The following is a 57,671-nucleotide window of genomic DNA, read 5'->3' on the forward strand; positions in this document are numbered from 1 at the left end:
TAAAATCTATTTCCATTGTTTAGAGATCGGTGCGTTGCAGCTCTTCGATGGAAATATCGAAGACATCTGCATATTTTTGTAATGTTTTGTTATTTAGGTTTTTAAATACGGCCGGTCGAAAATGTCTTTTAACCCTCCACTTCCAAATCCCCACGTAGCTTGCCAAGATGGGGAGGTCCATTTTGTGGAGTTCCATATAGTATTCCAAGGGGCTTGCCTTAAGGTCCTTAACCCTTTGTTTGGAGGCTGAAATACGCTCGTTTAAAACTTCTATTGCATTGTTTAGAGCAATGGTCTTGGGGCTCCATCCCGTACTTAATTCTGTGGTGTATTCCCCGTTTTCATCAACGGCATAGCACAGTTCTTTGAAATTGGCCGATTCTAGATTGCTTTTGTCCTGTGGTACTTCATTCTTTTTCATGCCTAAGGTCGTTATAATTTATAGGCCAAGGTGGCTGGCCTATAAAGTTATTAATACAATTTCATATTCGATCCGCAGAGGTAACTAAACTTCCTGTATCAAAAAATTTAATATACAATCTGCCACTAATTCTTTTCCTGTATATATTTTGCATTCCATAGTGCATATGCTAAAATTTCCCGAATTGTAATTGGAGACGAGATTGGCCTTGGTAGTTAAGGTGTCTCCTGTCTTGGGCAATAAAAAAATGTTTGCCTTTTTAATACCGCTGATAAAGCCTATAACACTATTGCCTTCGCCCTCAAGATCATCTGCTGCAAAGAAATCCTGGCCTACAATTGCGGAACAGGATTGGGCCGCATTTTCTATTATGCCCGATTCACTAAACCTATCGTCCTTTACAAAGATACAATCTTCGGTCACTTCAAATTCGGTAGTTACCGTTTCCTTGTTGAGGTCAATAATTTTTGTGACCATGAGCATTGGCGCTCTATGGGGCAAAAAATTATGTATTTTTATATGTGAATGCGCTGTGTTCAATTAGTTTAGTTTGCCAATACTGTTTTCATTTCACTGTTTGCGATAATTTTATCACCGCAGCTTACTTGGATTTTTACTAGGGTAACACCCAAGATCTCATGTAGAATTGTGACGGTGGTTACCAATTCCTGATCTACGGTTGGCAACTCCAATATTTCGGCCAATTTAATGGCTCCGATATATCCTGTTGGGGCAGGCTCATTTTTTAGGAAATATTGGTACCCTGTATGAAGGGCCACAGATTGTGCCATATGTTCTATTAGTCCGGCAGCCATAAATTTATTATTGTTTACAAACAAATTGCCCAGAGGTGGTGTAAAACCGGTAATCACCTTTTCTTCGGAAAAGTGAATCAATTTATCCACCATTACAAAGGGCGCTTTTTGTGGGATCAAATTTTCGATTAGTCCTTTGTCTGCTATTGTTTGTTTCAATAAATTCATTTAACAGACCGTTAGGTATGCATAGGAGTAGGAAAATCTGGCACTTTCCGGTACGTGCAACAATATCTTGTCTCCCTTTTTTAATTGTCCTGAATCTACCAATTCTTCCAGCATAACAAATATTGAGGCAGCACCAACATTACCAACCTTGCTCAAATTCATAAACCATTTTTCCCAAGGCACTTCCACTCCTTGTCGTTTTAATTCCTCGTACAAGTTTTCTTTAAAATAATAGGAAGAGATATGCGGTAAGTAATAGTCAAAATCGGCGGTCGTGATCTGGTGCTTGTTCATAGCCATCTTTAAACTGTCCACTCCTTTTCCCAATATGTTTTCACCCAAGAGTTTAACGTCTTGTTTCATGGCGAAAAGTGATTTTTTGGCCCAGTCTTCGGCAGGATATTCGCTCCAAGGTTTTAAATGGCCATTTTCCAATTTATCGGCACCAGCATACATACATGTCTCCATTTCAAAGGCATAGGAATACCCCTCCATCCATTCAATTTTTAAAGCAATGCCCTTAGGTTCGCTTTCCAGTAATACGGCTCCTGAGCCATCGGAAAGCATCCAGCGCAAAAATTCTTTATTGAAGGCCAATATTGGATTGTCTTCCAACTCTTTTAGGTGTTCCACCTCATTTTCAAAAATATCGGATTTCATCCAAGTCGAGGTTCTTTCCGATCCAGTGCATACCGCATTGGACACCTGTCCTGCCTTTATGGCCAAGAATCCATATTTTAGGGCATTCATCCCGGAGCAGCAGGCTCCGGAAGGGGAATTAACCTCTAAATTTCCATTTTTTAAAAAGCCGTGCACCATAGAAGCGTGCGATGGCAATATTTGGTCCGGGCTACTGGTGCCACAGGAAAGTAGTTCAATATCCTTGGTCGTAAAGGTGTCATCACATAACAGCTCAATGGCCTCCTTGGTTAGTTGGGCATTGTTATGGGTAATGTTTCCACTATCATCTATGGCGTAATATCTGGTCTTAATTTGATTGTTTCGCAGGACAATACGTCTGGCCTTGGAATTCTTACCGTTGATAATGCCCAATTTTTCCTCCATTTGTTCATTGTCAATAGGGTCATTAGGTAAGAACTTGGCAATCCTGGTAATATAAACGTCTTTCATTAATTGTTCTTTAATCTAACGGATGAATAGTATGCTTTATCCCTTTTAATTTTATTGTAACGGGGTATGTAAGTCGCCAAAAATACAATAAAAACTATTGGAGCTATAGCCCAAATTGCAAATAACAAATAATATTTGAACAAAACCAGTAATTTTTTTCGTTTTGGATTACCTGTAGGGCCTTTCTTTATAATAAGGTTGGCCCATTTTGTAAACAAAACATTACCTCTGATGTCTGTCTGTATCAGCAAGGGTTTAACTTTAACGGCATCCAATTTTAATAAATCATCCTGTAGGTTGCCGTATTCATTGGCTAATAGTGCCTTCCTGATGGGCGTTCCAAATTTATCCGATGCCTTTATATCCTCATCGGAAACCCCAGGTTTGGGAAAGATGCCAAGGTATTTGGTTTTTTTTCCTCCCAACATCCAATGCACTATGGTAATTACACTTATGTGATTTATGTGACGGTCCACTAAAGCTATATTGCCCACTAAGTGTGCATTACAGGAAAGCAGTAGGCGTTTCATTTTTTCCTGTGCCATTAACCACATGTTTCTACAGGCAATAACTGTAACTACCGGTGTATTGTCCAGAATTTTCTTGGCCACATCAGATTTCAGGAAAGAATTAATGGGTATTGAAGGTGTTAAGTACCAAACTTGGTAACCTAGAATTACAAGATCATATTTCCTTTCAAGGATATCCTCTTTAGGAGGCTTTAGTTTACAGGGTATTTGTAAAAAGGATTCGGGAAACGCATCATAGAAATCATCCTGTTTCCAGGGAAATTTATAATCATTTTCGGGTTCAATCCTATAATAGGTAATGTTAACATTCTCTCCGTCAATGGAAGATGCCAAATTCTGAACAATATCCAACAACTGCCCGGATTGGGAGTAATAAATTATAAGAACTTCTTTCATGCGTAAGCTATTAATCTTAATTTTAATACCGCCAAGAATACCATTTTACAAATACATAAAAGGCCCATACGGAGATTTTTAATACGGTTCAAATTTAATTTTAATTTTGAGATGTGTACCAAGTTCGGATAATGTTACCAAATCTAAGTGTAATCCTAACCGAAATTAGTTTTTAGAAGCCCAAAAATCAAAATAGTTAAACCATTGCAACGGATATTGTTCTATTATCCATTCCATGCTTTTGATATAATTGGCCAATAATCCTTCGGCATCCCTTTTCTTAAAATCTGCTTTTCTTGCGTAAAGATGATAGTGTTTGTTGGTTTCCTTCATTACATACACAAAGAGGACAGGTACGTTTAATCTGGACCCCATTAAAAAAGGACCGGAAGGAAATTGTGCTTTTTCACCTAATATTGGAGCCGTCAGCAGCTTGGCCGTTGTTGCATACCTATCTCCGGTCATGCAAATTATTTCATTTTTTGCCAAGGCGGCATTCATTTCAAAGATATGGGAAAGATCTTCCCGAAGGATAATAAATTTGGTGGCAGATTTCTTGATATACCGATCAAGGTATTCCTTTATTGCCTTATGCTCGGCATCTGTGGTAAGCAAATTAATAGTGGCATTACCTTCCAATTCGTCCAAAAAGAATTCAGCTATTTCGAAGTTGCCCAAATGGGCACTGATCAAAATCCCGCCTTTTTTATTGGCCAAGGTTTCGTTAAGGTGTTCTATTCCGTCGAAATGATAGGTGAACCTATTTCTTAGACCCGAAGAAATAGCTACTTTGTCCAAAATGGTCTGACCAAAAACGTAGTAGCTTTTATAAATGGATACGATACTTTTTAGGGGGCTGTACCCAAGTCTTTTGTGGAAGTAATAATAACTGGATTTAGTGCTTTTGGGAGCAAAAAAGCAAAAATAGAACGCTACAAAATAAAGAATGAAATAGGCCGATCCCAATCCAAGCCTTCTAATGGAAAAAACAAAAATCTTATATCCTAAAACAGAACCTCTGGACTTTCCTTTCCATTGATTAGACATTATTTGCGACTAAAATTTTAATTTAATTTCTTCTCTATAAGATCATAAAAGTCTTGTAGTGTAATTACATTAATGAAATCTTCCCCTACTAATTTAACACTAAAGTTAGATTCGATGGCCACTACTAAATCAACAAAATCCAAACTGTCCAATTCCAGTGTTTTCTTTAAATTGGCCATTGGCGAAATATCATCTGCATCAACTTCAAATTCATCTATAAGAAAGTTGTTTATTTTATCAATAATTACTTCTTTATTCATTTTTATTCGTTCACTTTTTTTATTAGCAATGCTGAATTCGTACCTCCAAATCCAAAAGAATTCGACAAAAATACATCAATTTTTTTATCCAGTGTTTTTCTTACTAGATTTAATTTGGCGGCATCCTCGTCGGGGTTTTCTAGATTTATATTTGGTGCAATAAACGAATGCTCCATCATCAACATGGAATAGACTATCTCACTGGCGCCCGCCATCCAACATTCATGGCCGGTCATGGATTTTGTGGAACTAACGTAGGGACCCTTATCGCCAAAAACTGCAAATATGGCCTTGGCTTCATTGGAATCGCCCACAGGTGTGGAGGTGGCATGGGCATTTACATAATCTATTTCACTGGGTTTAATATGCGCTTGGTCTATAGCTTTTTTCATAGCCAGTGTTGGGCCATCAACGTTTGGTGTGGAGATATGATCCCCATTGGATGAAAACCCGTAACCAATAATTTCACCTAAAATAGCAGCTTTTCTTTTTTTTGCGGATTCATAGCTTTCAACTATAAGGGATGCAGCTCCGCCACTGGGAACCAGTCCGTCCCTACTTTTGTCAAATGGACGGGAAGCTTTCCCAGGTACCTCATCGTTGACCGAAAATACGCCAAGACCATCGAAACTTCCCATGGCCAATTCATTGATCTCTTGGGTTCCGCCACAAATAATGCAATCTTGAAGCCCACTTTTAATTAATTGATAGGCAATTCCTATGGCATGCGACCCACTTGCACAGGCAGCACTCACGGTGAAGTTGATTCCGGTTAATTTGAAGATGGTGGAAAGGTTCATGGTTACGGATGAGTTCATGGCCTTGAAAATAGCACCGGAACCCACCAGGGTGGTATCTTTTTTTTCCCTTAGTTTGTCTATGGATTCAATTACGGATTTAGCAGTGCTATCATTTCCGTAAAGTACGCCAACTTCATTATTGTCCAGGTAGTCTTGCGATATACCAGCGTTTTTTAAAGCTTCCAATGTGGCCATGTAAGCGTAAGCGCCTTCTTCTCCCAAGCTTAACCTTTGCCTTCTGGTAAGTAGATCCTTAAGGTCGGGTTCTTCTACCATGCCGGTTAGGCAGGAGCGATAACCAAATTCCCTCCGTTTTTCGTCAAATACAATTCCAGAAGTTCCCTTGTAGAGTGATTCCTTGACTTCGGCCAAGTTTTTTCCTAAACAAGAGTATATTCCCATACCTGTAATTACGACCCTCTTCATCTCTCCAAATGTTTTTTTAAGAATATATTCCTCCGTTAATATTAATGACCTCGCCTGTAATATACGATGACTTTTTGGAAGCCAAAAAGGAAACTAGGTGGGCAACCTCCCCTGCGTCCCCAAAGCGGTTCATGGGAATCATTCTTTTAAGCTCTTTCTCGTCAAGATCTCCGGTCATATCAGTCTTAATAAAACCAGGTGCCACAGCATTAACAGTGATGTTCCTTTTTGCTATTTCCTGCGCCAAGGCCTTTGTGGCCGCTATTATGCCTCCTTTTGCGGCAGAATAATTGACTTGTCCCGGTGTTCCTTTTAGGCCGGATACGGAAACCATATTAATGATCCTGCCATATTTATGCACCAATAACTTTTGGATCAGATGATTGGTGACATTGTAAAAACCGTTCAAACTGGTGTTGATAACATTGTTCCAATCCTCTGGTTTCATCCACATGAAAAGGCCGTCCTTTGTAATTCCGGCATTGTTTACGATCACCTCTATAATAGCGTCCTTGTTGGCTTCATGCCATTGGTCCAATTTATTTTGTACATCCTTGGTATCACCGACATTAAATTGTATTAGCTCCGCACTTCCACCAATTTTCTCTATTTCACCCAAGGTTTCCTTTGCTGCGGAAGCATTGTCCTTATAATTAATTAGAATCTTATACTCGGTATCCAGTGCCAACTGCAGGCATATAGCTTTTCCGATTCCCCTTGACCCTCCGGTTACCAGTGCAAATTTCTTTTTTTCGCTCATTTATTTAGTTAGTGTGGTTTAATTTTTAACGTCGTCAAATATTTCTGCATTTTCGTACCATTTGTTGCCCAAAACTTCTCCCTTGGCATTTAGAAAACCCCATTTCTTCTTATATTTTACTCTGGCAAGCCCATTGATGAAGCCTTTTTCCAAATTCTTTTTAAAGATGGAAAACGATAATCCTGCCGTGATATCATATTCTGGTTGTATTACCCATTTTCCAGTTTTATCTATGAATCCCCATTTCTTTTCTTTTACGGGGGCAAGACCGTTTGCGGAGAACACTTCGGCATCCTTAAACTTGAAATCTATGACCTTTTCTCCTTTTTCATTAATATACCCCCAGTTTTTGTTCATAAACACTGGTGCCAAACCTTGGCTAAAATCCCTGGCTTTTTCATAGGTAGGAGCAATGATCCACTCCCCTGTGTTATTAATGAACCCCATCAATTTATTGCTCCTGGCATAGGTTAATTCTGACTTGTCCGTGAATTCCCATATTTTATCGGCATTCTTTACGGGGTTAAAGTTGCCGTTGGCTATAATCCCAAAAGATTCCTGCTTTTTTACCCATACACCTTTACTGTTGTAATCCCCAATTTCTTGGTTCTCAATGGGGATGTAGATTTCGCCCTTTTTATTGATCATTCCCCAAAGCTCACCTTTTCTGGCCTTGGCATATCCATCGATAAAGGGTTTAATTTCGTCAAAATCCGGTTCTGCGATTAATTTTCCATCGGTACCTAAAAGCCCAATTTTCTCACCACTTTTAAAAAAGGCCACACCATTGTCAAAATCATAATATTTTTCAGAAACTGGGGTTTCCAAGGTTTCTCCCGAAACATTGATATAATGCCATTGGTCACCTTTGTTTACCAAGGCCAGCCCCGAATTGAATTCTTTCACATGTTCATATTCAGGTTGAATTGCCCATTCCCCAGCAGTATTGATATAGCCCCATTTGTCGCCCATTGAGGCGGCGGCCCGCTCGTTTGTAAAATTGTCAGCTTTTTTAAATTGAGGCTGTATTGCAAACTCCCCGGAGGTATTGATATACCCATAAAGCCCATTTTCCCTTACCAGGGCATATTCCTGTGAATAAAAATTACCAAAAACCAAAAAAAGTGCAACCGAAAAAATAACCTTTGTTTTCATCTTAGATCTTTTTAAATTAAAACGTTCATATTCAATAATTACCAAGTTGGGACCCGGTGTATGTTTAACATTAAGCTATGCCACTATTAAATTATGGATTATTTTATTCAAATAACTTTTCTAACTCAATTTTTTAATTAAGATGCTTACAAGCGTAAGATTCTTCCTCAAAATTTAGAATAAAGTCTTTAACCTTATTTACATAAGGATACATGGGAACGTCTTTGTCGGAGATAGGGGGGACCAAATTTCTAATATCATCATACATTTTTCTTGTTTTGGACGATATTTTGTCCTGAACTTTCAAATACTCAATGGCCTGGACAATAGTTATTGTTTCTATCGCAAGGACTTCAAAAGTATTTTCGATGACTTTTTTGGTAATGTTGGCTGCGTTGGTTCCCATGCTAACAATGTCCTGATTGTCGTTGTTGTTTGGGATACTGTGAACGTACATGGGATTGGACAACATTTGGTTTTCAGCAGTGGTGGAGGTGGCAGTGAACTGTACACCTTGCATCCCGAAATTTAAACCAAGTTTACCAAGATTGACAAAGGGGGGAAGTATATTATTAAGGTTTGGATTTAAGAGGTAGTTTAATTGCCTTTCGGCAAGCATGCTCATTTTGGTCACGATTAGTTTTAGTTTGTCCATTTCAAGGGAAACATAATCGCCGTGAAAGTTTCCGCCATGGTACACATGCTCTTTTTCAACATCCACAATGGGGTTGTCGTTGGCCGAATTGACTTCTTCGATAAGAATTCTTTCTACGTTGTTCAAAGTGTCAAGAACTGGACCTAAGATCTGGGGTACGCATCTCAAGGAATAGTATTCCTGTACCTTTTCCTCAAAAATAGACACTTCGTTATTGCCGTTGTACAAATGGTGTTCCCTCTTACGGGTAAGGGCACTATCCTTTAAATGATTTCTCATGGATTTGGCGATCTGCTGCTGCCCTTTGTGTTTTTTGGACTGATTTAGCTCTAGTGACAAGTGGTCATCATAGGCATGTACTATTTCATTGATGGCAGATGAACAGCATATCATCCAATCCAATAACTTTCTGGTGTTTATGGTGTTGATGAGGCCAATTCCCGTCATCACCGAAGTGCCATTTATAAGTGCCAAGCCCTCTCTTAAAGAAACGGTAATGGGCTTTAGGTTTTCTATTTTAAATACTTCTTCCGTTGGCCTTCTCTCTTCTTTGTAAAATACCTCACCTTCCCCAATAAGCACTAGGGCTATATGTGCCAATTGGACTAAATCGCCGCTGGCACCCACGCCACCATGCTCAAAAATTACAGGGGTAATGTTCTTGTTGATGAGTGAAGTCATTAATTCGATTACCGAAATATGTACACCTGAATATCCCAAACTTAAAGTGTTCAATCTGGCCAGCATAGCAGCCTTGACATATTGGGCAGGGATTAAATTGCCTGTTCCGGAAGCGTGGCTTCTTATGAGATTGTATTGTAATTGAATCCGGTCGGCGTCTTTTATTTTATATTGCGCCATTGGACCAAAACCTGTATTTACACCGTAAATGATTTTGTTTTGGGAAAAGTGGCTTAAAAAATTAAAACTATTTTCGACGGTTGTTAAAACGTCTTTATTTATTAGAATAGATTCTTCTTTAAAAATTATACGATAGAAATCCTCTATTCCTAACTTTCCTTTAATAGTCAACATGTATATAAATTCAATATTTTAAAAGTAAATTGAATAACAATTAATAAAAATAGTTATTTTGGATTGCAAATGTATGATATTTAACCAATCAATATTTTAAAATTAATGAATCAACGTTTAGTCGAAGTCTTAGTAATTGGCGCAGGGCCGTCTGGTTGCGTCTCCGCAGCCTTTTTACAAGGTCAAGGAATTCAAGTTCAGGTGGTTGAAAAAAGTATTTTTCCCAGATTTGTAATAGGGGAGAGCCTTTTGCCCAGATGTATGGATCATTTTGAGGAAGTAGGCCTGTTGGAAGGTTTGAATGCCTTTGGTTTTGAAAAGAAATTTGGAGCCCGATTTATAAAAGGGGACAAAATCTGTGAATTTGATTTTAGTAAGAAACACACCAAGGGTTGGGATTGGACTTGGCAGGTTCCAAGAGCGGATTTTGACAAAGTATTGGTAGACGAACTGATCAAGAAGGGGGTTGAAGTCTCCTTTGGACATGAGGTTGTAGATGTTGTTATTGACGAAAATGGGGGTTCCCTGACCACTATTAAGGATGAAAATGGGGAACCATACCAGGTACAGGCAAAATATATAATAGATTCCAGTGGTTACGGAAGGGTATTGCCCAGATTGTTGGATTTGGACAAGCCCTCTGTCCTGCCCAGCCATTCCTCTATTTTTACCCATGTAGTGGATGTAAACCGCCCAGAGGGTAGGGAAGGTACCCTGATTACTTTTGATGTGGTTGATAAAGAGGTTTGGTTATGGGTCATTCCATTTTCAAATGGAAGAACAAGTATTGGGTATGTGGGGCCTACTGAATTTTTGGAGTCCTTTGAAGGAAGTAATGGGGAAAAATTGACACAGATGTTGAAGTTGTCCAACTATTATTACGAACGCTTTAAGGGGGTCGAATTTTTGTTCGAACCGGTTTTGATAAAGAATTATTCCAAATCAGTAAAAAAACTTTATGGTAAAGGATTTGTTTTAACGGGCAATAGTGCGGAGTTTTTGGATCCCGTCTTTTCTTCTGGAGTTACTTTTGCCACAGAATCGGCCTTGTTGGGTGCAAAACTCATTGCCAAAGCTCTTAAAGGTGAGGCAGTTGATTGGGAGAAGGAATACTCTGATTATATTAGGGAAGGAGTAAACGTATTTTCTTCCTATGTTAACGAGTGGTATAGCGGTAATTTACAGACCTTGTTTTTTCATGAACCGGAAAATCCAGAGGTAAAAAGACAAATATGTTCTGTTTTGGCGGGCTATGTCTGGGACAAGACCAATCCCTTTGTGACCAAGCACAATAGACTTATTAGAACGGTAGCCCATATAATTGAACTTGAAAAGCAAAAAAGTGAATGATATCATCATTCACTTTTTGTTTTCATCCTAAAGCATATTTGGTCTAGAAGCCTTTCTTCAAAATTAACCTGGCAAAGGATTTTCCAGTTTTGGCATAACCTTCCCCTATTCGGTCTTCATTGCTAAACGAGCTACCCCATTGGTCTCCGGGAGCATTTTCACTTGTTACTTCCAACAAAATATTGTCCCTGTTATTGGTCTCTACAAATTTTAATAGGGTGCTAACCTTTGCTGGTTGCTTCATGACCCCGGCATCCCAGCCCGGATATACCCATATAGTCTCTACGATAAGGGTGTATTTGGCCTCGGCTAAATTTTCATTAAAGAAGACATTGTGGTTCTCGTAAAGATATCTATTCATTAATTCCAAAAATTTTGGGGCATAGATCAATTCCCTACTAGCGTACCAGCTTTTTTCCCAAGATGTACCTTTTCCCCGTGTTTTTTCTTCCAATTCTGCAGAGTGTTCCCTTACATAATCTTCATTGGAGAGGTTCTTTTTCAAAAGTTTCATATTGTCATAAACAAACTCTACGTTTATTTCTTTCTGACCCTTGATAAAATTAAAATCTCCCTGTTTAACTTTTAGCTTTTGGCCATAAGTAAATAAGGTTGATAAAAATACTAGAGCAATGATAAAATTGATTTTCATAATAAGTAATTAGTGTTTATAACCCCAAATGTATGGGAATTAAATCTTAGTGTGGCTTTTCTGGATTTAATTTATGGTTAAGTGAAAATAAACGGGAGTGTTTTGTTCCTGTAATTATAAATGGGTTTTATAAACATTGAAGCGTCATTATTTTGAGGATTTTTTATAAATGTTATCGTTTTGTTATTTCCAGTAATATATAGTTAAATCTTATTGCATATGTTTAATTTTGCCGGATGCAAAAAAGTCAGCAGCGACCACAATTTGAATTTGTAGCCATTATGGCTTCCCTAATGTCTATTGTGGCACTGGCCATTGATGCGCTCCTACCGGCTATGTCCACTATAGGTGTGGATATTAACAGCTTGGACCCTACCGAAAATCAGAAGTTTATAACAATGATTTTTTTGGGTTTGGGGGTGGGACAATTGATTTTTGGGCCTTTATCGGATAGTTTTGGTAGGAAACCTATTGTTTATATTGGCTTTTTGGTGTTTTGTATGGCGAGTATTATCTGCGTTATGTCCCCCAATCTAGAGTGGATGATAGTTGGTCGAATTCTTCAGGGGATTGGACTTTCGGCCCCTAGAACAATTAGCATATCCATGATAAGGGATTCCTATAAGGGAGATTATATGGCCAAGATAATGTCTTTTGTAACGGCATTTTTTATATTGGTTCCTATAGTAGCTCCTGCTATGGGAAAGTTTTTTCTAGATCATTACGGTTGGGAGGCTATTTTTTATATGCAATTGGTGGCTACTATAATGGTGGGCGTTTGGTTCTGGAGAAGGCAACCGGAAACTTTAAAACCGGAATATAAGATAAAATTTTCCAGCCATGTGTTCGTGGACGGATTTAGGGAATTGCTCAGATACAGGGAAACAGTTGCTTTTACTATTGTTTCGGGGCTCATTACAGGAGCCTTTATGGTCTATTTGAGTTCGGCACAGGAAGTGTTTGAGGTGCAGTATGGCTTGGTCGATAATTTCCCCTATGTTTTCGCAGGATTGGCAATTTCCGTTGGACTATCTACCTTGTTGAACGGTACCATGGTGGTAAAATTGGGGATGAGAAGATTGGCATTGATTTCTTTGACCCTATTCTGTACTGTTTCTTTTGTTTATGTAGGCTTGTTCTGGAATTCGCATAATCCTAGTTTGTGGATATTGATAAGCTTCTTGACCATGCAATTTTTTACCCTTGGTTTTTTGTTCGGCAACCTTAGGGCCATTGCTATGGAACCCATAGGTCATATAGCGGGGATAGGGGCTGCCATTACTGGGTTTGTTTCCACTATGATCGCCATTCCCATCGCAACCTATGTTGGTAGTTATATTCAGCTTACCATTCTTCCTCTTTTTGTGGGATTTTTGGTTTGTGGATCCATTTCCTTGGGGATTTTTATGCTTATGAGGAGGCCTAGTATTTTGACGGCTGCCTAGTATTTTTCTACATAATTTTGTACACTGGATCTGGAATTGGAATAACCCTATGGCTGATCAATATTCTATTGGGCGTCAATTTTAAAGGAATGCTTGTTGGTTGGTTATTATGAGATCTTGGAACACTACAGAGTGTTAGGTTTGGGAATGGCATTTTAAATTTGTTACGACCTATTCCGGTGGCCAAAACCGGATTGAAGGAATCGGATGGCAAAATGGCCGTTAAGGGCGACAGCGAACCAACATGTATTCCCGGCATTACCAAAGGAGTATATTTACTAAAACAGTTTCTCCGGATAGGTAGGCCGATAACCATTATTTGCTTTTGAATGTCTGGAAAAGCGGTCCAAGGCTCTTTTTATATTGCAAAAGTAAGAAGGGATACATATTAATGGAAATCATGGACTGTTAGTTCTTCTGAATTCCACACCGTTGCTGTCTTCTTGATGGTTGGATAGTAAAATTCAAGGCTTGGAAATGTAAGTAAATACTTACGGTCATCGATGAAATGCAATTTTTTATCGCTAAAGTGATTTTGGAACTTCTTACGTTCATCGGGATTTATTTACACTTTATCCGAATTTTATCCACTTAACGAGAAACGGTGTTTTTCATCGAATCAGAACTTGCAAAAATATACTTGCCCTAGTTATATATATAACAAATCGCAAGTCATGAAAACCATTTTAACTTTAATCTTTGTTCTTTGTATCGGAGTAGCTGCACAGGCCCAAAACGATGCTGTCCAAGTTAAGGTTGAAACCATTGTCATGAGTATTGTAAATGCTACGGAAAAACAAGAAGTTGCTATTAAAAGTAATAATAGTCTTGCCCGTTTATATAGGTTCAAAAATTCCAAGGTAACCAAAGAGTTGTCCTTCTCTACCAAATTGAACAAAGCTAAATTGGCTTAATCACAAACTAATATCTGACTGGAATTTAAGTATGGCATCTTCCGGTCCTCCAGTGTCCTTATGGATCAGGAACAACAATTGTTGTGTTTATGAAAAAAAGGGATTAATTTGATCAGTCGTGTTTTTTTGAGCAACAGTTTTAATTAATAGGAGCAATTTAGTAAAACCAATGATTAAATTATTCTTTCATTTTACTCAAGTGGTTTTTATAGTTTTTTAATGGTTTTCGTGAATCTTCGATTTCTTTGCTTGTCCAATGAAACCGACGTAGGAGGTTCATGAATACCATATTACAAAATAAGCAAGCAATGAATAAAACGAAACCGCAGGTTCACGAATACGTAATTAGGAAAATAACCAGCCATGAGCTAAACAAAAGAAAAGACCCTTCTTCGCCAGGTGGTCCCTAAAATCTCTGGATTTTAAGGACCGATGCCATGGCCTAAATTATTTCCAAGGCTTCAATAATTCTTAACGGTCATGCCATCTCCACGACGGAAGAAGAACGACCAAACCATAGACCTTGAGGGCAATGCCAAAGGTTTTTAATAACGGAAAATGACTTATCCCCACATGAAGGTTGACGCAACGAAAGGACCGGCCTATTTTCAATTTACTTAAGTGGTTATTATTGCCTGCCTTCGGCAGACAGGTTTTTTATAGGTTTTCGTGAATCTTCGATTTCGTATTAAATCAAGTGGTTTTCACATTGGAAGGTGGAAGGCGTCCATAGAGCATTTCACCCAAGTGAAAGCGGCCTGGACGCCGGGGCAGTGGAAAGTGCGTAGATTTAAAGAAATTTAAAATCAGCATGGCCATGGCTACTGCTGGCTCCTCCTAACCAAGGTACACCGTACCTTGGTTATTCGGCCCTGGTCGTTTTTTATTCATCGGCTGGTCTATTGATTTTTAATGGTATTCATGAATGCTACGCATTTGGGCGATGCAAAAAATGAACAGGACACAAAAATGAGATAGTAGATTATTTCTTTTTCTAATTCACACACAACTTTTGGGATTGATCCGTCCTTACTGTACTTTGACTATCGGATAATATTTTTTGCGCAACCTCTGGGCTACGCGCACCAATAAAATTAAGGCCGGCACTTCCACCAAGGGCCCAATGACCCCAGCAAATGCCTGCCCTGAATTTAGTCCGAAGACGGCTATAGCCACAGCTATGGCCAATTCAAAATTGTTCCCCGCCGCTGTGAAGGCCACAGAAGCCGTTTTGTCATATTCAGCCCCCATGGCTTTTGTGACGAAAAAACCAATAATAAACATCAGCGTAAAATAGATGAGTAAAGGTACCGCTATGATGAGAACATCCATGGGGATCTCAACAATCATTTCGCCTTTTAAGGAAAACATGACCACTATGGTAAACAATAGGGCAATCAAGGTCATAGGGGATATGGTAGGAATAAATGTGTTGGAGTACCATTCCCCACCCTTCAGTTTAACGAGGATCAATCTACTTAAATAACCCAATGCAAACGGAATTCCCAAATAAATAGCTACGCTTTCGGCTATGGTAGCAATAGAAATGTCTACTATGGCCCCTTCAAATCCGAAATAGGGAGGAAGTACGGTTATAAAGATCCAGGCATAAAAACTATAGGCAAATACCTGAAAAATACTATTAAGGGCAACCAAGCCGGCACCGTATTCGCTACTTCCTTCGGCCAGATCGTTCCAAACAAGTACCATGGCTATACAACGCGCCAAACCAATAAGAATCAACCCAACCATATATTCCGGGTAATCCCTTAAAAAGGTAATGGCCAGTGCAAACATCAAAATTGGTCCAATAACCCAATTCAGGATCAAGGATATGGATAAAATCTTGGTGTTTTTAAAAACCTTGGGCAAAACCGAGTAGTCTACCTTGGCCAAGGGAGGGTACATCATTAGGATTAGTCCAATGGCAATGGGGATATTGGTTGCTCCACTACTAAAACTATCAATGATTTTGGGAAAAGTGGGTACAAAATAGCCTATGCCTACCCCCAATGCCATCGCCAAAAAAATCCAAATGGTTAGATAGCTGTCCAGAAAGCTTAATTTTTTGTTCGAGGCCATTGATTATGATTTTATTTGAGCAAAAATGTACATTAATTCGGTTGCAATTTGAAGGCTTCTTTCCCGATACTTTTCGGCCTGTTGTGGGGTATGGTCGAACGCCTTTGGATCCTCAAAGGTTATTGGGATACGCTTTTCGGCCCCTGCTATAAACGGGCATCCAACATCTGCCTGTGAACAGGTCATAACCGCTGCAAACTCGGATTTAGGATTAAAAGCAGCATCGAACTTCTTTGAAAACCCTATCACTGGAGGCTCATTGTCGGTATATTTTATGCTGTATATTGGGTTTTCTCCTTGCGCTAGGGTCGCTATGCCAAATCCCGAATTTTTCAAGGTTTCTGCAACCATTGGGAATAGGGCGGTAGCTTCCGTTCCTCCCGAATAGCATTGTACATTCTTAAGGTTGAAATAGAAGGCCAAGGTTTGCGCCCAGACTTGGGATAAGTGACTCCTTCTGGAATTGTGGGTGCAAATAAAATTAATTCTAATGGGTTGTTGGGTATCTGTTTTAGACTGTATATAGTCAGCAAGGGGCTGTAAAATTTCTTTTCGCTCCTCACTAATATTATCAATACTGAGTTTAGAGATAGCCTGATCTATTTGGTCAAAGACCTTCTTTTTTACGGGCATCATTAAATAAGGTTTATAGTGTGGTTAAAGGGTTTAACAGCATCCTGAGTTTGGAGTACAGCAATTTGCAGAAGTCTCTTGCAATTGGGATAACTTTATTTTTGGTTTTTCTGTCGGAATACCACAATTGTCCTTTGCCAGGCAATCTGTATGTTTGGTGGCCAATAAAAAATTGGTGCCGTCAAAATCCAATCCAAATTTTTGTATGGTATCTCCTTGGTATTCTACTTCAATTTCCAAATCCCCAATTTCCAATACCTTTTCCGATAATTCAATGATGTGGACCAATTTCTCTGGATGAAGTCGGTGGTCATAGTCGGTGGAATCCCATAGCTGAAAGTTCACTACTTCCTCTTTACGAACCGTACCGCCACAGTCTATGAAGTTTTTGGTTATTTTACCTACTTCGGTAACGTGAAAATGATTGGGTACTAGTTTACCATCCGGCAATTGAAATGCAATGGTTTCCAAATTCCCTAAAATTGTTTTTATCTCTGATAGTTTCATTTTGTTATTTGTTTATTGCGATTATGCGATTAATGAGTTTAAATTTTTTAGCAACAATCTTCCTGTTCGGTAATGTCGAGATTTAGAAATTGTTTGATAATCTCTTTCATTTCCATCCATTTTTCAGTATTGATACAATAGCAAACACTGGTACCTTCAACACTGCCCTTTATGAGTCCCAGGAGTTTCAATTCTTTTAAATGCTGTGAAATGGTTGGTTGGGCCAAGCCAATTTCATTTACAAGATCACCGCATACACAGGTGTTTATTTTAAATAGATGCTGCAGAATTGCCACGCGTGCCGGATGTCCAAATGCCTTGGCAAAAATGGCAATTTCATTTTGTTGATCCGAGAAAATTTCTGTTTTGGCTAAACCCATTTTAATTTATTTGTATATCGCAATATTACGATTAATATTTTATTCAACAAACATTTTCACTTTTTTTTTCATATCATTTTTTTGAGCTAATAAGAATGGTATGTTTTTCAATCAGGGCTTCCGTTCTCTGGTAATCTACATGGTAAACTTCAGGTTCTTGAAATGCATTTTGAGTTAGAAGCTTTTTTAGTGCATCCAAATTATGGTAATGGAAATACACTCTGTCTCCATTGCTGCCTACCTTAAAGCCCGATTTATTGGAGTCACCTTCCACAAAACTTAAATAGAGCAATCCGTTTTTTGATAGTAGTCTATGGGATTCTGAAACTAACTGGGCACAATGGGGGTAGGAGAGGTAGGGCAAACAAAAACCACCAATAATTCCATCGAATAAGGTTTCAAGTTCGCCGATCTGCCTACAATCCATTACCTTGAAAGTAGCGGCTGGATTGTTCTTTTTTGCTAATGCAATCATGTTAGGGGCTATATCTATCCCCAATATTTTGAAGTCGGGCCTTTTGGATAATAGGTATCGTGTAATGTTTCCAGGACCACAGCCTATTTCCAAAATTCCTGCATTTTGTTTTCTTATTGATTTACAAATAAGATCATAGCTATGGTTGTACAAGTCCAGATCCATAAATCGGTCTTGATATAGATTGGCTATTTTGTTCCAAGTCTCAAATGTTTCCCTATAGGAGTCCAATGGTGTATTTTATTTTTAAATGGGTATATGTGGACACAAATATCGGGAATAATTTTCGGCCTAGGATGGCTGTATTTTATTGTTGTTTTTATTGGCTCTGCCAAAGGGTATAATACCCGAGGCTTGCCTCGAAAATTAAAGTTCGTTTCCTACGAATGCCTCGCAGGCTTGCCCCGAGGTAGTTTACTTTAATGTGGAAAATGATAAAACTATGGAGCTAAAAATGTAAGTAAATACCCACCCTAATCGATGAAATACATTTTTTTATCGTTAAAGTGATTTTTGAGCTCGTTACCTTCATCGGGATTATTTTGCACTTTATCTGGATTTTATCCGCTTAACGAGAAACTGTGTTTTTCATCGAATCAGAACCTGGAAAAATACACTTGCCCCTGTTATATATATAACAAATCGCAAGTCATGAAAACCATTTTAACTTTAATCTTTGTTCTTTTTATCGGAGTAGCTGCCCAGGCCCAAAACGATGCGGCCGAAGTCAAGGTTGAAACCATTAGCATGAGTATTGTATCTGTTACGGCAAAACAAGAGGTTGTTTTGATAAAGGATAAGGCTGTTGCCCGTTTGTATATGTTTAAAAATTCCAAGATAACCAAAGAGTTGACTTTCTCTACCAAGTTAAATAAGGCCAAACTGGCTTAATACAGGAATAACTTTAATTAGGTCGGTTTTTGACCTTTAATCAGATAAATATTATGTTAACAGTAGCCCTTTTGATCTTCTTTTGTATCTGTCTTAATTATTTGGTGGTTTTTCCTGAAAAAAAGGATAGTGTAAGGATGTTGAAGGAGCCGGTGAAAAGGGATAAATAATTCCGCCTCGCTTAGGTTACATTCAAGGCTTCAAGATCTATAATTTGTTATCCGGAAGATTTTCAAATTCCTTCTTCTTGTTTTCGAACCATTTGGCCATCGCATTCGGTGTTCTCATAAGTTCCTGCGTTTTATTCATGGCCTCCAGGTGTTCTTTGTCACCAGCCTTGAACATTTGCATCCCATGCTTTTTGCTTTGTTCTGCTATTTCTTCAAAAGTCGTGGCGTGGAATGGCATGTCACAGGCACCTCCCAATTGTTTGCATGTCATTGTTTTCATATCGATCGTTTTCTTAAGATGGTTTTTACTGTAGGCCTCTGGCTCCGAAAAGGTTCTTACATACCCTGCGTTTTGTCCAAATGGCACGGGTTGTGATTACAAGTTAAGCAAAAGGCCCCGATTATTTGAGAAAATTGGAGCCTTTGAGTTATTGTTTTACAAGTTTCTATACTTTTTTAAAGATGGTGGTAGCATTGTGCCCACCAAAACCAAAGGTGTTGCTCATGGCCACGTTCACAGTATGGTCTATGGCTTCTTTGATTACGATAGGCGTGGTTTTGGGAATAATGGGATCTATCTTCACGGTGTTGATGGTCGGGGGGATAATGTTGTTCCCAATGGCTTTTATAGCTAAGATTGCCTCAACGGCACCAGCGGCTCCCATAAGGTGTCCCGTCATCGATTTTGTAGCACTAATTTTCAAATTGTCGAACTCGTTGTTGAAGGTTTTTGCCACTGCTTTTATTTCGCTTAAATCCCCAACTGGAGTAGAAGTGGCATGAACATTCAAATAATTGATCTGTTCCGGGACCAGTTGTGCTTCCTCCATGGCCAATTGCATGGCCTTTATTGCGCCAATCCCTTCGGGATGTGTGGCTGAAATGTGGTAGGCATCGTCGGTCATGCCCGCTCCTACAATTTCTGCATAGATATTTGCGCCCCTTTTTTTGGCATGTTCATATTCTTCGAGGATTAAGGCACCTGCACCTTCGCCCATTACAAAGCCGTCCCTATCCTCATCAAATGGTCTTGAGGCCCTTTGTGGGTCGTCATTTCTTGTGGATAAGGCTTTCATAGCATTAAAACCCCCAATGGAAGCTTGGGTTATGGGAGCTTCAGATCCTCCGGTAACCATAACTTTGGCCTTGTTCAAACGAATGTAATTGAAAGCATCCATTATGGCAGAGTTGGAGGAGGCACAAGCGGATACTGCCGTATAGTTGATGCCCATTAATCCAAACTTCATGGCAATCATTCCCGAGGCCATATTCACCAACATTTTTGGTATAAAGAAAGGATTGAATCTGGGACGTTTGCCCTCTTCCATAAAGTTCATGACCTCATCTTCAAAGGTTTGCATTCCTCCTTGACCCGATCCCCATATTACGCCCATATCAAAAGGAGATAGGGAATTTATATCCAGGCCGCTATCATTTATAGCTTCAGTTGCTGAATAAAGGGCGTATTGCGTAAACCGATCACTCCTTTTTATCTCGTTGCGGTCAAGGTAGTTTTCAGGTGTAAAATGTTTCAACTCGGCGGCAAAGGTTGTTTTGAACAATGTAGAATCGAACTTGGTGATTTTGGATACACCGCTTTTGCCATTGATGGCACTTTGCCAAAATTCATCTACCGAATTTCCTAGGGGAGTCAAGGCTCCCATACCGGTAATTACTACTCTCTTCATAATTGAGTTTTTTAAGTGGATAGCCAATGTCGGTTTCCAGTTGCATTGGCACTTGTTGGTAATTAGTATGTTAGCCTATTGTTCAATAACTTCGCTAAGGATCTGTTTAAAGACATCTACGGCCTGTGCTCCCGTTACTGCACTTTTTTTGTTAAATACGATGGTTGGTACTGAGTTGACACCCAGGTTTTTCCAATAATTCTGTTTGCTTCTGAGGTCGTAACGGGCCTCATCATTATCTAATTTGGACAAAGCCTCTTCCGCGTTCAATCCAATGTCCAATAAAGCTTGCTTTAAAACAGCTCTGTTGGAGACATCTTTTCTTTCACTAAAAAAGGCTGTGGTTAAGCGCATCTTTAATTCGGTTTGCTTTCCGTAACCCTTGGCGTACTCCAATAAAATATGGGCTTCAAATGTGTTTACCATTCTCATTTCCTCAAAATAATCGAAGGTGAATCCCAGTTCTGCCCCTGCCTCGGCCATATATTCCTGGGAGCGCCTCTGTTCTTCCAAACTGGAACCATACTTTTCGGTAAGATGTTCCTGTACGTTCTGCCCCTCTTTTGGCATATTTGGATTAAGTTCAAAAGGGTGCCACTCAATCTCTATTTGGTCCTGAATACCCAAATCCGAGATGGCCTTATCCAAACGTTTGTAGCCAATGGTGCACCAAGGGCACACTACATCGGACACAATATCTATTTTAATTTTATCTGCCATAATTATGATTATTTTATTAATCAGGCTGGAAACTTAATTATTAGGTTCCCAGCCTAATTTAAAGGTTTTTGGACTTTAATTACCTCGCTAATTTGAACTAAGGGCTGAACATTGGTAAAATTAGGAAGATCTGCGGAGATTTTAGCTGCATTTGCCCCAAATGATCCTTGAAAAGATTTCAAGGATTCAAATGTTAGGTTCGCAATTGCTACATAGGGGGCGGACTGGACGGGACGCGAACCTTGCTCAGCGAGCCCAATCGCCGTGGTATTTCTACCAAATATCTTCTTATATGTTGACGATTTGTGACCTATTTACAATGATTGGTAGTTCAACTTGTTTTCGTCTGTTGCAGAAATAGGAATTCTTTTTAATTAACTGTATTTAATTGAATAAAATAAACTGATTGGTATAACTGATTTTTCTACAATGAAGAAGTACTGTCTTTGTTATCACACTCATCACATTTCCCTGTATTCCGCGAAAAGCTGCATTTCGGGAAAAGCTTCACTACAAAGGTCTTGGACACAATCCCCAATTTTAGCTTTCCATTACGTGAACCTTTCCGCTATGCTGGGAAGGAACACTTTATTGTTTCCAATTAATTCAAATACATGCCCTGTAACTCTTCTTTTGGTAATTTCCCAACTTCCGTTAGGGTCTGTATTATTTGTGTCAAAATTCCAAGAGAAATCTGAGTTGTCTAAATCATTTCCTTCGGAAAGACCTGAGGAAAATGTAACAACAAAAAAACATATAAGGGTGCTGTACCTGTTGTTCTATTTACTTGAATCTGTAAATCTACTTGAGCTACCATTGCAGCACCTATTACCAAAAAAACAAAACAAATAATCGTCTTTTTATTATCATATCTTAGTTTAAGGTATTACAGTTTCTATTAAACACCAGTTTGCCATAAAACTTAGATGTTCTTCTAAAAAGGTATTGCTAGCATAATTTAAAGGACAATAGGAAATAGTATTTGCACCATTTGTTTTGTTTAATTGGAGTTCTGTCCTGTTACCTAAACCTACTTTTCCTAAAATATCGCCTTGCTGAATGTTGTCACCTTCTAAAATAGCGACCTCTAAAACATGATCATATATAATGAGCCATTGAGAGGTAGCTGTTGGTTGTATACGAATTTCATAATCTGAAGATTCCCCTTCGTTTAAAACAACGGCTTTAACCAGACCATTACTGGCAGCCCTAACGTTAACATCACTGTTTTTAGTGATGTATTCGATGGCTGGACTTTTTTTGGTGGTTGATAATTCCTGACCAAACGCAATGACATTATTTATTTCTAAAATATCTATTGGGGGAATTCCTAAAACAGGGGGCTCATTATCTATATCCTTTTTAGAGCATGAGTTTCCTAAAAATATACCTATTATTAGGAGAAGTGTAGATTGGTATGTTTTCTATGTGGGCGTTATTAATCTCATATTAAAATCTGAATAACTTTAATTAAATTCAATTAATCTTAATTCGAATAAGCTGCTCAAAGCATCAATATATCCAATTTTATTATTTCCTAAATACAGTTCTTCTAGCACATTTTATGTGTTAAGTTCCGAAATGCCTGTTATTTTATTATAAAACAAGTTAAAGTTAAATACGGGTTTACAATATGCTACTCCATCTAATAATTCTATATGACTTTGAGCAAGTTCAAATTCTTCAATATCTTCAAGATAATGAGGAGGAAAACTATTGATAAATCACCATTTTCTAAATTTTATTTCAATGTGAAATGTTTTCTCATATTCTTCAGAGTCAGATGTATCTTCTGTATTTATTTCATCTTCATATATAAAATATCACCCTTCCTTTTCATTATACTCCCACACATATTGTGGATTGTAATCTATCTTCTCATATATAGTTATTATTAGAGGTTACTTTCTTAATTATTAAAACAAGTTCCCGCTGTTGGTAAGTTTACGTTTGTTAAACCACTATCAACTGAAAAGCTATTGCAAGCTGTTACATTGTCGGTTTCCCAAGCACTTAAGTCTTGATTAAAACTCTCCGCATTGTGAAACATATGATCCATACCAGTTACTTTACTAACATCCCAATTACTTATATCGCTGTTGAAGTTGGTTGCGTAATGGAATATATAGCTCATATTGGTTACATTACTAACATCCCAACCACTTATATCGCTGTTGAAGTTGGTTGCGTAATGGAACATATTTCTCATGCCAGTTACATTACTAACATCCCAATTACTTATGTCGCTGTTGAAATTAGTAGCGTAAGAGAACATATAATTCATATTGGTTACATTACTAACATCCCAATTGCTTATATCGCTGTTGAAGTTAGTTGCGCCATAGAACATGCGATACATAGTTATATTATTACCCAAGATAGGAATATCTGTAGCATTTATGCTGGTTAGGTTTTTACATTGAGAAAAAGCCTGATACATAGATTCCCAGACGATATTGCTACCCCAGTTTTCAATAGTTATTAGTTTGGCAGCATTGGAGTTAGACCCTGAATTAAAAGCTGGAAAATCTCCTGTTATGGTTACTGTGTGGATTCCTGCAGTAGTGTAACTATGCGTAATAGATTCAGTTACATTATTATCAATGTTTCCATCCCCCCAATCTACATTGTAATTATAGGGCGTCGTAATTCCCTCGTTAAAATCTTTTGTGATGGTAATTTCTTCATTAGCTACTGTTGTTTTCCAAGTGGTTATAAAACCTTTTTCTGTTATGGGTGTATTACTACCGCCATCATCATTTTTATTACAAGAGGTTACTATTAATATTAATGTACATACTAGAACTACTGTTTTTAAAATTTGTTTTGTTTTCATAGCTTGTTGTTTTTATTTAATAGGTTCCTACTGTTAGTGGCATTATGTACTTGAGTTTATTTTTACCCCCCTCAAGGTAATTGGTATGAGGGGATACGTTATTAATTATTATTTAAAAACAAGTTCCTGCTGTTGGTAGGTTTGTGTCTTCTAAACCAGAACTACCTGCTGAAAAGTTGGAGCAACTCGTTACATTGATAGTTGCCCAGCCACTTAAATCTTGATTGAATGAAGTCGCATCTTCAAACATAGAAGATAGCTCGGTTACATTGCTAACATCCCAATTACTTATATTGCTGTTAAAATTCGTCGCACCTTTGAACATGCCACTCATATAGGTTACCTTACTAACATCCCAATTACTTATATTACTGTTGAAGTTCGTAGCACCACTAAACATTTGGCCAATACTATTTACATTGCCAACATCCCAATCACTTATATCCCTGTTGAAGTTAGTAGCATCATAGAACATGTAATCCATACTGGTTACCTTACTAACATCCCAATTACTTATATCGCTGTTGAAGCTCGTAGCATTATAGAACATTAAAGACATATCGGTTACATTACTAACATCCCAATTGCTTATATCGCTGTTGAAGTTGATAGCAAAACTGAACATATAAGACATATCGGTTACATAACTTAAGTTAGGAGTATCTGTAGCATTTATGCCTGTTAGGTTTTCACATTGATAGAAAGCTTTTCTCATAGATTCCCATACTATATTGTCACCCCAGCTCTCAATAGTTAGTAGTTTGGCAGCATTGGAGGAATCTTCATGATTATAAATACCCGGAAAATCTCCTGTTATGGTTACTGTATGGATTCCTGCAGTAGTGTAACCATGCGTAATTGATTCGGTTACATTACTGTCAACGTTTCCATCTCCCCAATCTACCGTATAATTATAGGGAGTTGTAATAAAGTTGGAAGGGAATGTTTTGATGGAAATCTCTTCGTTAGCTACTGTTGTTTTCCAAGTGGTTATAAAACCTTTTTCTTTTATGGGTGTATTACTACCGCCATCATCATTTTTATTACAAGAGATTACCATTATTAAGGATGTAAATGCTAGTAATGCTGTTTTTAAAATTTGTTTTGTTTTCATAACATAACTAATATTGGACATACTCAAGATTAATGCGAGGAATAAGTTTGATAATAGAAAATTATTTTTCATGATATTTTTTGTTTAACTTAAAAATTTATAGATGTAGGTTGGTAACCAGGATAATGCTTTTTTATACTATATTAATCGTATTTCCATACATCATTAAATTTAGCATTAGTGCTAATTTCTCCTCCTCCAATTAGAAGCATAAAGTTTTGGTTTGATATCAAAGTAGAAGAAAAACGAGGTTCGTAACCAGCGTTTGAAACTTCTTTTTTCCAATAAACGCCGTCACTACTGGACCAGAAATCATTATAATGAAATTCTTCTATCTCATCTTCAAAAAATCCACTAGTAATCCAAATTTTCTCATTGAATACGGTGCTCTTAAAGAGTAAGCGTTTTGGGTAACTGCTTCCCGGATGTACTATTTGCGTCCAATTTTTTCCATCCTTTGAATACCAGACATCATTTTGGATTTCAAAGGTTGTACTTAATGCTCCGCCTATAACAAACATTTTATTGTCAAAGACCAAAGCTTCAAACCCATACCTAGCTAAATAGGGAGCAGCATTGGTCTCCTGTACCCAGTCTGCACCGTTGTTAGAACTCCAAATCTCTTCTGTACTTCCAGTAGTAGGGTCAAGAGGATTATCCAAACCACCTATGGCATATAATTTATCATTATAGCTGAGTAGTTTAGTTTGTCCTCGGGGGCTAAATCCAGTGTCAGCAGTTTCTTGTATCCAATTCACCCCATCTATTGAACTCCATACATCACTTAACAAATTACCACCTCCAAGACCTCCATAGATGAAAATCTTATCTTTAAAAACGGTGATTCCAAATTGACCGCGTCCAGTGAAACCTGCTTCTGCGGTTTCTTGTACCCATGTAATTCCATCCGCACTAGACCATACATCATTTTTTACATCTTCAATATTGGCGAAACCACCAATAACCCAGAATTTATCTTTAAAAAAAACGCTGCCATGTCCTTCTCTAACATCAAAAGGTGTAGATGCTACAAAGGCTTCTTCGCTAGTATTCAACGGGCGGGTTTCAAAGCTAAAAATATCGCTTTCAACAGTTCCCCCTTGGTTATCACGAGCAACTACTTTCCATGTAAAGGAACTGTTTATGGATAAAGGGTCGGTGAGGGTATAACTAGTTTCTGTGATACCTTGGGCTATAATAAGGGTTGGGTCGGGGGGTTGTTGATTGGCATTCAATTTGGGAACTAAGAAGCCGCCAGTAAGCACTTCTAAATATAGGTCGTAGACCACTGAATCACCATCTGGGTCCGTTGCTGCTTGCCAAGTAAAGACAGGGATCAACGAAACATTTTCCGCTTGGTTTTCAACAGTGAGCAAGTTAAAAGCTTCTGGAGCAATATTTGTGTGCTCACTATCGTCCTTTTTACAACTTGATAAAAGTAGGGTAAACAAGAGGATATAGATAGTTGTTTTCATTTGTTTGTAGTTTTGGCCTCGATTCTATTCCCTTTTAAATGTGAATATTACTGTAGGGTTTTCTATTTCTTGGTTTTCGTTAAGCGTTGTGCCGTATTCGCCATGAAATAGGGGTGTTTTTGTGTTTGAATCGAAAGTTACTGCACCTTTCCTATAGGTATTGGCTCTACCTGAAAGGTTAGAGAGATATGTTACGTATAAAATACCTTCTTCTATCATTTTATAGAATTGGGCTATTATTGCACTACGGTCCCGTAGCATAGTACTAAAACAGTATAAAAAGAGTAATGACTTGTTGTTTCATTAATTTAAACTTTTTAAAACGTAAACAAGGGACGTTTAAACAGCCCTTGTTTACGTTGGAAGAACGTATTATTCAGGAATATTGAAATGAGCGATTACTTCTTCATAACTCAATTTGGTAAAATCTACGGTTGCAGTTTTACTTCCTATACCACCTATTCCGGTACTTGCTTCAACACCACCAGGAATTAGAACATAGCGATACTGACCAAAAAGAGGATTACCTATAGAAGAACCATCTACACTTGCTAGCCTTATATTGATACTTCCTAATGCTAAACGGTAATAGTAAGACACCCCCGCTTCACCTATAAATGGCAGGGCAAATACATTAAGAGTTCCAGCTTTTCCATAGACTAGAACTGTACCTTGATCAAATATTTCTTGGCTTAAGCCGGCAACATCAATACTGCCATTTGCTGATGATGATGGAATATCACCATCCAAAGGAGAGTCTATCCAATCAGAATAAATAACATTTGCCGTTCCCGGTACGCCTTGTTCCCCATCTTCCCCATCTTCCCCATCTGCTCCATTAACACCATCTACTCCATTAACACCGTCTGCTCCATTAATACCATCTGCTCCATCTTCACCATCTGAACATGAAAAAATTGAAATAGATACCATAAGTATCATTAATAAATTGACTAATTTCATTTTTGCTTTCATAATTATATATTTTGTAATGAAGGGACAAATTTAAATATGAAAATCAATCAAGTCTTGTATAAAATGGACAGGCTCATTTAATTCTAAATGCTTGGATATGTTACAGGTTCTTGATCTTATTATTGCCGATTTTGTCTAAGAACCATTTGAACTAAGCTAACGTCTCCATTAATAAATTCACTTGGAGGAATTTGCATAAACTTTTTAAATTCTTTTGTGAAAGAAGGATGATCATAAAACCCACACTCTAGAGCCCATTTAGTTAAGGTTTCTTCTTTATTTTGATTGATAATGCTCATAATAGTGTTCCATTGCTGTGTTCTATAATATTTTTTAGGAGACATGCCTATTACTTTTTTGAATAAGCGAGAAAGATACCGTTGGTTCACACCTACTTTTTTGCAAATGTCCTCTACCCTGTTTTTATCTGCAACATCTGCTTGCATCAATGAGACAACGTTATTTATTAAAGGAATTTCAGGAAGTGCATTTGGCATTATACGTAATAGGTAGTTTTCAAAAACGTCTTGTATACTTTTTACATCTTTAGAACAATTTTCTAATTCATTTTCCAACATTTGTGCATCTATAGTAGAGAAATCGGCAGGAGGACTATTTGTAAATTTGCTTCCGTGCTTATGAAATAAACGATAAAACCCTGTAGGTGTAAACTCAATATAGATTTGTTTAACACAACCTTGATGTATTACGGTAATACCATCTTCTGTTATAGTACCTAATACAGAAGCTCCTTTGAGTAAAGGAATAGTTTCATGATTAATAATATGTCGCATGGGAGCTCCAAAGTAAAAAGAGAGTCCATTGGCACCTATGGGAGGTATAGAGTGAAACTGAGGTTCTACCGTTTCATTTTCAATATATGATATCCGCTTTACGAAAGGTTCTAAAGCTCTTTGTTTTAGTGGTAGTACTGTATATTTTAATATAGACATATTTTAACTTGAGTTAAATTGTAATATTAATGTAATAGCGATAAAAATAGAATCTACTCATGCTAAATGTAGTTAAAAATGTATGTGTAGATAGTTATACTGTATAAACGTCAAAAACTCTTCATTGGTTTTTTTGTCTATTAAACATTATTGAATAATACGGTTGTCTAGTAATAAAATATTTAGGAAATTTAAGGCAACCAAGAATTATTATTCACTTGACTAACAAGGTATTTTGCAACTTTAGAATCGTTTTTTATTTTAGAAAAAACTCTAAAAATAAATTAACATAATCTTTAACAAGTGCATATCGTTACTAACTTTTCTTTCAACTACTCTAGTATAAATTTGGGTCGTGGCCAATTTAGTATGACCTAGTAACTTCGATACGGTTTCTATAGGAACACCGTTGCTTAGAGTCACCGTAGTAGCGAACGTATGACGTGCCATATGAAAAGTTAGGTTCTTCTTTATACCACATTGGTCTGCTATTTCTTTTAGATAGCTGTGCAGTTTTTGGTTGGACAGCTTAGGTAGAAGATTAATTTTCTCATAGGTTCGGTAATCGTCTTTATATTTATCGATTAAGATTTCCGCTTTTGGCTACATTGGAATTTTAAACGGTGTGCCTGTTTTTACCCGTTCAGACATTATCCAAGGATTGCCGTCAACGCCAACCACAATATTAGCGGTCTGGTCAGGACTGGCACCCAAAAGTCCATAATTAATATCTGAGGATACAATAGCATCACCTAATATATCGGAGAATAGTTGACCATGCTGCCTAGTGTAATGCGCCTTGTTGAATTCTAGGCCCTCACTATTCGGATACATTACAGTTAATTTAATCAGATTATGAATTTTTAATATTTATTCCTAATAGGATTATTCAGAGAAATCTGCCATTACAATATTATCGGAAAAACTTTGATATGCCCCTTCAAATTGTTTGGCCATTTCGTCCGGAAACAAATGGATATCCCCAACATTAAGGGCATTTACAATACCTTCTGAAACCACAGAAGTGGCAGCTCCATCTTCAAAACCTGCTGTAGCTCCCATATCAGTTGCAATAGGACAGGGGCGAACACTAAGGACATGTACACCTTTAGCACCGAGCTCAGTTCTTAGACCCTGGGTAAGGGAATAGGAGGCCGCTTTCGAGGCAGAATAGGTAGAAAGTTGTGGGAAGTTTTGATAGATGCAATGGAGTTTAGTTGGACCAGGGCACCTTTATTTTTTTCCAATGTTTTGGCCAAAGTATTGGCAATACGGAGCAATCCAAAAGCATTTACTTCCAGGTTATAGGCAAAATCCTTTTCCTCATCATTGCCAAGGGTGGGGTAGGGGGGTCCTACTCCTGCATTGTTTACGACAATATCCACATCTTTAGTTTGTTCTGCCAATTGTTGAATGGAAGTTGCGTTGGCAACATCCGCTTTTATGGTTAACACCTTATTTCCATATTTCTCTTCCAAATATTTGGTAGATTCTGGGGTCAATCTCAAAAGTTGTGTGTGAATAGAAATAAGATAGAATTTTCTATCCCAAATTCCTGTTCTGTTCATTTTTTGTATCGCCCAAATACGTAGCATTCATGAATAACATGTATAGCTATTTTAGGACGGGTCATGTCCGGGGATAAGCCATAGATACTCCATAGATAGTCCATAGTTAGGCCGTATATGAAAATAGGGGAAAACAGGCTGGATCCACCCCTTTTTGGCGCGCTAAAATAGCTCCTTTTCAAGCCACTTTTTACCTTTCATGGACGGCACAATACGCTCCGGGATCCCTTGCGGAAAACGAAGCCAAAATGCAGTGTCTTTATTAGTGAAACTCAATTTTGAGAAGTCGATAAGACACAATTAAAATTGCAAGTTGAACTAACCCCGTCCTTTTCGGCGGGATCTAGGTTTAATATCTTTTATGTAGCTATTTTTTTCCAAAAGAATATTTGCATAAACACAACAATTGTTCCTGATCCAGATTCTGTATTACGGACGGCCAAATATACTTTTTTAGCACAGTGATTTATAAAAGATTCCACAATAGCTTTGCCAATTGCTCTATTTGCTCCTGTTACCAGTGCGACTTTGTTTGCAATTGAAATGCTCATAATTTTATTTTTTTAATATGCATTAATGATAGATCTTCCGAGTAAGAGGAAGGTTTAAGCTAATTATCTAATCAAGGAATTAGACTCCTACCTTGTCTTTGTTCCAGGTAAATTTTTGAAATGGAGCGTCAACCGGAGTGTTGGCAATATGGTTGGAATAGTTGCTTATTACTTTTTGTGATAGACCGAGGATGATTTCCAAAACTTGTCTTTCCGTGTAGCCCGTAGCATAGAATCTGTTCAATTCTTCTTCTGAAATATTACCGCGATTCCGAACAATAGATAGAGTAGTCTTATGTAATACCTGAAGTCTTTCTGTGGGCATTACGGTCCTGTTTCTCAAGGCTTCAGTTAAAGCCGGATCTACGTTCATCATATGGGCTATGCCTGTATGTGCCGGAATACAATAATGACATTCGTGCTCCACATTAATAGTTTGCCATACTACGGTTAATTCTTCGTTGTTAAAGGAAGAGTCCACAAATAATTGATGCAATGTCTGATATGCCTCTAGGATGCCGGGAGCACTGGCCAAAACCCCATGTAAACCAGGTATCATGCCAAAGGCTTTAACCGATTTTTGCAAAAAGGGCTTGCTTTCTTCCGGTGCGGATTCAATGTCGTGTACTTTTAATGTTGTCATAATTCAAATTTTAATTTATTGTTTATTTAATTCTGGATTTATTTCTAAGCAAATGCTTAGAAATGTGTTAAAAAAAAGTCAAAGGTTGTTGAATGCTGTTTCTATAAAATCTTCCAATTGCTCCCGTCTTAATATTTTGGAGGCCAACGAAAGTCCCAACATGGATGCCGCCAAGTAATTAGCTTGTTTATCGATACTTTCTTGGGCTTTATTTTTGTCTTGTTTTAAATTATTTGCAAATAGGGTTTTAATTTCATTAAAAAAACTCTTTAATTCTGTCATAATAATCGGATCCCCATGTTCTCCTAATTCATTTACGGTATTGGTCACCAAACATCCCTTTTTGCCATTATCATCTTTGGAGAATTCCAAAAAGTCGTAAAAATATTGTTTAATACCTATAACCCCGTTGTTCGATTTTTCTAGAATTTCCGTGATACGGTGTATCTTTTTTTTGTAGGACTTAATACATTCCAAAAAAACCCCGTTTTTACTTCCGAAACTTGAGTAAATGGAAAATTGGTTTATACCCATTTCTTTTTCCAACATACGAACTGAGGTATTCCCATACCCATTTCGCCAAAACAAGCCCATGGCTTTTTCTATTACCTCCTCTTCGTTATATTGTTTGCTACGTGCCATTTTTTAAATACTGGACAAAACTAGGCAGTTGCTTTGAAATAAAAAAAATATTTAACATGTTTTGTGACTTTCCCTACGGTTGTAGTTGTACTTCCCAAAAGGAGTTTTCGGCTGCCTGGATCATTGGTATAGTTACTTCTACATGATCGCCATTTTAGGGATACCCGTAGTTATTTGGAAGGAAGTTGCACATATTGGATAGGGCCACATCTGCGATTTCTAATTTTCATTATCGCTGACATCACTGTTCCAGAGTATACACATAAGTGCATTATGCAATTAATGTTAAGTCATGAAATGATATAAGATCAATAATTTCAACTAGGTAACATCGGGCAATTACTTCTTTTTCCGCTAAAGTGGATTTAGACTTCCTGACGTTTATCGACAATATTTTGCACATTAACAGCCCTTTTTCCACTGAACGAATAACAGTGCTTTTCAACGAATCGGAACCTATAAAAATACACTTGCCAAAGTTATATATATATAACAAAAAGCAAGTCATGAAATCCATATTTACCCTATCTCTAGCTTTATTTGTCGGAATGGCTGCAAAATCACAAAACGCTGCGGCCGAAGTAAAGGTTGATAGTGTTGCCATGAGTGTCATTGCTACTACTTTGGAAGAGGTTGTTTTAAAAAATGAGAACGCGGTTGCACGCTTGTATATGTTCAGAAATTCGAAGATTACCAAAGCATTGTCTTTTTCAACTAAATTAAACAAAGCCAAATTGGCCTAATACGATACACTAACCCACTGCCCCTAAACGGTCAGTCCCTAAATAGACCATTATGATATTATTTGCTCTTTTAATTATGGTATTTCTTGGACTTAGTCATATCATTATTTTCCCTAAAACGAAGGGGGTTCTTAGACCCTTGAAAGTGTCGGCAGAACAGGAAAGGAAATAAGCCGTTGTTTATAATTCAATTTTATGGCTATTGGGATTTTCCCTGGCCATTTTTTTTGAAAAGTAAAAATAAGAAGGACTATACCAATAAGTGTAACATCTACTTGTGGGGCTAGGTCTTAAACGGATGTTGAATATCGGAAAATTTAACAATGTAGTTCGTGCCTTTTTTGGAAGAATCCCTGTTCAATGATCCTTTTAATTGCCTGGACAGGTTATGGATAAGTTTTAGCCCCAGGGATTTGGTGTTCCTATGGCTAATGTCTTCGGGAAAGCCTTCGCCATCGTCACCAATATAAAGTATATAATCTTTAGCATTTGTTTTTACAAGTTCTATATGTATTTCCCCTTGATCATTATCCTTAATACCGTATTTAAGGGCATTGGTAATTACTTCGTTGATCAATAATCCCAATGGGATAGCCGTGTCTATCCCGAGTTTAATATCCGGGATTTTGATGTTGAGGGTTATATTGTTTTCAGTTCCTTTAAAGGAGCGTATTAGATAATCACTTAATTCCGCTACATAGGATTTGTATTCAATTTTGGACAGATCGTGGCGCATATATAACATCTCATGCACCATGGCCATGGAAATTACCCGGTTTTGACTGCTTTTTATTAAAGTTTTCATTCTAGGCTCTTCAATGCTTCTGGATTGAAGACTAAGTAAACTGGATACGGTTTGCAGGTTATTCTTTACTCTATGGTGAATCTCTTTTAAAAGCGTGTCCTTTTCCTTAATACGGGCCTCATTTTCGTTTCTGATCCTATGTAATTCGTTGTGGGCCTTAAGAAGGTTTTTTCCTATGACCCCGCCTAAGAGGTATACCGAGAAAAGAATACTAAAAAGCGCAAACATATTCTTACTTTCAACAGGGACCACGTTTTCAGTAAAATTAAATTCTGCTATACTTTGTGAATAAATCAGGATAATAATAAGCAGGTTTAAATTTAGGTAAACCCTACCATAAACCTTTGTGCTGATATAGCCGGCAAATACCACCAAGGCCAAAACAAAAATAAATGGACTGTTGATACCGCCACTGAATATGGTAATAATAACAGAGGAGCACAAGGCCATTATTGAGGTAATATTATAAGTTAATCCCAGTAGTTTGTGCCTGTGGAACAATAGGGTGTTGGCCAAATTTAAAGTGCCAAAGACAATAAAGGTAGCCGGAATTATTTCAGTGATCTTAAGGAGAAATATGCAGATAATACCAAAAATAATGGAGAGGACAGAGGAAATATAGTTGACCCTTAAAGTTAAACGGACTTTGTCCTTCAGTCGGTACTTATCCTGAGTGGGTATTTGCATTAAAAAATGGTTAATGGTTGTATTCTGAGGGTAAAGATAATCGTTTGAATTAAAGCGCGATGAATTTTAGGGTTAAAACAATACTTTTATAAAAATCCTTTTTCATGGCAGGTTGGATTTTAAATCTATTGATTTTCGGCCCAAATTTGCTCCATTCCAAGTCGTTTTTAATTTCATTTAGCCTTCAGAAAGAACCTTAGTGTTGTTATAAATATATTAAAATTTGGACAATAAAAAAGCGACGCCTGTTAAGGGTGTCGCTTTTTTTGGATGTACTATTTTAATTATGAGGTCATTGGCTGTTGTGCTAATCTTCTACAATTACCCATTCGCCTTTGTCCAAAAGCGGTTCTGCTTGTTTGTATTTTACCGTTTTGCTTTCACCGGACATTACATTCTTAATGGTGACCCTTTCGTTTCTCCCTATTTTAGCCTTTTCGCGCACAATGGTTTCGGTTACCTGTGGCCGTCCACCCTGATTTTGGCCTACAGCCCTGCTTTGGGCCGACATTTCATCGCTGTTGGGGATTTCCTCCTTGGAGGTCTTTAAGTTTTCCTTTGGCCTGCGAATATTTCTGGCCTCCTGGATTTCCGGACTCTGTGTTGGAAGCTCTCCTTTAAACAGGAAGGAGACGATTTCTTTGTTCACCTTTTCTATCATTCCCTTGAAAAGTTCAAAGGCCTCAAATTTGTAGATCAACAAAGGGTCCTTTTGTTCATGTACGGCCAATTGGACAGATTGTTTTAACTCATCCATTTTACGCAGATGTGTTTTCCAGGAATCGTCAATGATGGCCAGGGAAATGTTCTTTTCAAAATCCGTAATCAACTGGGTGCCATTGCTTTCATAGGCATCCTGTAGATTGGTAACCACGTTCAGGGATTTTATGCCATCTGTAAAAGGCACCACAATTCTTTCAAACTTATTTGCATTGTCTTCATATACCTTTTTTATAACCGGGAAGGCTGTGGCAGCATTGCGCTCCATTTTATTCTTATAGTGGGTATATGCAGTTTTATAAATAACATTCGCCATTTCCTGTACGCCCATTTTTGAGAAGTCATTTTCGCTAATAGGGGAGGTGATGGAGAAATATTTTATAAGTTCAAATTCAAAGTTTTTATAGTCGTTGGCCGCCTTGTTGGTATCCGCAATTACCTCACAGGTATCGTAGATCATATTGGCGATATCTACTTTAAGTCGCTCCCCTTGTAGGGCATGTCGTCTTCTTTTGTAGACTACTTCCCTTTGGGCGTTCATAACATCATCATACTCCAACAATCGCTTACGCACACCGAAATTATTTTCCTCCACTTTCTTTTGAGCACGCTCAATAGATTTTGTCATCATGGAATGTTGGATAACCTCACCTTCTTCCAAGCCCATTTTATCCATCATTTTGGCCACCCTGTCCGATCCGAACAACCGCATAAGGTTGTCTTCCAAGGAAACATAGAATTGAGAGCTTCCAGGATCTCCCTGTCGCCCTGAACGACCTCTAAGCTGCCTGTCCACCCTTCTTGAATCATGACGTTCCGTACCAACAATTGCCAAACCTCCGGCCTTCTTTACTTCTTCACTTAATTTAATATCGGTACCACGACCTGCCATGTTGGTAGCTATGGTTACCACGCCTGCATTTCCTGCTTCGGCTACAATATCCGCTTCCTTTTTATGCAATTTTGCATTCAGTACATTGTGGGGTACTTTCCTGATAGTTAACATACGGGAAAGAAGTTCCGAGATCTCGACAGAGGTGGTACCAATTAGTACTGGTCTACCGGATTGTGAAATTTTGGTTACCTCCTCAATAATGGCGTTGTATTTTTCGCGCTTGGTCTTGTAGATCAAGTCTTGTCTGTCATCTCTTGCAATAGGCCTGTTGGTAGGGATTTCCATAACATCCAACTTGTAGATTTCCCAAAATTCCCCTGCTTCGGTAACGGCTGTACCGGTCATCCCGGCCAATTTGCTATACATCCTAAAGTAGTTCTGTAAGGTTACGGTAGCAAAGGTTTGGGTCATTGCCTCGATCTTTACATTCTCTTTTGCTTCTATGGCTTGGTGCAATCCGTCCGAATAACGTCGGCCATCCATAATACGGCCTGTTTGTTCATCTACGATCATTACCTTGTTCTCCATAACCACATATTCCACATCCTTTTCAAAAAGGGTATATGCCTTCAACAGTTGGTTCATGGTATGGATACGTTCACTTTTAACGGCGAAGTCCTTGAACAACTCTTCCTTTAATTCGGCTTCCTTGTTTATTTCAAGATCCTGACTTTCAATTTTTGCTATTTCGCTGCCAATATCGGGCATTACAAAAAAGTCCTTTTCGCCATCCCCTGATAGATATTCGACCCCTTTTTCCGTGAGTTCAATTTGATTATTCTTTTCATCGATAACAAACCAAAGTTCTTCATCTACCTTCGGCATTTCCCGGTTGTTATCCTGCATATAAAAATTCTCGGTCTTTTGCAGTAATTGTTTTACCCCTTCTTCACTTAAGAATTTAATCAAGGCTTTGTTCTTTGGAAGGCCTCTATGTACACGTAACAATAGAAAACCGCCCTCTTTGGTATTCCCTTCGGCAATCAATTTTTTGGCCTCGGACAAAACTCCGGTCAAATAGGCGCGTTGCTTGCCAACAATATCACCTACTTTGGGCTTCAGTTCATTAAATTCATGACGATCGCCCTCCGGTACCGGGCCAGATATGATCAAGGGGGTACGGGCATCATCTACAAGAACGGAATCCACCTCATCCACTATGGCATAATTATGGGGCCTTTGTACCAGGTCGTTGGGAGTATGGGCCATATTATCCCTAAGATAATCAAAGCCAAACTCATTATTGGTGCCATAGGTAATATCCGCATTATAGGCAGCCCTACGTCCGTCCGAATTGGGTTGGTGTTTGTCTATACAATCTACAGAAAGCCCGTGGAATTCAAATATGGGCGCCATCCATGCACTATCCCTTTTGGCCAGATAATCGTTTACGGTAACCAAATGGGCTCCGTTTCCGGTTAGTGCGTTTAGATAGAGGGGTAGGGTTGCGACCAAGGTCTTACCTTCCCCTGTCTGCATTTCGGCAATTTTTCCTTGATGTAGGGCAATTCCCCCAATTAATTGCACATCATAATGTATCATGTCCCAAGTAACCTGCTTACCGGCGGCATCCCAAGAGTTTTTCCAGATGGCACTGTCGCCGTTCAAACTAACGTAATCTTTTGTGCCTGAAAGCAATCGGTCATATTCGGAAGCTTTAACCGTAATGGTTTCATTATTGGCAAAGCGTTTTGCCGTTTCTTTAACAACAGCAAAGGCCTCGGGCAATATTTCTGTCAAGGTTTTTTCGGAAATGGTATACATTTCCTCCTTTAGTTTGTCTATTTCCGCATAAATATCTTCGTTCTTGTCTATATCTGCAGACTCCTTTACTTCCTTTAGCAACTTGTCTATCTGCTCTTTGATCTCTTTGCAGTCTTCTTTTAATTTATTCTTAAAAAAAGTGGTTTTTTCCCGAAGTTCATCGTGGCTCAATTTTTCCAAGGCCGCTTCGAATGATTTTATTTGATCGACCAAAGGTTGTAGGTCCTTGACATCTTTCTTTGATTTATCCCCTACAAATACCTTTAATACTGAATTTAAAAAACTCATAATGATTTCTGTTATTAATGAAAGACTTGGTAAAAGCCTTTTCCATTGTACCTGCACGAAATATTTGGTTGGCACGTGCAATGCCATCTTTTGGATATAAGATTTCCAACATCAAAATTACGTAAAAAAAAAGCCTCATATGAGACTTTTTTGTTGTAATTCCGTTAATATTTTAATACTCGTCCTCGTTCCAAAGATAATCTTCTTCCGTAGGATAGTCTGGCCAAATCTCTTCGATTGATTCATAAATTTCCCCTCCTTCTTCCTCCATGGACTGTAGGTTCTCTACAACCTCCAAAGGTGCACCGGTTCTAATTGAGTAATCTATCAATTCGTCTTTTGTTGCGGGCCAGGGTGCATCACTTAGGTATGATGCCAATTCTAATGTCCAATACATCGTAATTATTTATTTTTAATATTTTGCAAAAGTAATTTTTAAACTGAAACAGCCAAGTTTTTTTACATAAAATTTATCTAATAAAGTTTCAGTTATATCGCTTTAATAATTTGATAACGAAGAATTAACGAATTTATTAGTCACCTTTCTCTGGAATCCACTTTATTTCCTCAGCATGCACATCATACGACAATTTCCGTGCCAATACAAATAGAAAATCGGAAAGTCTGTTAATATAGGATAATAAAATGTCGTCAACTGGCTCAAAATCGTTCAATTGGGAAACCAAACGCTCCGCTCTGCGGCAAATGGTCCTTGCAATATGACAATATGACACTGTTGTATGTCCGCCGGGCAATATAAAATGGGTCATAGGTGGCAAGTGCTCTTCCATTTGGTCTATTTCTTTCTCCAGAAGGTCTATATCCCCATTGTTAATTTTAGGAATATTCAATCGGTCTTTACCGTTTTTTAATTTTTCTTTCTTGGGATCAATGGCCAAAAGGGCTCCTATGGTAAACAGTTTCTCCTGAATTTTTATCAATACCTCTTTGGAGGATGTCTCCATTGGCTGGTCCCTGATCAATCCGATCCAGGAATTGAGTTCGTCCAAGGTGCCATAACTTTCTATTCGGATATGGTGTTTGGGTACGCGCGTACCGCCAAACAGAGCTGTTGTGCCATCATCGCCTGTCTTGGTGTAGATTTTCATTCCGGTCAATGTATATTAGTTTAAGGAATATTTATTTTATGGATAATAGTAGAGGGTAGGGCTGGTCAACACTGCTTTCTGTTTGGAAACCGGTCTTCTATTGTTTTATCCTTGGTCTTTGGACTTACTTCTATCCTCCCGCTTATAATCTTCCATGAATTTTCTTGATTTTCGGTCTCTTGATTTTCTTTTGGTAAACCCTTGGGCAACAAAGAAAACTACTACTAGTACAGCAAATACTATGTAAATTACGTAGTCCATAAGTCCAAATTTTTAGAGTTTCTTTTGCTTCTTTAAAAATACGGGTTTAAATCCGAATCTTAAAATGCTCCTTAACCTGTTCCCTTCTAAAAAATACCAGGCCACAGTAAAAAAGGTCTATGGTAACCCTTACTTGGTCCAATTCCTTTATACTACTCCATAGTTTCCCCGTATCTTTTGTTTGGTATATATTGTTAATGAAAACAACGGTATCGTTGGTGATACTACTGTTCTGAACAATTGTTTTATTTACCATTGCCAAATCCAAACGATCAATATATATTAATTCGTCGGAGGTGTTGGTGAAAGTTACTTTTTTAAAATATTGCGATAATTCTTTTTCCAAGGCAATATTGGTAGGTGTCAAATGTATCGTGTGAAGATCAAAATACGAGATTGTCTTAAACAGAACATTATGGGATTTTGAAGGTCTATACCGAGGGTCGGCGTAAAGACATTTTGTTATATACCGGTAAACAAAAGGGGAGTGTATCCCGTGCTGGTTCTTGGATGTAAGCCTGAACTTTATAAATGCGAATAGCTTAAATAACATATTATACTTTGAAAGGACAGGATTTATTCGTCCATGGACATGGAAAGTTCAAACCAGCGTTCCGTTTTTGTCTCAATGGCATCCGTAATTGTTTTGAGCTCAATGGACAATTGGGAAATATCCTCACCTGAAAGGGTACTGTCCGTAAACTTATTTTGGATTTCCACCTTTTTGGATTCCAATTTTTGGATTTCCTTTTCCAATTGCTTGTATTCCTTTTGTTCCAAAAAGGACAGCTTTTTTCCTGTTTCTTCCTCTTTCCAAGTGTTCTTTGTACTTTTTAGTTCGTTGGCTTTTTCCTTGGATGCTTTGTTTTCCTGTATGTTGCTATCCTCGTAAGTTCTGAAATCGGAATAGTTGCCAGGGAAGTCCTCAATTTCTGCATTTCCCCTAAAAACAAAGAGATGGTCCACTATCTTATCCATAAAATAACGGTCATGGGACACCACTAGAAGACAACCGGGAAAATCGAGCAGAAAACTTTCCAATACGTTCAAGGTTACAATGTCCAGATCATTGGTTGGCTCGTCCAAGATTAGAAAGTTTGGGTTTTGTATCAGTACGGTACACAGGTACAGTCGCTTACGTTCCCCTCCGCTTAATTTTTCTACAAAGTCATATTGTTTTTTCCGGTCGAATAGAAAACGTTCCAATAGTTGCTGGGCAGAAATTTGTTTCCCCTTCATCAAGGGAATGTAATCCCCGAATTCGCGAATGACGTCGATAACTTTCTGACCTTCTTTTATGGTAATGCCCTTTTGGGTGTAATAGCCAAACTTAATGGTCTCTCCTATGATGACCTTGCCGCTGTCCGGTTGTACGGAGCCACTCAGTATATTTAAAAAGGTAGATTTTCCTGTGCCATTTTTTCCTATAATGCCAATGCGTTCCCCCTTTAGGAAATTATATTCAAATTTGTCCAGAATGGGCTTGTTCGGGAAGGATTTGGAAATTTTATGGAGCTCCACAATTTTGCTCCCCATCCGTTCCATATTAATTTCCAATTGTACCTCGTGTTCCTTTCTACGTTGGCTTGCCTTTTCCTTGATAGTATGAAAATCGTCGATTCTGGATTTCGATTTTGTGGTCCGTGCTTTGGGCTGCCTACGCATCCAATCCAGTTCTTTCTTGAACAGTATTTTGGATTTGTGCTGTTCCACGGCTTCTTGTTCTATACGGGCTTCCTTTTTTTCCAAATAGTAGGAATAATTGCCCTTGTAGGAATACAATTGTCCATTGTCCAGTTCAATGATTTCATTGCAGACCCGTTCCAGAAAATATCGGTCGTGGGTAACCATAAACAGGGTCATGTTTTCTTTGGCAAAATACTGTTCCAGCCATTCGATCATTTCCAGATCCAAATGGTTGGTAGGTTCATCCAATATAAGTAGGTCTGGCCTGTTTATCAAGGCATTGGCCAATGCCAATCGTTTCTTTTGACCCCCTGAAAGTAGTCCTACCTTTACATCTAGATCTTCTAATTTTAATTTGAACAGGATTTGCTTGTACTGCGTTTCAAAATCCCATGCGTCATAGCGTTCCATAGCTTCAAAGGCCTTTTGGTAAGCGTCCGCATCTTCTGGATCCAGAAGGGCATGTTCGTAGTTTTGAATAACTTTTAATACCTCGTTGTCCGATGCAAAGATGGTTTCCTCAACGGTCAATTTGGGATCTAGGTCCGGTTCTTGTTCCAAAAATGAAATTCGAATGCCCTTACGGCTATTTATCTGACCACTATCCGATGCATCCTTGCCCGAAAGTATATTTAAAATGGAAGTCTTACCACTTCCATTTTTGGCAATTAATGCAATCTTCTGGTCCTTGTTGATGCCAAAGGAAATATTTGAAAAAAGTGACAGCTCGCCAAATGATTTGGATATGTTTTCAACGGTAAGTAGGTTCATCTAAGGTGTTATTTTAAACTAATGTGTTGTTGGAAATACTTCCATAAAAAAAGATATCTCACGCCAAGCATAATCCAAAGGGGTATTGCCAAGGGGGAGAACACCTGAACTTTGAAAATTGCCAATACCAAGGTCAAGCCCAATAGTCCCAACAGAATTAGTAAGTACTTGGGTAGCCAACCAGGAGCGTTGTTCTTTTTAACAAGGGTAAAGCCTACAATTAAATTTAACGGAAATACCCATAGGATATTAAAGTTGTTGGCCGTAGCCGTATGATCGGTAAAAAACCAAAGAAAAATCAGCAGGGCACCGGCCAGTCCTGTTACAAAAAACAGTATGGAGTCTATGACCCTGGATCTTACGTTATTCTTAAAGTCGATATAGGTAATGGTCAAAACAAACAATAACATTGCCAATATCCAAAATAGGGGGGAGGCTAAAAAATACTCCTTTCCCTTCTTTTTTACGGTAGTTAAAATTGATCTTTCCCTATTTACTAGATGGTGTTCGGACAATGTGGTATTGCCCAATTGTTCCATTACATAAATGGGTAAAAACATATGTTCCATAATCGTAGCAGTTCTGTCTATTACTGCTCCCAACGCCAAATCTATACCAAAACTGGACCATGAATTGGTGGTTAGGTTTTGGTGTATAAGCTGCCTAAAGGTGTAATTTTTTTCCAAATGGCCTTCTTTAAAATTGAGGTTTTTACCCAGGGACTCCTGTAAAACATCCCCTATTTTAGTGGCGCAATTGTTAAAAAAGAAATCGTATTTATAATCCCTATTTTCCGGGCGATAATTATTTTCCAGATATTGGAACAATTTATTCTTTTCTGTGGGGGTAAGTTGCAAGAGCTGTTCTTTTACCCATCTATTTTCCATTTCGTAGGCGTACAAAAAATTGGGCATATTTTGCTTGCTTAGGGAATAGTACAATTTACCCATCGCAAACTCCACATAGAACATGGGCGGATCAAAATTAAAAGTCCCGTAATTATAAACCCAATCTATACCTTGGGTTGGATCCTGTATTCTGAAAGCGCTGTGACCGAAGGTGGTATATAGGTCACTGCCAGAACCACAGGTTAGAACGCTAATTTGGGATTCGGGGGATAATTCCCTTACCTGTGCCGCACAGTGGAACATCAGGCCCAAAAAAAATGCAGTAAAAAGAATTCTTTTGCTCATATACAATTGGGAGCCACTATTTTTTAAAAATACCAACGCAAATATCGAATAAATTATAGGATTTATGTGCCATAAACCAAGCTATTATAAAAAACAGGATATATTTTAACAGCATTTTTTAATAAATGGTATTTTTACATGACGATACCTAAGTTGCGATGTGCAAATGTTGGAGTTAAACCAAGTAAAATAAGACCTATGAAGCGCCATATACCCAATTTTATTACCTTGTTGAATGTTTTTTGCGGTTGTATCGCCACTGTGTTTGCGGTTTTGAACAAGTTGGAGGTGGCCGCTTTTTTTGTCTTTTTAGGTATATTTTTTGATTTTTTTGATGGATTGGCAGCAAGGGCCTTGAATGTGAAAAGTGAGCTGGGGCTGCAATTGGATTCCCTGGCCGATGTAATAACAAGTGGCCTGGTACCGGGTATAGTAATGTTTCAACTATTGAGGATGTCTTATAGCGGAGGGTGGAACATTGGTCTTCAGGCCAATACACCGGATACCATACAGTGGGCTGTATTCAACATTCCGTTGATTCCCTTTTTTGGGTTCTTGATTACCTTGGCCTCTGCTTATCGCTTGGCAAAATTTAATCTGGATGAAAATCAGGTTTCCTCCTTTGTAGGGCTCCCAACACCTGCCAATGCATTGTTGATACTTTCCTTTCCCTTAATATTACTATATCACAACAATGATTTTTTAAATACCATAATTTTAAATCAATGGTTCTTGATCGGGACTACGCTATTGAGTTCGTATCTACTGAACGCCCCTATTGGTTTGTTTGCGTTGAAGTTTAAAAATTGGAGTTTCCGGGATAACGCCCTTCGCTATATTTTTATAGTGGTGAGTTTTGTGCTGATCCTCACCATTAAATTTATGGCCATTCCTGCCATAATTGCTATCTACATTATTAGTTCGTTAGTTAACCAAATGGGAACAAAATCCATTGGTTAGCCCATTTTTTAATTGATTATGGGGCTATGGACAAAAAGTTCTGTAAAAGTGGGGACTTAAAATACAAGAATTAGGATTAGGGCCACAAGTGTTGTTCCTGACCCCAAATTACTGGCACTATAATTTTATTGTTGTTGTTTAAGGACTTTATGCTCCCTGTGGAGGATAGTCCTTACATTCCTATGTTTGATCAGACATTTTTTCTTTGTTTTTTCGCATCTCTTTTCAATACCATCTTGGAGATATAGATACTTACTTGATAAAGGATTAAAATAGGGATTGCTACAATAATCTGGCTTACTACATCTGGAGGGGTTATAACTGCAGAAATAGTTAGAACCAATACCAGTGCAATCTTCCTGTATTTAATCAATATTTCGGGAGTTACCAATCCCAATTTGGTTAAAAAATATATGACGATTGGCAATTCAAAAATTAAACCACATGAAATTACTGAAATCCTTACGGTGGAGATGTACGATAGAAGATCTATTTCCCTTACCACAGACTCACTGATAGAATAGCCTCCTAAAAAGTTTATGGATAATGGGGCCACCACATAATATCCGAACAACACCCCCATAAAGAATAGGGAGGAGGCTATAAAGATAAATCCACGGGCATTCTCACGCTCATTGTTATGCAGGCCAGGGGCGATAAATTTCCAAAGTTCATAGAGTACATAAGGGAAGCCAATGATAAAACCGGCCCAAATGGAAGTCCAGATATGTGCGGAGAATTGTTCGGACATTTGCCTGCTCTGTACCGTAAATTCGGGTTGTGTATTACAAAAGGATTCACTAAAACCTAGCATCTTGGAAAAGTCACAAAACACGTGATAGGTAGGGAAATTGGGCATCATTGGGCCAAATATGACCGTATCAAAAATAAAACTTTTCATTAAAAAGGCTATCCCTCCAATAATAACTACGGCAAAAGTTGATCGTATTAAATGCCATCTCAATTCTTCCAAATGGTCCAGGAAGGACATTTCATTTGGGTTTTTAGTCGCTTTTGCCATTACAGTATGCCTGCTTTAATTAATTTGCATAAATGTACTATTTCCTTGTAGTTCTCCATATCAACAAGCCATATTTGTTATGTGCTATTGGACTGCATTTTTCATAAAGCCTTTAGGCAAGGGCATCCGAAGCTATTGTTTTAGGGGTATTGAGCTCGTCCAATGATGCCAACAGTTATTAATGTAATTATTTTTAAACCTTCAGCGGGGTGTACCATTTTTTCAAAAACTTCTTTGATTACGGATTTAGCGTTACGATTGGTGCGGATCTTTGAGATTTGACCATCACGCTATAACATTTATACTTATTTGTAATTCATTACCTGGAGCAGCTTCTGGGGGATATTTTGCGAAGTCTTTTAAAGCCCTTGAGTTTCAATAGAAAGATAATCAGGTCATTCCATATGACCAATCGGGCCGTTGTGCTGGTAGTGGAGGCCAAATTGTTAGGGCATGCTGGTTGCGGCCGCAACATAAAGAGTTCTATTATCAAATAGGAGAATTTGGTTTAAGTCCATTAGTGTGTACTTGGGTCCAAATTACAGGTCCATAATTTGGGTTTTAACAAAGCGGGTACTTGGAAGGTTTTATAAGGAAGAATGTGCTATAAATATCTGGTTGTTGGATATCTAAAAATATTATATGATAAGGGCTGCTAAGTGCTAAAAATCCAACTTCTTCCTGCGAAGTTCAAAATTCTGTCCCAAATATACTTTGCGGACCATTTCATCTGCAGCCAAGTCCTCGGGAATTCCTGATTTGAGGATGCCACCTTCAAACATAAGATAGGAACGCTCTGTAATGGCCAAGGTTTCCTGAACGTTGTGGTCTGTAATTAGGATACCGATATTTTTATTTTTAAGTTGGGCCACAATTCTCTGAATGTCTTCAACGGCCACGGGATCTACTCCGGCGAAGGGTTCATCCAATAAGATGAATTTTGGATCTGTGGCCAGGGCCCTTGCAATCTCTGTCCGTCTTCTTTCACCGCCCGATAAAAGATCGCCCCTGTTTTTGCGTATATGTCCAAGTCCAAATTCCTCAATGAGCGATTCCATCTTCATTAACTGTTCCTTTTTGCTCAATTTGGTCAATTGCAGCACGCTAAGAATATTTTTTTCAATACTCAATTTTCTAAATACAGAGGCTTCCTGAGCTAAATATCCAATGCCATTTTGCGCTCTTTTGTACATGGGGAAGCGCGTTATCTCCTTTTTATCCAGATAAATATTGCCTCCATTGGGTTTTATCAACCCAACGATCATATAGAAAGATGTTGTTTTTCCGGCACCATTGGGCCCCAATAAACCTACTATCTCACCTTGGTTTACCTCCAATGAAATTCCTTTAACTACCTGTCGCCCTCGGTAGGACTTCATTATATTATCTGCTCTTAGCTTCATAGTACCTTTCTATTCCCCAAAACTAAGCCTTATATTAGTTTGGGAAAAGATATTGTAGTTTTTTTAACCTTCTTGTTTTTCCAGTTCCTCCCAATATTCATAGGCCCTTCTCAAATGGGGAACTACTATGGTGCCACCAACAAGGGTGGCTATGCCCAAAGTTTCCATGACTTCTTCCTTGCTGGCACCTTCGTTATAGGAGCTTTCCAGATGGTATTTTACACAATCATCACAGCGCAGCACAGCGGAGGCAACCAATCCCAACAACTCCTTGGTCTTTACGTCCAGGGCACCGGCGGCGTAGGCATTGGTGTCCAAGTTAAAGATTCTTTTTATGATCTTGTTGTTGTCCGCCAGGAGCTTTTCGTTCATTTTGGAACGATAGTCATTAAATTCCTTAACTTGATTTGACATTCTTCTTCTGTTTTTTGGCCTCTTTTTTCAATACGACCTTGGAAATATATATACTTATTTGGTATAGGATGAAAATGGGAACTGCCACAATTATCTGGCTGGCCACGTCCGGAGGGGTAATTACTGCAGATATGATAAGTACCACTACGAGTGCTATTTTTCTGTATTTCCGAAGTATTTCTGGGGTAACCAAGCCTATTTTGGTCAGGAAATAGATGATAATGGGCAGTTCAAATATTAGACCGCAAGCAATTACCGCTGCTCTTACGGTAGCTATATAGGAAACCAAATCTATTTCCCTAACCACAGAGTCACTAATGGAATAGCCACCTAAAAAGTTTATGGATAATGGAGCTACCACGTAGTATCCGAACAATACCCCCATAAAGAAAAGAGAGGAGGCTATAAAGATAAATCCCCGTGCATTCTGACGCTCATTGTCGTATAGACCTGGAGCAATAAACTTCCATAATTCATAGAGCACATAGGGGAATCCAATAATGAAACCTGCCCAAATGGAAGTCCAGATGTGTGCGGAGAATTGTTCGGACATTTGCCTACTCTGTACCGTAAATTCCGGTTCTGTATTGCAAAATGCCTCGCTAAAACCCAGCATCTTGGAAAAATCACAAAAAACGTGATAGGTTGGAAAATCTGGCATCATAGGTCCAAAGATGACCGTATCAAAAATAAAGCCCTTCATTAAAAAGGCCACCCCCCCTATAATAACAATGGCCAAGGTTGATCGTATTAAATGCCATCTCAATTCTTCCAAATGGTCTAGGAACGACATTTCATTTGGAGTCTTAGTATTTTTTGCCATTACAGTATTCCTTCTTTAATTAAATTGTGCAAATGTACTATTCCTTTGTAATTCTCTCCATCAACGACCAATATTTGTGATATATTATTGGCCTGCATTGTTTCCAGGGCCTTTACCGCTAGGACATCGGAGGGTATTGTCTTTGGGGTGACGCTCATGATATCCTTGGCGGTTAAGCCATAGATATTGTCATATTTGTTGAGCATGCGCCTAATGTCTCCGTCCGTGATTATTCCTACAATTTTTTGGTTTTCCAATACGGCCGCAGCACCCAGCATTTTTTCGGATATCTCTACAATCACAGATTTTACATCACTATCGGTACGTACCTGAGGAATCTGATTATTGCTGGCAATATCGCCCACCCTTAAATATAATTTCTTTCCAAGGGCACCTCCGGGGTGGTATTTTGCAAAGTCCTTACTGCTGAATCCCTTAAGTTCCAATAGGCAAATTGCGAGGGCATCCCCTATGACCAACTGGGCAGTTGTGCTGGTAGTTGGTGCGAGATTGTTGGGACAGGCCTCTTTTTCAACATATGTATTTAGGATATAGTCTGCCTGTGCCGCCAAAAAGGAATCGGGATTCCCTGTCATTCCTATTAATTTGTTCTTGCCCCGCTTTATCAAAGGCACCAGCATCTTAATTTCCGCAGTATTGCCGCTTTTGGATATGCAGATAACCACATCCTCTTTCTGTACGGTTCCAAGATCACCGTGTATGGCGTCCGCGGCGTGCATAAATATGGATGGGGTACCGGTGGAATTTAAAGTGGCAACAATTTTGGAAGCGATTAGGGCACTTTTTCCTATTCCGGAAATTATGACCCTACCTTTGGAATGTCTGATGCATTCCACCGCATTGGAAAAATCTTCATTTAGGAGGGTTGCTAAATAGGATATTGCCTCGGCCTCATTATCTATGGTTTTCTTTGCTATGGCCAATATAGCTTTGGTGTCGCTCAAAGTAAATTAAAATTATGTGATGATTTTCCTAAAAGAAAGTCTTATCTTTATTTTACAAAATTACATAAACTTAAGTTTATAGAATATTTTAAATTTGAACAAATATATTTCAAATAAATACTTATTTAAAAGACAAAAATTCCTTAACTTAAGGAATTTCACTTTTGGCGTTGGCGCCAATATATAATATTAATAATGGTGAAGTACGGTATGGGTATAAATGAGATTGATTTACATGCCTCTCTAAAAAAATATTTTGGATTCTCCCAATTCAAAGGTTTACAAGAAAATGTTGTTAAGAATATTGTACAAGGTAAAAATACCTTTGTAATAATGCCCACAGGTGGTGGAAAATCACTTTGTTACCAATTACCGGCATTAATGCAGGAAGGTACGGCCATTGTGGTATCTCCCTTGATCGCCCTGATGAAAAATCAGGTAGATGCCATTAGGGGGGTGTCCAACGAGATAGGAGTGGCCCATGTTTTGAACTCCTCCTTGACAAAGACAGAGATCAAACAGGTGAAAAGTGATGTAAGCAGCGGGATAACCAAGCTTTTATATGTGGCTCCCGAATCCTTGACCAAAGAGGAATATGTGGATTTTTTACAAGGCGAAACGATATCTTTTGTAGCGGTGGACGAGGCTCATTGTATATCGGAATGGGGACACGATTTTAGGCCGGAGTACCGAAATCTTAAATCTATAGTGGGCAGGTTGGGGGATAATATTCCCTTAATAGCCCTAACTGCTACCGCGACTCCTAAAGTACAGGAAGATATCATTAAGAATTTGGGAATAACGGATGCCAAGGTGTTCAAGGCAAGCTTCAATAGACCCAACCTTTATTATGAAGTAAGGCCGAAAACCCAAAATGTTGATAGTGACATCATTCGTTTTATAAAACAAAATGTTGGTAAGTCGGGCATTATCTATTGTCTTAGTAGGAAACGTGTTGAAGAGTTGGCCCAAGTATTGCAAGTGAACGGAGTTAGTGCGGTACCCTATCATGCAGGATTGGATGGTAAGACCAGGTCCAAGCACCAAGACATGTTCCTTATGGAGGATGTTGATGTAGTGGTAGCCACCATAGCATTCGGGATGGGAATCGATAAACCCGATGTGCGCTTTGTAATCCATCACGATATCCCCAAGAGTATAGAGAGTTATTATCAGGAAACCGGTAGGGCCGGTAGGGATGGGGGAGAAGGACATTGCCTTGCTTTCTACTCCTATAAGGATGTGGAAAAACTGGAAAAATTTATGTCCGGTAAACCTGTGGCGGAACAAGAGATTGGAAACGCCCTGCTACAGGAAATAGTAGGTTATGCCGAAACTTCAATGTCACGAAGAAAATTTATTCTGCATTATTTTGGGGAGGAATTTGACGAGGTAAACGGTGAGGGTGCCGAAATGGACGACAATACTAGGAATCCCAAGGAAAAACAGGAGGCGAAGGCCGACGTGGTTAAGCTCATAAAAGTGGTTATGGGCACCAGTGAAAAATTCAAGTCCAAAGAGGTGGTTAGGGCCTTGATAGGGAAGGTCAATGCTTTGATATCCTCTCACAAGACCGATGAAAAGGAATTCTTTGGTATTGGAAAAGATAAGGATAAAGGCTATTGGATGGCTTTGATCCGGCAGACCTTGGTTGCTGGTTTGCTTAGAAAGGAAATTGAACAATACGGAATTTTGCATGTAACCCCGCTAGGGAAAGAGTTTGTAGAGAATCCAACATCATTTATGATGACAATGGATCATGTTTACAACAAAGAGACCGATGATGCTATTGTAAGTGCCGCCAAATCTTCAGGAGGGGTAGCAGATAATAATTTATTGAAGATTCTAAAAGATTTGAGAAAAAAGGAAGCCCATAAATTGGGGGTTCCGCCATTTGTTGTATTTCAAGATCCGTCCCTGGACGACATGGCGCTTAAATATCCAATATCCTTGGATGAATTGGTCAATATCTATGGCGTTGGGGAAGGGAAGGCAAAAAAATACGGGAAGCCCTTTGTAGATCAAATTGCCGCCTATGTTCAGGATAACAACATTTTAAGACCCGATGATCTGATCGTTAAAAGTACAGGTGCCAATTCCTCCCTTAAGCTTTATATCATTCAAAACGTAGATAGAAAATTGCCGTTGGATGATATTGCTTCGGCCAAGGGGCTGGAATTGAACGAATTGATCAAGGAGATGGAACAAATTGTCTTTAGTGGTACCAAATTAAATATCGCCTACTGGATAGATGAGATTTTGGATGAGGATCAGCAAGAGGAAATCCATGATTATTTCTTGGACGCCAATACGGACGATCTTGAAGTGGCCTTAAAGGAATTTGATGGGGAATATGAGGATGAGGAACTTAGGTTGTACAGACTGAAGTTTATTAGTGAGGTGGCCAACTAACCAATGATGGCTTGCCTCGAAAATTAAAGTTCGTTTCCTACGAATGCCTCGCAGGCTTGCCCCGAGGTAGTTTACTTAGAAGCAGCCAGGCCTAAGATGTTTTCCTTAGTTTTTTGAGGTATTTAGCTTTATGGAATATTTCCAGTTGGGTAATCTGTGGGGTTAATATTTATCGGACCGCCTTTTCCAATAGTTGTAATGTCATTTTCCCGGTATCCAATTTTGCATTAATTCCTATGGGGAGTGTAAAATTATTTTCTATATGGCCAAAGGTCATGCCATATACGGCAGGTATTCCCAAGGGTTTAATTCTGTCCAATATAACTTCCCTAAGCGTAAATGATTTGGGATTGGGAACACTATCGCAGCCTTTAAATACGCCCAAGGCTATTCCTGCCGCCTTATTAAAGGTCTTGCCCTGCATTAATTGGGTCAGCATCCTGTCTACGCGATAGGGAGCTTCTTCAATATCTTCAAGAAAGACTATGGCGTCTGTAAAATCAATTTCATGGGGAGTACCTATGAGGGCATTTACCAAGGTTAAACTACCCCCAACCAATTTTCCCGTTACAATACCTGGATGAATGCAATACCTGTCATATTCGGGCTTGCTATATTCTTCAAGATCTGATATTTCCACATTGTTAATAATGGGTGGCAAATCTTTGGATTTCATTACCACATTTTGCAGTTGCTCAATACTATAGGGGTCGTTAAGGGTGCTGCCAACGGGCCCGTGAAACGTGATAAGTCCAGTTTCTTGATGTATACCATTTAAAAGGGCCGTTATGTCGCTAAAACCAATTAAAGCTTTGGGGTTCTTGCCAATTAACTCATAATCGATTAAATGCATAATCCTGGTACATCCGTATCCGCCACGTGCGCAAAGTATTCCATCTACCTTTTTATTGGCAAACATTTCGTTGAGATCTGCTACCCTTTCCCTATCCGTGTTGCTAAAGTAGCCATGGTTTCCATGTATGCGATCCGTATGGAAAGGTTTAAATCCCATTTTTTCCAAAGTTGCTTTGGCCTCCACCAAAACTTCGGGTTTTATGGCATAACCAGGGGCAATAAGTCCAATAGTATCCCCCTTTTTCAATGCTCTGGGCTTTAGGTTTGTGGGGGGCGATTGTTTTTCAAGAGGATTGGCAAATATTGTTGCAGGCACCATGGTTGCTATCCCGGCCCCGAGGGCCGTTTTAAAGAACTGTCTCCTTTTTTTCATTAATCATATTTTATGACACCTAAAGATATAAATAATCGCATAAAAAAGTCCGCCAATAACCTGACGGACTTTATTGTTCAAATAAAAAAATTACATGCCCAAGGAGGAGGAGTCTTCTTTGGACTTGGACCTTCTTAGTTGTCTCTGTATTTTCCTGATAGCGGATTCTATGGATTTTTCAGGTTCGATGATATTGTATTCCCCCCAAAAATCTGGATCTGAAAATCCAATGGCCTCGTCCTCCAAAATTATGGAAGATTTAATCCGGTCCTTATATTTGGGCGATTCACCTGTGGTGTTCTTCTCCCAGTCGGTAATGGCCATTTCACAGGTCATGCTATAGATCGAATTGAAAAGTCGATCGTCCCAATTTATCTTGAATTCCAATAGAACGTTGCTGTATCCGTAATACCATTTTCCGTTTTTTTCCCTGTAATCCACACGGTAGGCAATATCCGTTGGCCAAACATTGGCATGGGCAGGCTTTTTACGAACGAACATTTTGGCAGCCTTTTCCCTATCCGTAATGTTTAGGGAATAAATGGCGCTGGTAAGAATTTTTTTATCGGCATCTATGTACAATTTACCTTGGTATAAGGGGTCTGTGATAGATTCCTTTTGTTTAAAATTTATAACGAAGATAAGTATGTCGTTGACTTTGGTGGAATTTTCAAAGCTAAAGTTGTAATCATCAAATGTGTCTTCCGTAAAGATATATTGCGGGTATTTGATCATATCCACAAAGAGGGTATTGAAAGGTCCTCCTTGAAGTTTAATGGCCAAGGTATCCAATTTGTCATAATCTGTACTTTTTCTGGCCTTGTACAGTTGTAATGCATCCTTACGATCGGAATTGTAGGGAGATTTGTAAATATTGACAACGGCTTCTGAGAGGGATACATTTTTCCTTCTTTTTTTAATGGTTTCCCTGTAAAAGGCAGTCATTAAGGTGGGGTCGTCAAAATAATTGTCACCTCTTCGGAGCAAGGTCTCCTTAACCAAGGCCTTTGCGTCTTTCGGTACGGCAAGGCTTACTTCTGATAATTCCGTGAAGCTTACATCCAGGGCAATTTCATTTTTATTTTCCTTCAACTGGCTTAAGGGTATTGTTTTGGTCCTATATCCTAAAAAGGAAACGATAACCTGTCCCTCGCTAATATCTTTGGGAACTTTTAATGAAAAATAACCTTCGGTATTACTGACGGTACTAATGTTCGTGTTTTCAATGGAAAGGGTGGCAAAGACCAATGGATGTTTGGTTTCACTATCAATAATTTTACCTTGGTATTGGTTAAAGGAACTTTCCTGCTCCTGTGTATCTTGGTACGGGAAGGCCGCCGAAACGGAGGGCATTGCCCCAAAGAACAATAAAATTGATATTGCAGCTATAAGGGGTGTTTTTACAATGGGATTTTTTTTGAGTTTCATCTGTTTAAATTTTATGGTACAGGTCGTTCAGAGGTAATCGCAATAAATTTAAATAGTAGTTGGTGTAGGTTGGCAAAGGTAAATACAAGCTAAGTGCCTATTACTTATATCAATGAACGATACGTCTTTCTAAGTTAGTGATTTTTAATGAAATACCCTATGAAAATTTTGTTTAAATTTTAGTTGGCCCTAGGTGTTGAACCCTTTCTTTTGGAGTTTGGTCTTACATGCCCACAGAGTTAGCGGTGCATTTAAAGCCAATTTTTGTGGGGGAAATCGGTGTAGGTACATGGCAAATTTGCTTGCATTGTTGCTTTTGGGAGACAAGAATTAAATCAACCAACCTATTGAAAGAGCCTTCGCCCTAATGATTATCCCAGCACAATTTGGCCGTAGTAGGTACCTGGCCCCTATGTGTTGATCGGCATACTTTAAGGTCTTTTATGTGGGGGTCATGTTTTAGTTCTTTCTGCGCACCTCAAAAATGTCCTTTCTTCTATCTTTTAGATTTCTAACGCTGCCAAATTGGTTGAGTTCCCTTAATAAATCTATATCCAGGTCAACAATAAGTATCATTTCCGTGTTTGGTGTGGCTTCGGCCTTTATCCCATTGGCAGGGAAAGCAAAGTCGCAGGGGGTGAACACCATGGATTGGGCATATTGTATATCCATATTGTGTACTTTGGGCAAGTTGCCCACACTTCCTGCAATGGCCACATAACACTCATTTTCAATGGCTCTTGCCTGGGCACAATTCCGTACCCTGGAAAAGCCATTTTGCGTATCGGTAAGGTAGGGGACAAATAAAATATCCATTCCTTCGTCTGCCAATAATCTACTTAATTCCGGAAATTCGGAGTCGTAGCAGATCAAGACACCTATCTTTCCGCAATCCGTGTCAAATACCTTTAGTTCGTTACCTCCCTGCATGCCCCATACTTTAGCCTCATCCGGGGTTACATGGAGCTTTTCATATCGCTCCTTGGTACCGTCCCTTTTGCAGATATACCCAACATTGTAAAGACTTTCATCCTTTATTTCTGGCATACTCCCTGATATGATATTGATATTGTAGGAAATGGCCAGTTCCGAAAATCGTTGGACAATGGTGGAGGTGTGCTTTGCCAATTCCCGGATGGCAGCGGATTCGGACAAATGATTGTTCTCTGCCATTAAGGGAGCATTAAAGAATTCGGGGAACAGGGCAAAGTCTGAGCGATAACCCGAAACCGCATCTATAAAATACTCTGCTTGTTGTAATACATCATCCAAATTTTTATAGGGTCTCATTTGCCATTGTATGAGTCCGACCCGTACCACCTTTTTTACGACACTAGCCTTTTTGTTCTTCTTTTCATAGTATATGTTGTCCCATTCCAAAAGCACGGCGTAGTCGTTGGAGGCCGAATCACCATCCAAATAGTTTTTTAGAATTTTACTGGGATGGAAATCGTTGGAAATCTGAAAATTAAGAACAGGGTCGTTTATTTCCTTACGCTTTACTTTCTCTATATACTCCTTTGGGGATAAACTATCCATGTATTTGTGGTAATTGGGAATCCTACCGCCAAAGGCAACCCCTTTTAGGTTTAGGCGTTCACAAAGGTCTTTTCTGTAGTCGTACAACCTTCTGCCCAAACGCATGCCCCTGTATTCAGGTTTTATAAATACATCTATCCCATAAAGTATATCCCCATCCGGGGAATGGGTGTTAAAAGTGTAATTTCCGGTTATTTGTTGGTAGGTGTGCTTATCCTCAAATTTGTCGTAATCCAGAATAATGGACAACGCGCAGCCTGCAATATGGCCATTAACTTTTATGACCACCTGTCCCTCTGGAAATTTGGATATTAAATTGTCTATTTGATGCTCCCGCCAGTAAGATTCCGGCATAGTGGTGTAAGATTCTATCATGGCTGTTTTAAGCTCTTGGTAGTCGTCCGCACTCAAGTACAATAACTCAATATTTTCTATTTCTTCCATCTTCATAGCCATGTTATTAAAATTAAATTAGGGGTGGTTGTTTTTATGTTTACTTGTGATGGGTCTTTGTGGAGTCGGAAATCATTTCATTGATTTCACCCAATTCCTTTTCGGTTAGATATCGCCATTTGCCAACCGGAACGTCCAATTGAATATTCATGATCCTAATCCGTTTTAAGGCTGTTACATTATATCCAAGATACTCGCACATGCGCCGTATCTGGCGGTTAAGGCCCTGTGTTAGAATAATCCGGAACTGAAACTTTCCAATTTCCTCAATTTCACATTTTCGGGTTACCCTGTCCAAGATAGGGACCCCATTGGCCATTTTTTCAAGGAAAGCTTTGGTGATGGGCCTATCTACGGTAACTATATATTCTTTCTGGTGATTGTTTCTCGCCCTTAAAATTTTATTGACTATATCCCCGTCATTGGTCAATAGAATTAAGCCTTCACTAGGTTTATCCAATCTTCCAATTGGGAATATTCTGCTTGGGTAATTTATATAGTCGATAATATTGTCCTTCTCCACCCTGGTATCGGTAGTACAGACAATACCAATAGGTTTGTTAAAGGCAATGTATACGGGCTTTTCTTGTGGTTCGGAAATAAGTTCCCCATCTACACGTACCTCGTCGTCCGTAGTGATCTTGGTGCCCATTTCAGGAACTTTTCCATTAATGGTTACCCGTCCCTGCTCAATAAGTTTGTCCGCGGCCCTACGTGAACAATATCCCATTTCACTTAAAAACTTGTTTATTCGGGTGGCTTCCTTCTCTTTCATATACGCTCCTTAAGTCCGATTACCAAATTGGATTTAGAGGCGAAATATACTTAATTAAACGCTTATTATTGTTAACATCGGCGCAAGATATTTCACCCCTTTTTTTACAGAAGTAAATATTGGCGGAAAATTATTTTTTTAGGGAATCTGCATTCTCCATGTAAATCTCCTTTTCAAGTTCTTGGTTCAACTTTTTAAAGAACAGCATTTCTGCATAGAATTGCCAATCGAAATTTAAGGATTGATTTGCCAAATGCACATGATGGTCCTGGTCTAAAATATAACTATCCGGTTTGTTCAATTTACGGGTTTTGCCATATACCACTTCCAATTCCTTTCTAAGGCTATCAAATTCCGACTCCAATTGCTTTAGTTTTGAAGCGGTGGCTATGATGTCTTCCCTACTTTGCGCCATATCGTAATCTTGTAGGGCCAGCAATATTTTTGGACTAAAGCCTACCAGTTTGTTTACCTGTGCATATACTTGTAGGTTATAATCGTTTCTCAAGGCTAGGGCACGGGCATCCTCTATTTTTTTAGCTATACTATCGGTTAGGGATAAAGTTTGGGCGGCAGTCTTTAATCGTTCCTCCTGGGCCTTGCTCCATGCCCCAATATTTTCTTTGTTGGGGAATTCGATAACGGCCTCTTTCAAGGGGTCTTCCATCTTAGGAAGGTAATTGCGTTGGTTCTTTTTAAGTAGTGCATTTTTCCAAAAGGCCACTGGGGATTCAAGTTCAGTGATAAAAGCCTTATTGGTATCGGCCATGGTGTAACCATATTCCCTTTGTCTAAAAGCCGATTTTATTTCCTCCTTATTTCGTTTGTCACCTATCCAAGCATATTCAGCGAAGGCCAGGATACCTCTCATGTACAATTCAAAATGCGGTGAATCATCATCCCATAAGGTTAATAACAATCCGTTTAGACCACTGTCTATGGAGCTAACCGCAAAAGATCGGATGTTTTCCATATTACTTTCTTCCTGAGGCATTAAAACCCACCTGGTTTGCCCCGCCGTGGCACCCATAACCTCCATGCCATGGTCTGTAAACCATTGCATGG

Annotated in this window: 58 protein-coding genes and 2 pseudogenes (2 of these 60 only partly in view); 7 read left to right on the forward strand and 53 right to left on the reverse strand. The window is 38.7% G+C overall.

Annotation, left to right across the window (positions count from 1 at the left end; genetic code table 11):
• The 12 genes from QSE00_RS06115 to QSE00_RS06170 form a co-directional block, all read right to left on the reverse strand.
• A protein-coding gene (locus QSE00_RS06115) for a BtrH N-terminal domain-containing protein (protein ID WP_286105302.1) crosses the window boundary here: on the reverse strand, nt 1-16 show its 5' end (the start). 986 nt of this gene lie to the left of the window's left edge; the window shows 16 of its 1,002 coding nt (coding positions 1-16); the start codon lies at nt 14-16; its stop codon lies off the left edge, out of view.
• Between the two features lie 3 nt (nt 17-19).
• Nucleotides 20-421: a hypothetical protein gene (locus QSE00_RS06120; RefSeq protein WP_110355797.1), complete on the reverse strand. Its 402-nt coding sequence runs from the start codon at nt 419-421 to the stop codon at nt 20-22.
• A gap of 84 nt (nt 422-505) precedes the next feature.
• Nucleotides 506-898, reverse strand: a complete 393-nt coding sequence (locus QSE00_RS06125; RefSeq protein ID WP_286105303.1) for an ABC transporter permease — start codon at nt 896-898, stop codon at nt 506-508.
• A gap of 68 nt (nt 899-966) precedes the next feature.
• Nucleotides 967-1,404: a hypothetical protein gene (locus QSE00_RS06130; protein WP_110355799.1), complete on the reverse strand. Its 438-nt coding sequence runs from the start codon at nt 1,402-1,404 to the stop codon at nt 967-969.
• Entirely contained in the window at nt 1,405-2,535 is a 1,131-nt protein-coding gene (locus QSE00_RS06135) for a beta-ketoacyl-ACP synthase III (protein WP_286105304.1), read from the reverse strand.
• Nucleotides 2,535-3,461: an NADPH-dependent FMN reductase family protein gene (locus QSE00_RS06140; protein WP_286105305.1), complete on the reverse strand. Its 927-nt coding sequence runs from the start codon at nt 3,459-3,461 to the stop codon at nt 2,535-2,537. Before QSE00_RS06140 ends, QSE00_RS06135 begins: the two co-directional genes overlap by 1 nt.
• A gap of 165 nt (nt 3,462-3,626) precedes the next feature.
• Complete coding sequence (locus QSE00_RS06145) at nt 3,627-4,508, reverse strand: LpxL/LpxP family acyltransferase (RefSeq protein ID WP_286105306.1); 882 nt, start codon at nt 4,506-4,508, stop codon at nt 3,627-3,629.
• A 17-nt stretch (nt 4,509-4,525) separates the two neighbouring features.
• Nucleotides 4,526-4,768: a phosphopantetheine-binding protein gene (locus QSE00_RS06150; RefSeq protein WP_031442865.1), complete on the reverse strand. Its 243-nt coding sequence runs from the start codon at nt 4,766-4,768 to the stop codon at nt 4,526-4,528.
• 2 nt (nt 4,769-4,770) lie between these two features.
• The gene (locus QSE00_RS06155) at nt 4,771-5,994 is read right to left on the reverse strand and encodes a beta-ketoacyl-[acyl-carrier-protein] synthase family protein (protein ID WP_286105307.1); all 1,224 of its coding nucleotides are present in this window, start codon (nt 5,992-5,994) and stop codon (nt 4,771-4,773) included.
• Nucleotides 5,995-6,010: 16 nt separating this feature from the next.
• Nucleotides 6,011-6,754 (reverse strand): 3-oxoacyl-ACP reductase FabG, encoded by a 744-nt coding sequence (gene fabG / locus QSE00_RS06160; RefSeq protein WP_286105308.1) that lies wholly within the window; start codon nt 6,752-6,754, stop codon nt 6,011-6,013.
• An 18-nt stretch (nt 6,755-6,772) separates the two neighbouring features.
• Nucleotides 6,773-7,909 carry a WG repeat-containing protein gene (locus tag QSE00_RS06165; RefSeq protein ID WP_110355805.1) on the reverse strand — a complete coding sequence of 379 codons (1,137 nt, stop codon included), beginning with the start codon at nt 7,907-7,909 and terminating at the stop codon, nt 6,773-6,775.
• A gap of 133 nt (nt 7,910-8,042) precedes the next feature.
• Complete coding sequence (locus QSE00_RS06170) at nt 8,043-9,599, reverse strand: HAL/PAL/TAL family ammonia-lyase (RefSeq protein ID WP_110355806.1); 1,557 nt, start codon at nt 9,597-9,599, stop codon at nt 8,043-8,045.
• Nucleotides 9,600-9,704: 105 nt separating this feature from the next.
• On the opposite strand from QSE00_RS06170, the gene QSE00_RS06175 reads away from it, so the two are divergent.
• Nucleotides 9,705-10,949: an NAD(P)/FAD-dependent oxidoreductase gene (locus QSE00_RS06175; protein ID WP_110355807.1), complete on the forward strand. Its 1,245-nt coding sequence runs from the start codon at nt 9,705-9,707 to the stop codon at nt 10,947-10,949.
• 43 nt (nt 10,950-10,992) lie between these two features.
• On the opposite strand, the gene QSE00_RS06180 is transcribed toward QSE00_RS06175, so the two are convergent.
• Nucleotides 10,993-11,601, reverse strand: coding sequence for a hypothetical protein (locus QSE00_RS06180; RefSeq protein ID WP_110355808.1), 609 nt, complete (start codon nt 11,599-11,601; stop codon nt 10,993-10,995).
• A gap of 236 nt (nt 11,602-11,837) precedes the next feature.
• Here QSE00_RS06180 and QSE00_RS06185 point away from each other — a divergent pair, with 236 nt between their 5' ends.
• The gene (locus QSE00_RS06185) at nt 11,838-13,046 is read left to right on the forward strand and encodes a multidrug effflux MFS transporter (protein WP_110355809.1); all 1,209 of its coding nucleotides are present in this window, start codon (nt 11,838-11,840) and stop codon (nt 13,044-13,046) included.
• Between the two features lie 7 nt (nt 13,047-13,053).
• Here the strand turns inward: QSE00_RS06185 and QSE00_RS06190 are convergent, their stop codons facing one another.
• Nucleotides 13,054-13,362 carry a hypothetical protein gene (locus QSE00_RS06190; protein WP_286105309.1) on the reverse strand — a complete coding sequence of 103 codons (309 nt, stop codon included), beginning with the start codon at nt 13,360-13,362 and terminating at the stop codon, nt 13,054-13,056.
• A 358-nt stretch (nt 13,363-13,720) separates the two neighbouring features.
• Between QSE00_RS06190 and QSE00_RS06195 the strand changes: the two genes are divergently transcribed.
• Nucleotides 13,721-13,960, forward strand: coding sequence for a hypothetical protein (locus tag QSE00_RS06195; RefSeq protein WP_286105310.1), 240 nt, complete (start codon nt 13,721-13,723; stop codon nt 13,958-13,960).
• Between the two features lie 1,029 nt (nt 13,961-14,989).
• Here the strand turns inward: QSE00_RS06195 and arsB are convergent.
• The 5 genes from arsB to QSE00_RS06220 all read right to left on the reverse strand — a co-directional run bounded on the left by arsB (nt 14,990) and on the right by QSE00_RS06220 (nt 18,268).
• Entirely contained in the window at nt 14,990-16,042 is a 1,053-nt protein-coding gene (gene arsB, locus QSE00_RS06200; RefSeq protein ID WP_286105311.1) for an ACR3 family arsenite efflux transporter, read from the reverse strand.
• 3 nt (nt 16,043-16,045) lie between these two features.
• Complete coding sequence (locus QSE00_RS06205; protein WP_286105312.1) at nt 16,046-16,678, reverse strand: arsenate-mycothiol transferase ArsC; 633 nt, start codon at nt 16,676-16,678, stop codon at nt 16,046-16,048.
• 30 nt (nt 16,679-16,708) lie between these two features.
• Nucleotides 16,709-17,182 (reverse strand): DUF6428 family protein, encoded by a 474-nt coding sequence (locus tag QSE00_RS06210; RefSeq protein WP_110357869.1) that lies wholly within the window; start codon nt 17,180-17,182, stop codon nt 16,709-16,711.
• Nucleotides 17,183-17,229: 47 nt separating this feature from the next.
• Nucleotides 17,230-17,562: an ArsR/SmtB family transcription factor gene (locus tag QSE00_RS06215; protein ID WP_110357868.1), complete on the reverse strand. Its 333-nt coding sequence runs from the start codon at nt 17,560-17,562 to the stop codon at nt 17,230-17,232.
• A gap of 73 nt (nt 17,563-17,635) precedes the next feature.
• The gene (locus QSE00_RS06220) at nt 17,636-18,268 is read right to left on the reverse strand and encodes a class I SAM-dependent methyltransferase (RefSeq protein WP_286105313.1); all 633 of its coding nucleotides are present in this window, start codon (nt 18,266-18,268) and stop codon (nt 17,636-17,638) included.
• 420 nt (nt 18,269-18,688) lie between these two features.
• On the opposite strand from QSE00_RS06220, the gene QSE00_RS06225 reads away from it, so the two are divergent.
• The gene (locus tag QSE00_RS06225; protein ID WP_286105314.1) at nt 18,689-18,928 is read left to right on the forward strand and encodes a hypothetical protein; all 240 of its coding nucleotides are present in this window, start codon (nt 18,689-18,691) and stop codon (nt 18,926-18,928) included.
• Between the two features lie 207 nt (nt 18,929-19,135).
• Here the strand turns inward: QSE00_RS06225 and QSE00_RS06230 are convergent, their stop codons facing one another.
• From QSE00_RS06230 to QSE00_RS06305, 16 genes and pseudogenes are all read right to left on the reverse strand, one after another.
• Nucleotides 19,136-19,378, reverse strand: coding sequence for a DUF1059 domain-containing protein (locus tag QSE00_RS06230; RefSeq protein WP_110357877.1), 243 nt, complete (start codon nt 19,376-19,378; stop codon nt 19,136-19,138).
• 166 nt (nt 19,379-19,544) lie between these two features.
• Complete coding sequence (gene fabF, locus QSE00_RS06235; RefSeq protein WP_286105315.1) at nt 19,545-20,786, reverse strand: beta-ketoacyl-ACP synthase II; 1,242 nt, start codon at nt 20,784-20,786, stop codon at nt 19,545-19,547.
• Nucleotides 20,787-20,861: 75 nt separating this feature from the next.
• Nucleotides 20,862-21,506: a DsbA family oxidoreductase gene (locus QSE00_RS06240; RefSeq protein WP_286105316.1), complete on the reverse strand. Its 645-nt coding sequence runs from the start codon at nt 21,504-21,506 to the stop codon at nt 20,862-20,864.
• 53 nt (nt 21,507-21,559) lie between these two features.
• On the reverse strand, nt 21,560-21,820 hold the full coding sequence (locus tag QSE00_RS06245; protein WP_110357863.1) for an EthD family reductase: 261 nt from the start codon (nt 21,818-21,820) through the stop codon (nt 21,560-21,562).
• Nucleotides 21,821-23,415: 1,595 nt separating this feature from the next.
• A complete protein-coding gene (locus QSE00_RS06250) occupies nt 23,416-24,342 on the reverse strand; it encodes a BspA family leucine-rich repeat surface protein (RefSeq protein ID WP_286105317.1) in 927 nt (308 codons plus the stop codon).
• A 112-nt stretch (nt 24,343-24,454) separates the two neighbouring features.
• Nucleotides 24,455-25,477 (reverse strand): BspA family leucine-rich repeat surface protein, encoded by a 1,023-nt coding sequence (locus QSE00_RS06255; protein WP_286105318.1) that lies wholly within the window; start codon nt 25,475-25,477, stop codon nt 24,455-24,457.
• Nucleotides 25,478-25,599: 122 nt separating this feature from the next.
• Nucleotides 25,600-26,931, reverse strand: a complete 1,332-nt coding sequence (locus tag QSE00_RS06260) for a Kelch repeat-containing protein (protein ID WP_286105319.1) — start codon at nt 26,929-26,931, stop codon at nt 25,600-25,602.
• Nucleotides 26,932-26,955: 24 nt separating this feature from the next.
• Nucleotides 26,956-27,150 (reverse strand): hypothetical protein, encoded by a 195-nt coding sequence (locus tag QSE00_RS06265; protein ID WP_146216355.1) that lies wholly within the window; start codon nt 27,148-27,150, stop codon nt 26,956-26,958.
• A gap of 153 nt (nt 27,151-27,303) precedes the next feature.
• Entirely contained in the window at nt 27,304-27,906 is a 603-nt protein-coding gene (locus tag QSE00_RS06270) for a hypothetical protein (RefSeq protein ID WP_286105321.1), read from the reverse strand.
• Between the two features lie 119 nt (nt 27,907-28,025).
• Nucleotides 28,026-28,859: a helix-turn-helix transcriptional regulator gene (locus QSE00_RS06275; protein ID WP_110357856.1), complete on the reverse strand. Its 834-nt coding sequence runs from the start codon at nt 28,857-28,859 to the stop codon at nt 28,026-28,028.
• 273 nt (nt 28,860-29,132) lie between these two features.
• A pseudogene (locus tag QSE00_RS06280) lies at nt 29,133-29,546 on the reverse strand (site-specific integrase); the annotation flags it as partial.
• A gap of 198 nt (nt 29,547-29,744) precedes the next feature.
• Nucleotides 29,745-29,921, reverse strand: coding sequence for a Rossmann-fold NAD(P)-binding domain-containing protein (locus QSE00_RS25160; RefSeq protein ID WP_353477447.1), 177 nt, complete (start codon nt 29,919-29,921; stop codon nt 29,745-29,747).
• Nucleotides 29,922-29,954: 33 nt separating this feature from the next.
• Nucleotides 29,955-30,454 (reverse strand): annotated as a pseudogene (locus QSE00_RS06290) (SDR family NAD(P)-dependent oxidoreductase); the annotation flags it as partial.
• A 332-nt stretch (nt 30,455-30,786) separates the two neighbouring features.
• Entirely contained in the window at nt 30,787-30,978 is a 192-nt protein-coding gene (locus tag QSE00_RS06295; protein ID WP_286105323.1) for a hypothetical protein, read from the reverse strand.
• A gap of 79 nt (nt 30,979-31,057) precedes the next feature.
• Nucleotides 31,058-31,621: a carboxymuconolactone decarboxylase family protein gene (locus QSE00_RS06300; RefSeq protein WP_286105324.1), complete on the reverse strand. Its 564-nt coding sequence runs from the start codon at nt 31,619-31,621 to the stop codon at nt 31,058-31,060.
• A 78-nt stretch (nt 31,622-31,699) separates the two neighbouring features.
• Nucleotides 31,700-32,263: a TetR/AcrR family transcriptional regulator gene (locus tag QSE00_RS06305; RefSeq protein WP_110357854.1), complete on the reverse strand. Its 564-nt coding sequence runs from the start codon at nt 32,261-32,263 to the stop codon at nt 31,700-31,702.
• 506 nt (nt 32,264-32,769) lie between these two features.
• Between QSE00_RS06305 and QSE00_RS06310 the strand changes: the two genes are divergently transcribed.
• Nucleotides 32,770-33,006, forward strand: coding sequence for a hypothetical protein (locus tag QSE00_RS06310; RefSeq protein WP_286105325.1), 237 nt, complete (start codon nt 32,770-32,772; stop codon nt 33,004-33,006).
• A gap of 283 nt (nt 33,007-33,289) precedes the next feature.
• Here QSE00_RS06310 and QSE00_RS06315 read toward each other — a convergent pair whose 3' ends face one another.
• The 8 genes from QSE00_RS06315 to QSE00_RS06350 all read right to left on the reverse strand — a co-directional run bounded on the left by QSE00_RS06315 (nt 33,290) and on the right by QSE00_RS06350 (nt 43,185).
• Complete coding sequence (locus QSE00_RS06315) at nt 33,290-34,498, reverse strand: sensor histidine kinase (protein WP_286105326.1); 1,209 nt, start codon at nt 34,496-34,498, stop codon at nt 33,290-33,292.
• 307 nt (nt 34,499-34,805) lie between these two features.
• On the reverse strand, nt 34,806-38,165 hold the full coding sequence (gene secA, locus QSE00_RS06320; protein ID WP_110357851.1) for a preprotein translocase subunit SecA: 3,360 nt from the start codon (nt 38,163-38,165) through the stop codon (nt 34,806-34,808).
• A gap of 172 nt (nt 38,166-38,337) precedes the next feature.
• Nucleotides 38,338-38,562 carry a DUF2795 domain-containing protein gene (locus tag QSE00_RS06325; RefSeq protein WP_013994285.1) on the reverse strand — a complete coding sequence of 75 codons (225 nt, stop codon included), beginning with the start codon at nt 38,560-38,562 and terminating at the stop codon, nt 38,338-38,340.
• Between the two features lie 136 nt (nt 38,563-38,698).
• On the reverse strand, nt 38,699-39,274 hold the full coding sequence (locus QSE00_RS06330; protein ID WP_110357849.1) for a cob(I)yrinic acid a,c-diamide adenosyltransferase: 576 nt from the start codon (nt 39,272-39,274) through the stop codon (nt 38,699-38,701).
• A gap of 105 nt (nt 39,275-39,379) precedes the next feature.
• Nucleotides 39,380-39,535 (reverse strand): hypothetical protein, encoded by a 156-nt coding sequence (locus tag QSE00_RS06335; protein WP_286105328.1) that lies wholly within the window; start codon nt 39,533-39,535, stop codon nt 39,380-39,382.
• A 46-nt stretch (nt 39,536-39,581) separates the two neighbouring features.
• Nucleotides 39,582-40,088, reverse strand: a complete 507-nt coding sequence (locus tag QSE00_RS06340) for a hypothetical protein (RefSeq protein WP_286105329.1) — start codon at nt 40,086-40,088, stop codon at nt 39,582-39,584.
• Between the two features lie 23 nt (nt 40,089-40,111).
• The gene (locus QSE00_RS06345; RefSeq protein WP_110357847.1) at nt 40,112-41,992 is read right to left on the reverse strand and encodes an ABC-F family ATP-binding cassette domain-containing protein; all 1,881 of its coding nucleotides are present in this window, start codon (nt 41,990-41,992) and stop codon (nt 40,112-40,114) included.
• An 8-nt stretch (nt 41,993-42,000) separates the two neighbouring features.
• Entirely contained in the window at nt 42,001-43,185 is a 1,185-nt protein-coding gene (locus QSE00_RS06350; RefSeq protein ID WP_286105330.1) for a lipoprotein N-acyltransferase Lnb domain-containing protein, read from the reverse strand.
• 198 nt (nt 43,186-43,383) lie between these two features.
• Here QSE00_RS06350 and QSE00_RS06355 point away from each other — a divergent pair, with 198 nt between their 5' ends.
• Nucleotides 43,384-44,145, forward strand: a complete 762-nt coding sequence (locus tag QSE00_RS06355; RefSeq protein WP_286105331.1) for a CDP-alcohol phosphatidyltransferase family protein — start codon at nt 43,384-43,386, stop codon at nt 44,143-44,145.
• Nucleotides 44,146-44,335: 190 nt separating this feature from the next.
• Here QSE00_RS06355 and tatC (QSE00_RS06360) read toward each other — a convergent pair whose 3' ends face one another.
• From tatC (QSE00_RS06360) to QSE00_RS06380, 5 genes are all read right to left on the reverse strand, one after another.
• Entirely contained in the window at nt 44,336-45,166 is an 831-nt protein-coding gene (gene tatC / locus QSE00_RS06360) for a twin-arginine translocase subunit TatC (RefSeq protein WP_286105332.1), read from the reverse strand.
• Nucleotides 45,167-45,828: 662 nt separating this feature from the next.
• Entirely contained in the window at nt 45,829-46,569 is a 741-nt protein-coding gene (lptB, locus tag QSE00_RS06365; RefSeq protein ID WP_093978757.1) for an LPS export ABC transporter ATP-binding protein, read from the reverse strand.
• Nucleotides 46,570-46,632: 63 nt separating this feature from the next.
• Nucleotides 46,633-46,983 carry a carboxymuconolactone decarboxylase family protein gene (locus QSE00_RS06370; protein WP_031442895.1) on the reverse strand — a complete coding sequence of 117 codons (351 nt, stop codon included), beginning with the start codon at nt 46,981-46,983 and terminating at the stop codon, nt 46,633-46,635.
• Nucleotides 46,967-47,806, reverse strand: a complete 840-nt coding sequence (gene tatC, locus QSE00_RS06375; protein ID WP_286105334.1) for a twin-arginine translocase subunit TatC — start codon at nt 47,804-47,806, stop codon at nt 46,967-46,969. Before tatC (QSE00_RS06375) ends, QSE00_RS06370 begins: the two co-directional genes overlap by 17 nt.
• Nucleotides 47,806-48,771, reverse strand: coding sequence for a KpsF/GutQ family sugar-phosphate isomerase (locus QSE00_RS06380; protein WP_286105335.1), 966 nt, complete (start codon nt 48,769-48,771; stop codon nt 47,806-47,808). The genes tatC (QSE00_RS06375) and QSE00_RS06380 overlap by 1 nt, the downstream gene beginning before the upstream one ends.
• Before the next feature lie 210 nt (nt 48,772-48,981).
• Here QSE00_RS06380 and recQ point away from each other — a divergent pair, with 210 nt between their 5' ends.
• Nucleotides 48,982-51,183, forward strand: a complete 2,202-nt coding sequence (recQ, locus tag QSE00_RS06385) for a DNA helicase RecQ (RefSeq protein ID WP_286105418.1) — start codon at nt 48,982-48,984, stop codon at nt 51,181-51,183.
• Nucleotides 51,184-51,352: 169 nt separating this feature from the next.
• On the opposite strand, the gene QSE00_RS06390 is transcribed toward recQ, so the two are convergent.
• The 5 genes from QSE00_RS06390 to QSE00_RS06410 all read right to left on the reverse strand — a co-directional run.
• Nucleotides 51,353-52,411 (reverse strand): S66 peptidase family protein, encoded by a 1,059-nt coding sequence (locus QSE00_RS06390; RefSeq protein ID WP_286105336.1) that lies wholly within the window; start codon nt 52,409-52,411, stop codon nt 51,353-51,355.
• Nucleotides 52,412-52,501: 90 nt separating this feature from the next.
• A complete protein-coding gene (locus tag QSE00_RS06395) occupies nt 52,502-53,839 on the reverse strand; it encodes a carboxypeptidase-like regulatory domain-containing protein (protein ID WP_110357840.1) in 1,338 nt (445 codons plus the stop codon).
• A 459-nt stretch (nt 53,840-54,298) separates the two neighbouring features.
• Nucleotides 54,299-55,828 (reverse strand): carbon-nitrogen hydrolase family protein, encoded by a 1,530-nt coding sequence (locus QSE00_RS06400; RefSeq protein WP_286105337.1) that lies wholly within the window; start codon nt 55,826-55,828, stop codon nt 54,299-54,301.
• Between the two features lie 43 nt (nt 55,829-55,871).
• Nucleotides 55,872-56,606 (reverse strand): 23S rRNA pseudouridine(2604) synthase RluF, encoded by a 735-nt coding sequence (gene rluF, locus QSE00_RS06405; RefSeq protein WP_110357839.1) that lies wholly within the window; start codon nt 56,604-56,606, stop codon nt 55,872-55,874.
• A gap of 130 nt (nt 56,607-56,736) precedes the next feature.
• Nucleotides 56,737-57,671 carry the 3' portion of a beta-N-acetylhexosaminidase gene (locus tag QSE00_RS06410; protein ID WP_286105339.1) on the reverse strand. The gene runs 1,162 nt beyond the window's last position, so 935 of the gene's 2,097 nt are visible here — the last part of the coding sequence; its start codon lies beyond the right edge, outside the window; the stop codon is at nt 56,737-56,739.

The sequence above is a fragment of the Arenibacter flavimaris genome (assembly GCF_030291335.1).
GTDB lineage: Bacteria > Bacteroidota > Bacteroidia > Flavobacteriales > Flavobacteriaceae > Arenibacter.

Bases quoted from the DNA above. Each gene is read 5' to 3' on its own strand.
- QSE00_RS06315 (WP_286105326.1), bottom strand. From the start codon at position 34,498: ATGCAAATACCCACTCAGGATAAGTACCGACTGAAGGACAAAGTCCGT.
- QSE00_RS06155 (WP_286105307.1), bottom strand. From the start codon at position 5,994: ATGAAGAGGGTCGTAATTACAGGTATGGGAATATACTCTTGTTTAGGA.
- QSE00_RS06265 (WP_146216355.1), bottom strand. From the start codon at position 27,150: ATGATAGAAGAAGGTATTTTATACGTAACATATCTCTCTAACCTTTCA.
- QSE00_RS06400 (WP_286105337.1), bottom strand. From the start codon at position 55,828: ATGAAGATGGAAGAAATAGAAAATATTGAGTTATTGTACTTGAGTGCG.
- QSE00_RS06130 (WP_110355799.1), bottom strand. From the start codon at position 1,404: ATGAATTTATTGAAACAAACAATAGCAGACAAAGGACTAATCGAAAAT.
- fabG (WP_286105308.1), bottom strand. From the start codon at position 6,754: ATGAGCGAAAAAAAGAAATTTGCACTGGTAACCGGAGGGTCAAGGGGA.
- QSE00_RS06210 (WP_110357869.1), bottom strand. From the start codon at position 17,182: ATGAAACTATCAGAGATAAAAACAATTTTAGGGAATTTGGAAACCATT.
- QSE00_RS06195 (WP_286105310.1), top strand. From the start codon at position 13,721: ATGAAAACCATTTTAACTTTAATCTTTGTTCTTTGTATCGGAGTAGCT.
- QSE00_RS06145 (WP_286105306.1), bottom strand. From the start codon at position 4,508: ATGTCTAATCAATGGAAAGGAAAGTCCAGAGGTTCTGTTTTAGGATAT.
- QSE00_RS06370 (WP_031442895.1), bottom strand. From the start codon at position 46,983: ATGTCAAATCAAGTTAAGGAATTTAATGACTATCGTTCCAAAATGAAC.
- QSE00_RS06125 (WP_286105303.1), bottom strand. From the start codon at position 898: ATGGTCACAAAAATTATTGACCTCAACAAGGAAACGGTAACTACCGAA.
- QSE00_RS06395 (WP_110357840.1), bottom strand. From the start codon at position 53,839: ATGAAACTCAAAAAAAATCCCATTGTAAAAACACCCCTTATAGCTGCA.
- QSE00_RS06140 (WP_286105305.1), bottom strand. From the start codon at position 3,461: ATGAAAGAAGTTCTTATAATTTATTACTCCCAATCCGGGCAGTTGTTG.
- QSE00_RS06240 (WP_286105316.1), bottom strand. From the start codon at position 21,506: ATGGCAGATAAAATTAAAATAGATATTGTGTCCGATGTAGTGTGCCCT.
- QSE00_RS06135 (WP_286105304.1), bottom strand. From the start codon at position 2,535: ATGAAAGACGTTTATATTACCAGGATTGCCAAGTTCTTACCTAATGAC.
- QSE00_RS06150 (WP_031442865.1), bottom strand. From the start codon at position 4,768: ATGAATAAAGAAGTAATTATTGATAAAATAAACAACTTTCTTATAGAT.
- QSE00_RS06350 (WP_286105330.1), bottom strand. From the start codon at position 43,185: ATGAGCAAAAGAATTCTTTTTACTGCATTTTTTTTGGGCCTGATGTTC.
- tatC (WP_286105332.1), bottom strand. From the start codon at position 45,166: ATGGCAAAAGCGACTAAAAACCCAAATGAAATGTCCTTCCTGGACCAT.
- recQ (WP_286105418.1), top strand. From the start codon at position 48,982: ATGGGTATAAATGAGATTGATTTACATGCCTCTCTAAAAAAATATTTT.
- QSE00_RS06270 (WP_286105321.1), bottom strand. From the start codon at position 27,906: ATGAAAGCAAAAATGAAATTAGTCAATTTATTAATGATACTTATGGTA.
- QSE00_RS06390 (WP_286105336.1), bottom strand. From the start codon at position 52,411: ATGAAAAAAAGGAGACAGTTCTTTAAAACGGCCCTCGGGGCCGGGATA.
- QSE00_RS06355 (WP_286105331.1), top strand. From the start codon at position 43,384: ATGAAGCGCCATATACCCAATTTTATTACCTTGTTGAATGTTTTTTGC.
- QSE00_RS06275 (WP_110357856.1), bottom strand. From the start codon at position 28,859: ATGTCTATATTAAAATATACAGTACTACCACTAAAACAAAGAGCTTTA.
- QSE00_RS06330 (WP_110357849.1), bottom strand. From the start codon at position 39,274: ATGAAAATCTACACCAAGACAGGCGATGATGGCACAACAGCTCTGTTT.
- QSE00_RS06230 (WP_110357877.1), bottom strand. From the start codon at position 19,378: ATGAAAACAATGACATGCAAACAATTGGGAGGTGCCTGTGACATGCCA.
- QSE00_RS06165 (WP_110355805.1), bottom strand. From the start codon at position 7,909: ATGAAAACAAAGGTTATTTTTTCGGTTGCACTTTTTTTGGTTTTTGGT.
- QSE00_RS06300 (WP_286105324.1), bottom strand. From the start codon at position 31,621: ATGACAACATTAAAAGTACACGACATTGAATCCGCACCGGAAGAAAGC.
- QSE00_RS06120 (WP_110355797.1), bottom strand. From the start codon at position 421: ATGAAAAAGAATGAAGTACCACAGGACAAAAGCAATCTAGAATCGGCC.
- QSE00_RS06325 (WP_013994285.1), bottom strand. From the start codon at position 38,562: ATGTATTGGACATTAGAATTGGCATCATACCTAAGTGATGCACCCTGG.
- QSE00_RS06305 (WP_110357854.1), bottom strand. From the start codon at position 32,263: ATGGCACGTAGCAAACAATATAACGAAGAGGAGGTAATAGAAAAAGCC.
- QSE00_RS06185 (WP_110355809.1), top strand. From the start codon at position 11,838: ATGCAAAAAAGTCAGCAGCGACCACAATTTGAATTTGTAGCCATTATG.
- QSE00_RS06345 (WP_110357847.1), bottom strand. From the start codon at position 41,992: ATGAACCTACTTACCGTTGAAAACATATCCAAATCATTTGGCGAGCTG.
- QSE00_RS06335 (WP_286105328.1), bottom strand. From the start codon at position 39,535: ATGGACTACGTAATTTACATAGTATTTGCTGTACTAGTAGTAGTTTTC.
- QSE00_RS06180 (WP_110355808.1), bottom strand. From the start codon at position 11,601: ATGAAAATCAATTTTATCATTGCTCTAGTATTTTTATCAACCTTATTT.
- QSE00_RS06215 (WP_110357868.1), bottom strand. From the start codon at position 17,562: ATGGGTTTAGCCAAAACAGAAATTTTCTCGGATCAACAAAATGAAATT.
- QSE00_RS06255 (WP_286105318.1), bottom strand. From the start codon at position 25,477: ATGTCCAATATTAGTTATGTTATGAAAACAAAACAAATTTTAAAAACA.
- arsB (WP_286105311.1), bottom strand. From the start codon at position 16,042: ATGGCCTCGAACAAAAAATTAAGCTTTCTGGACAGCTATCTAACCATT.
- QSE00_RS06295 (WP_286105323.1), bottom strand. From the start codon at position 30,978: ATGAGCATTTCAATTGCAAACAAAGTCGCACTGGTAACAGGAGCAAAT.
- QSE00_RS06170 (WP_110355806.1), bottom strand. From the start codon at position 9,599: ATGTTGACTATTAAAGGAAAGTTAGGAATAGAGGATTTCTATCGTATA.
- QSE00_RS06225 (WP_286105314.1), top strand. From the start codon at position 18,689: ATGAAAACCATTTTAACTTTAATCTTTGTTCTTTTTATCGGAGTAGCT.
- QSE00_RS06205 (WP_286105312.1), bottom strand. From the start codon at position 16,678: ATGATGCCCGTAAAAAAGAAGGTCTTTGACCAAATAGATCAGGCTATC.
- QSE00_RS06250 (WP_286105317.1), bottom strand. From the start codon at position 24,342: ATGAAAACAAAACAAATTTTAAAAACAGTAGTTCTAGTATGTACATTA.
- QSE00_RS06190 (WP_286105309.1), bottom strand. From the start codon at position 13,362: ATGGTTATCGGCCTACCTATCCGGAGAAACTGTTTTAGTAAATATACT.
- QSE00_RS06310 (WP_286105325.1), top strand. From the start codon at position 32,770: ATGAAATCCATATTTACCCTATCTCTAGCTTTATTTGTCGGAATGGCT.
- rluF (WP_110357839.1), bottom strand. From the start codon at position 56,606: ATGAAAGAGAAGGAAGCCACCCGAATAAACAAGTTTTTAAGTGAAATG.
- lptB (WP_093978757.1), bottom strand. From the start codon at position 46,569: ATGAAGCTAAGAGCAGATAATATAATGAAGTCCTACCGAGGGCGACAG.
- QSE00_RS06340 (WP_286105329.1), bottom strand. From the start codon at position 40,088: ATGTTATTTAAGCTATTCGCATTTATAAAGTTCAGGCTTACATCCAAG.
- QSE00_RS06175 (WP_110355807.1), top strand. From the start codon at position 9,705: ATGAATCAACGTTTAGTCGAAGTCTTAGTAATTGGCGCAGGGCCGTCT.
- secA (WP_110357851.1), bottom strand. From the start codon at position 38,165: ATGAGTTTTTTAAATTCAGTATTAAAGGTATTTGTAGGGGATAAATCA.
- tatC (WP_286105334.1), bottom strand. From the start codon at position 47,806: ATGGCAAAAAATACTAAGACTCCAAATGAAATGTCGTTCCTAGACCAT.
- QSE00_RS25160 (WP_353477447.1), bottom strand. From the start codon at position 29,921: ATGGGAGCTACAGCAGGTTTTGAAGATGGAGCTGCCACTTCTGTGGTT.
- fabF (WP_286105315.1), bottom strand. From the start codon at position 20,786: ATGAAGAGAGTAGTAATTACCGGTATGGGAGCCTTGACTCCCCTAGGA.
- QSE00_RS06260 (WP_286105319.1), bottom strand. From the start codon at position 26,931: ATGAAAACAACTATCTATATCCTCTTGTTTACCCTACTTTTATCAAGT.